The organism is Nonomuraea sp. NPDC049028 (assembly GCF_043197735.1).
Lineage (GTDB): Bacteria > Actinomycetota > Actinomycetes > Streptosporangiales > Streptosporangiaceae > Nonomuraea.
This window is the reverse complement of record NZ_JBICTR010000008.1, coordinates 1-56,741: the sequence shown is the minus strand read 5'-3', so window position 1 is coordinate 56,741 and position 56,741 is coordinate 1. Positions and strand designations below refer to the sequence as shown.

Genomic DNA, 56,741 nt, shown 5'->3' with positions numbered 1-56,741 from the left:
CCGGCGATCCACAGCTTTTCGGACGCGCGATCTCCGACCTGCTGGCCGACCGCGGCTGGGAGCGGTCGGCGGCCGTCGGCGGGGTGTTCGGCCGCTGGTCCGACATCGTCGGTCCCGAGCTGGCCGCGCACACCAAGCCCGATTCGTTCGACGACGGCGAGGTGCTGATCTTGGCCGACTCCACCGCGTGGGCGACCCAGGTACGCCTGCTCGCGCGCACTCTCGTACGCCGGCTCAACGAGGAGCTCGGACACGGCACGGTGACGAAGGTGAAGGTCAGAGGCCCGCAGAACGCACCGCGCGCGGCCGGGGGCCTGAGGGTGACCGGCAGCAAGGGCCCGGGAGACACCTACGGCTGAGCCGGATCGGCGACAAACCCATGGGCCGGACCCGCGAGAAAACCCATCAGAGAGCCGCAGACGCGATGACCCCCATTCCTGTGGGGGGATGCTCGAAGAGGGGGAAAACAAGCGACAGGCCGTTACAGGCGCGTTCAATGCCACCTTGGGCCCTCAGAGCCGGTAGAATGAAACTGGATTCCGGACACGTCCGTTTGCGTGTCACCCCCGGCACGTATGCGGCGCCGATTCCCCCGGGTGATCAACGCAACGGGGCACTCACGACGGTGACGGGCACGGCAGGGGCAGCTTGACAACGGTCGCCTCCCCAGCCGCGTGTCCGCGGCAGGAGGATTTGGCACTTGTCCTACGACGCTAGCTCAATCACCGTACTCGAAGGGCTTGAGGCGGTTCGCAAGCGCCCGGGTATGTATATCGGCTCGACCGGTGAGCGCGGTCTGCATCACCTGGTCTACGAAATCGTCGACAACTCGGTGGACGAGGCCCTCGCCGGCCACGCCGACCGCATCGACGTCACCCTGCTCGCCGACAACGGTGTGCGGGTCATCGACAACGGCCGCGGCATCCCGACCGGCATCCACCCGGTCGAGAAGCGTTCCGCCGTCGAGGTCGTGCTGACCACGCTGCACGCGGGCGGCAAGTTCGACGGCAAGTCGTACGCCGTGTCCGGAGGTCTGCACGGCGTCGGCTCGGCCGTCGTCAACGCGCTGTCCACCGCCATGGAGGTGGAGGTCAAGCAGAACGGCCACATCTGGCGGCAGCGCTACGAGCACTCCAAGCCGACCGCGCCACTGGCGACGGACGGGGAGACCACCGAGACCGGCACCACGATCACGTTCTGGGCCGACGAGGCGATCTTTGAGACCACCACCTGGAACTTCGAGACGCTCTCGCGGCGCTTCCAGGAGATGGCCTTCCTCAACAAGGGCCTGACGATCGTGCTGCGCGACGAGCGGCCCGACCACGTCAACGGCGAGGTCGTCGAGGTCACCTACTGCTACCAGGGCGGTCTGTCCGACTTCGTGACGCACCTCAACTCCAAGAAGGAGCCCGCGCACGCGTCGGTCATCGACTTCGAGGAGCACGGCGACGGCGTCTCCGTAGAGATCGCCATGCAGTGGAACAACTCCTACAGCGAGTCCGTCTACACCTTCGCCAACACCATCAACACGGCTGAGGGCGGCACCCACGAGGAGGGCTTCCGCGCGGCGCTGACGTCGATCGTCAACCGCTACGCGCGCGAGCAGAAGTTCCTCAAGGAGGGCAAGGACGACAACCTCTCCGGCGAGGACGTCCGCGAGGGCCTGACCGCGATCGTCTCGATCAAGCTGGCCGACCCGCAGTTCGAGGGGCAGACCAAGACGAAGCTCGGCAACACCGAGGCCAAGTCGTTCGTACAGAAGGCCTGCAACGACCACCTGCGCGCCTGGTTCGAGCGCAACCCCGGCGAGGCCAAGGACATCATCAACAAGTCGCTGCAGGCCGCCAGGGCCCGCCTCGCGGCTCGCCAGGCCCGCGACCTGACGCGGCGCAAGTCGCTGCTGGAGTCGGGCAGCGGCCTGCCGGGCAAGCTGGCCGACTGCCAGTGGAACGACCCCGACAAGTGCGAGCTGTTCATCGTCGAGGGCAACTCGGCCGGCGGCTCGGCCAAGGGCGGCCGCGACTCGCGTTTCCAGGCGATCCTGCCCATTCGCGGCAAGATCCTCAACGTCGAGAAGGCCCGGGTCGACAAGGTCCTGCAGAACACCGAGGTCCAGTCGCTGATCACGGCCATGGGCACCGGCGTGCACGACGAGTTCGACATCAGCAAGCTGCGCTACAACAAGCTGATCCTGATGGCCGACGCCGACGTCGACGGCCAGCACATCACCACACTGCTGCTGACGCTGCTGTTCAGGTTCATGCGCCCGCTGATCGAGGGCGGTCACGTCTACCTGTCGCAGCCGCCCCTCTACAAGATCAAGTGGGACCGCAAGGGCGACGACGCCTCCTACGCCTACTCCGACCGCGAACGCGACGCGATCATCGAAGACGGCATCGGCCGCGGCAAGCGTGACCCCCGCGCCCACGACGGGGTCCAGCGGTTCAAGGGTCTCGGCGAGATGAACGCCAACCAGCTGTGGGAAACCACCATGAACCCTGACAGCCGCATCCTGCTACAGGCCACGCTCGACGACGCCGCCCAGGCGGACGAGATGTTCAGCGTGCTCATGGGTGAGGACGTCGAGGCGCGCAGGGCCTTCATCATCCGCAATGCGCGAGATGTCCGTTTCCTAGACGTGTAGCGCTCAGCCGTACAGTAGAAAAGGATCTTCACACGTGACGGAAGTGAACACTCCGCCTCCACCGTCTTCGGACCGCATCGAACCGGTCGACATCCAGACCGAGATGCAGCGCAGCTACATGGACTACGCGATGTCGGTCATCGTCTCGCGTGCCCTGCCGGACGTGCGTGACGGTCTCAAGCCGGTGCACCGCCGCGTGCTCTACGCGATGTACGACGGCGGCTACCGCCCCGACCGCGGCTACTTCAAGTGCTCGCGCGTCGTCGGTGACGTCATGGGTTCCTACCACCCCCATGGCGACACCTCGATCTACGACGCCCTCGTACGCCTGGCGCAGCCCTGGTCGCTGCGCCACCCGCTGGTCGACGGGCAGGGCAACTTCGGCTCTCCGGGCAACGACGCGCCCGCGGCGATGCGCTACACCGAGTGCAAGCTCGCGCCCATCGCCATGGAGATGCTGCGCGACATCGACAAGGAGACCGTCGACTTCCAGCCCAACTACGACGGCCGCTCCCAGGAGCCCGTCGTACTCCCGGCGCGCTTCCCCAACCTGCTGGTCAACGGTTCGGGCGGCATCGCGGTCGGCATGGCGACCAACATCCCGCCGCACAACCTGCGCGAGGTGGCCGAGGCCGTCAAGTGGTCGCTGGACAACCCCGAGGCCTCCGAAGAGGAGCTGCTCGAGGCGGCCATCGCGCGGGTCAAGGGCCCCGACTTCCCGACCAAGGGCCTGATCGTCGGCCGCCGGGGCATCGAGGACGCCTACCGCACCGGCCGCGGCTCGATCACCATGCGAGCCGTCGTCGAGGTCGAGGAGGACAACAAGGGCCGTCACGCCCTCGTCGTCACCGAACTCCCCTACCAGGTCAACCCCGACAACCTCTCCTACAAGATCGCTGAGCTGGTCAAGCAGGGCAAGGTCACCGGCATCGCCGACGTCCGCGAGGAGTCGTCGTCGCGGGTCGGCCAGCGGCTGGTCATCGTGCTCAAGCGCGACGCCGTCGCCAAGGTCGTGCTCAACAACCTGTACAAGCACACCCAGCTCCAGGACACCTTCGGCGCCAACATGCTGGCCCTGGTCGACGGGGTGCCGCGTACGTTGCGGCTCGACCAGTTCATCACCTACTACGTGGCGCACCAGATCGAGGTCATCGTCCGGCGGACGCGCTACCTGCTGCGCAAGGCCGAGGAGCGGGCCCACATCCTGCGGGCGCTGCTCAAGGCGCTCGACCGGATGGACGAGGTCATCGCGCTGATCAGGCGCTCGCCGTCGGCCGCGGAGGCCCAGGGCGGCCTGATGACGCTGCTGGAGATCGACGAGATCCAGGCCCAGGCCATCCTCGACATGCAGCTGCGCAAGCTCGCCGCCCTGGAGCGCCAGGCGATCCAGGACGAGTTCGAGGCGCTGATGACGGCGATCGCCGACTACCAGGACATCCTGAGCTCGGAGCCCCGGCAGCGGCAGATCGTCGGTGACGAGATGGCCGAGATCGTCGCCCGCTTCGGCAACGACCGGCAGACCGAGATCGTCGCGTACGACGGCGACATGTCGATCGAAGACCTCATCGCCGAGGAAGAGATCGTCGTCACTATCACCCGCGGCGGCTACGCCAAGCGCACCCGTACCGACCTTTACCGGGCGCAGAAGCGTGGCGGCAAGGGCGTCAGGGGCGCGCAGCTGCGCCAGGACGACATCGTCGACCACTTCTTCGTCACGACGACCCATCATTGGTTGCTGTTCTTCACGAACAAAGGCCGCGTTTACCGCGTCAAAGCGTACGAACTGCCCGACGCCGCGCGCGACGCGCGGGGCATGCACCTGGCGAACCTGCTGGCCATGCAGCCCGACGAGACGGTAATGGAGGTCCTCGACCTGCGTGACTACGACGTCGCCCCTTACCTCGTGCTGGCCACCCGCAGCGGCCTGGTGAAGAAGACCCGCCTGTCGGAGTACGACTCCCCCAGGTCCGGTGGTCTGATCGCGATCAACCTGCGGGATGACGACGAGGTCATCGGGGCTCGCCTGGTCTCCGAGGAGGACGACCTGCTGCTCGTCTCCAAGGGCGCGCAGTCCGTCCGCTTCACCGCCTCCGACGAGGCGCTGCGCCCGATGGGACGGGCGACCAGCGGCGTCATCGGCATGAGATTCCTTGATGGTGACGAACTTCTCGCCATGAATAGAATTGCCGATGGTCAACATGTGCTTATCGCCACCAAGGCTGGGTACGCAAAGCGGACACCCGTCGAGCAGTATCCAGTTCAAGGACGTGGCGGCAGGGGTGTGCTGACTGCGAAAATCGTCAGTTCCCGTGGCAAGCTGGTCGGAGCAGTCATGGTCAACCCAGAGGATGAGGTCTTCGCGATCACATCCGCCGGCGGGGTGATCCGGACGAGTGCCGGCGAGATCAAGCAGTCCGGCCGCCAGACCATGGGAGTGCGTTTGATGAATCTCGCCGAAGGCGACAGCGTGGTGGCCCTCGCCCGGAACGCCGAGTCCATGGAGACTTCGGTGGAGAGTGAGGAAGACGGGGGAGGAGAGTAGGTCATGAGCGCCCAGGGTGGCTCCGCCAGGACTAAGGCGGCCCGGGACAACGGCCAGCAGCCGAAGAAGTCCAATGAAACCGAGATCTTCGACGGAGCGGTCGACGAGGAGAAGGCGACACCTCCGCAAGGAGTGGTGCCGCCGGTCACGGGTCAGCCAGGGGAGGAGCAGTCGGAGGGCAACGAGACGGTCCGCCTCCGTCCTTCGCTGACTTCCGAGGCGCCTCCGCTTGTCGAGATGCCCAAGAAGAAGCCCTCCAGCTCCGCGGGGGCCCGTCTCCCCCGCAAGGCCCACCTGGTCCTGCGTCGCGTCGAGCCGTGGTCGGCCATGAAGTTCAGCTTCGTGGTCTCCCTCGTCTGCTTCGTGGTGCTGTTCGTGGCAGTGGCCGTCCTGTACGGCGTACTGTCCGCCTTGGGCGTGTTCGACTCGCTCGTGGACCTGGTCAACCAGCTCGGCAAGGGTGAGCAGGGGCAAAACTCGATCCCGATCGACATCGCCTCTTGGTTCGAGCCGGTCCGCATCCTCGGCTACACCGCCCTCATCGGCGCGGTGAACGTGGTGCTGATCACGGCACTGTCCACGCTGGGGGCGGTCATCTACAACGTCGCCTCCGACCTGGTGGGCGGCGTCGAGGTGACCTTCAGCGAGGCTGAGTAGCTTTCGGTACGTGGTTCTGTGGCTGGTCGTTTTGCGGTTTTTTGGCTCGCGTCGCCGTCGATCTTTCGGGGGCGGCGCGAGCAACTACGGAGAGGCGGTAAGCTTTTCCTCGTCCGAACAACCGGTTCGCCTTCCCTGGTGGGGATGCGATACCGTTTGGCGTACGCGGGGCTATAGCTCAGACGGTTAGAGCGCTTCCCTGATAAGGAAGAGGTCCCAGGTTCAAGTCCTGGTAGCCCCACCCAGCAGAAAGCCCCGAAGCGATCAAGCTCCGGGGCTTCTTTGCTGCAGTGGATCGCGTTCTCACGGCTTTCACCGTCGCCGTGCGTGTAGATCTCCATCGTGACCGAGATGCGGCTATGACCGAAGATCTCCATTGCGTCGTGTGGCGACACGCGGGAGCCGCGCGGGCAGCCAACCCCCCCAGGCTTCGTCTACACGAGTGACGACCCGTAAAGCGCCTCGACCACGAACACCGAGGCCATGCCGATCACGGGCAGTACGGGTATCGCGCCCACGAACAGCCATTGGGAGGCGCCAGGCGGCATCCTCGAACGCGGCGAGGACATCACCACCGGCCTCCTCCGAGAGATCCGGGAAGAGACCGGCCTGGACGTCGAGCCTGTCACCCTCACTGGCGTCTACAAGAACATGACCCGGCACATCATCGCCCTCGTGTTCCGCTGCAAGGTCATCGGCGGTCACCTCGTCGAGACCAGCGAGACCCGTGCCTTTCGCTGGGCCACTGCCGACGAGGTGCGATCGCTGGCCAACGAGGCATTCGGCATCCGTGTCCTGGACGCCATGCAGCACAACCCCGTGCCAGCCATCCGCCACCATGACGGGGTTCACCTCTGCGAGGGCGCCGCACAACCCGAATGTGTCTGGTCACACCGGTCCGCATCGCCTTGAGGCAGTCGACCAGGCGCCATCGGGCCCGCATGCTGCGCTGGGCGCCGCTTGTCCGGTTGGCGCACATCAAGACCGGCGACGACGTGACGCTTCCCGACACGGCCGGGCACGGCGTCCCGCCCGGCGGAGCCGGAGGGCTACCCGTTGGCCGGGAGACCCGTCGTAGGGGTGTCCGTCGGCGGCTGGGCCGTGCCCTCGCCGCGAAGGGTGACGAGGGTGGGGTGGGCGCCGACGTTGTGGTGGATGACCAGTGTGGCCTGAGCCGTGCCGCCCTCGGCCGGCGAAGTGAAGCTCACACCGAACGAGCAGGACACGCCGGGAGCCAGATTCTTGCGCGCGCAGTTGCCGTCCTGGGTGAAGTACGCCTTGCCGTTGCCTCTGATCTCCATATAGGTGACCTTCAGCGTGGCGTCGCCCACGCTTTCGATGTGTACCTCGCTGTCGCAGCCGCCCTCGGCGGTGCAGGTGATCTCGCCCGGCGTGATCTCCACGTCCGCCTTGCCGTCGGGCACCTTGATGATCTGCTTGCCCTCCCCGCCGCCGGGCCGCTGATTAGTGGACGCCTTGTCGGGGCCGCACATGAAGTCGGGACAGATCGGCGCGTGCGTCGTGATGAGCGCCGCGACGATGACCGCCCCCGCCCCGATGAGAGCGACCGAGATACCCGCTCCCTTACCTGACACGAACTCCTCCGATATTCCGGGATAAGGGCTGAAAAGCGTAAGTGATCGGCGGGTGAACCGAACCGCCGTCAGTACCGGATTCCTTCACGAAAGGAGAGAAGCCGGTGTCCGCGCGCGGCCGTCCCCGCGACGGCCGTCCTGACATGCGAAATCGCGGAGTCTCCTCCCCCGGTGCCCGACCATCGAGAGCCTCGGCCCGAATCCGCACACGTCAACGATAAACACGTTCCGGTTGCAATTCACATGAATACTTCTGTCACCGTCCAGCCGGTGCCAGACCCCTCTTCCCGCGTGTGGCGGGGCGGTGGTGCGCTCGCGAATGATCGCGTGAATCGCCTACAACCGAGCCGCGTTCGGGCTAGGGTGGCCAATTCGCGATCATGGAGGAAGCACTATGAAGCAGACCACAGCCCTGCGGATCGGTCGGTCGGCGCTCGTGGCGGCGTTGGCCGGTGGGGTCGTGCTGGCGGGTGTCGCGCCCGCGGCGAACGCCGCCCCCGCCGCCCAGAAGGCGACGTTGGGGCCGTTCGGGTACGGCAGCCTGAAGCTTGGGATGACCGAGGCGCAGGCCAAGGCGACCGGGCTGATCGTCCGCAAGGCCATCAACGCCCCCACCAAGTGCTCGGCCTATGACCTGAAGGCGCAGCGCTACGGCGGCGACCGGGCGGGGTTGTTCATCTCGAAGAAGCAGGGCGTGGTCACGATCTCCGCGCCCGGCACCGTCAAGACGCCTCAGGGCATCGGCAGGGGCTCCACCCCCGCGCAGCTGAAGGCCGCCTACCCCAAACTGAATCAGAACGTGACGTTCGGAACCTTCGCCACCGTTCCGGGCAACCCCAAGGCGTCCTACATCTTCCTTGTGTCGAAGAGAATGGTCCTCGGTGTGGTCCTGATCCTGAACGCGCAGAACTGCCTCAGGTAGCGGCCCGTCACGCGCCGGTGGGGGGTCAAGGCGCCGGTCCGCAGGCCGGTCTACCGGATCACCGGACAGCGCCGGGTCACCGGACAGGGCCGGGTCGCCGGTCAGCGGCAGGCCCGGCAGAGTCCATCCCGGCAGCGTCTGTCCCGGCAGTCTCGGGCGGGGCTTCGGATGCGCTAAACAGCAGCGGCAGGCGTACGTCCGCCACCGCGGGCGTCGTGTCCGCGAGCGGACCTCAGGACGGCGGCCAAAAGGGCCAGACCCACGCCGATGCCCAAGGCGTGCTCGACGATCGCGACCGCCGTGTATTCGCCGGTCACGAACCCGCCAGGTCGCAGAATCACCATCGGCAGCTTCCAACCGCTCCACGCGAGCAACGAGCCGGACGCCCCGAAGGCCAGCGTCATCGGGACCCACCGCCGGAGCCGGGCGGGGCGGCCACGCGTGAGCGTCCACACGCTCCAGGCTCCGAGCAGCGCCCACAGCCCGGAGCTCCCGCTCAACAGCCGATCATTGAGCTCCAATTGAGCGCGGGACGCTGGGTCGAGGCCCAGCGTTCCGCCCAGTGCCCAGGACGACCAGAGCAGGCCCAGCCCGGCGGCTACCGCCATCGCCGCCGTCACCAGCGCCGATGAGTGTGCCGGGCCGTCACCGACCCGGCCCAGGAATGGCCGCGGCCATCGCTCCCTCAGGTAGATCGGCAAGGCTACGGCCAGCCCCACCGCCATCCCGGCGAAGCCGATGGCGATGAAGAGCTCCTCCCCTTGCGCGGCCGAGCCGGAGCCGTCACCCTGGTCGCCTCCGAGGAAACTGCTGATCACCACGTACGGAAGCATCGGGACCAGAAAACCCGCGCCCACCCAGGAAAAGAAGATCACCGGTCCGGCCGCCAGCCGACGGCCCCACGGCTGGGCCAGCGCCAGTCCGAGCGCGATCCCGGTCGCCGCCATCACCACGGTGACGACGTTCAGCAGCACCCAGTCCGTGGTGCCGTAACCATCCGGAGCGTCCCCGGACAGGCCCGCCGCGATCCAGACGACCTTGACGGCCAAGTACAGCGCCATGCTGAGCGCCGCGCCGTAGCCGGCGAGCCTGCGTGCCAGGCTCCATCGCGCACCTACGGTCGAAACGTCCGCTGAATCCTGTACGACCTGCACCCGAACCTCCATCAACCGGCTGATCTCGGCACTACCAAGCCTTCCGGAGTCGTCGGTCGGGCCGTATCCCCTCACGTGGTGATCGTGCTCCCCCGCACGGGGGAGCACGATCGTCGCTGCCCAGGTCGGTCAAGCCATCAGGCGAGAGCCGTGAGCAGGCCGATCGTCAGAGCCAGGCGCTTCGGGATGTGCTCGACCAGCAGGTGCTCGTGCCGAGCGTGCGCCCCGTCGCCCACCGCGCCCATGCCGTCCAGCACGGGTCGCCCGAGCGCCGAGATGAAGTTGCCGTCGCTGGCGCCCCCGACCGACACCTCGTCCAGCGGCCAGCCGAGCCCGGCCGCCACCTCCTGGGCCTCCTTGAACAGCCGCTGCGAGGCGGGGTTCGGGGTCATGGGCGGCCGATTCCACTCGCCGGTCACGGAGATCGTCACCCGCGGATCGGCGGCCCGCAGGCCGGCGAACACGTCGTCGATCCGTCCCATCTCGGACGGGTCGGTCACTCGCACGTCGATCCCGCAGCTCGCATGGCCGGCCGTGACATTGCGGCCGGTGCCGCCGGTGATCACGCCGATGTTCACGGTGGTTCCGCGCTCGCGTGAGGCGGAGCCGGCCAGCGTGGTGACGATCTCGGCCAGGGCGTGGATCGCGTTCGCCCCCGCGTGCGGGTCGAGCCCCGCGTGCGCTTCCACCCCGGTCACGCTCACGTCGAACAGCCCCACGCCCTTGCGGGCGGTCTTGAGCGCGCCGTCGAGCGACGCCTCGAAGACCAGGCTCGCCAGCACGTCCGCGCTCGCGGCCTCGATGTGCTCGCGCGAGGCCGGGCTGCCGATCTCCTCGTCCCCGTTGAACAGGAAGCGCACGCTCGGATGCGGCAGCCCCAGCTCGCGCAGCCCGCGCAGTGCCCAGATCGACTGCACCAGGCCCGACTTCATGTCGAACACGCCCGGCCCGCCGGCCCTACCGTCGACCACCGTGAACGGCCACTCGGCCAGTGTCCCCGTGGGCCAGACGGTGTCGTAGTGGCTGAGCATCAGCACGGTGCCGGGCGCGGTGCCCTGGTAGGTCAGCTCAAGGATGTCACCGTACGGTCCGCCGTCGTGCAGGACCTCCGCGTCGGGCGGGCCGAGGAGGTCGACGGCCCGGGCGCGGATCGCGTGCAGCCCCTTGACCAGCATGGCCCTGTCGGAGCTGTGGGTTTCCAGCTCGACCACGGCCTTGAGGTCGTCGAGCATGGCCGGGAGTGCCTGCCGGGTCCAATCGCTGATCAAGATGGGAATCCTTCCAACGCTGATGGGCGACACTTCCGGATTTACCGGCGACGTGGGATGCTCCGGGCTGTGAACGAGCCTGATAAGCCCGCTCGGCGCATCGACCCCCCGTATGACCGCGACGGTATCGAGAGCACGCATACGTACGGGGCGGTGCTTCTCGGGCTGGGCCTCGCGCTCTGCGTGGGTGCGCTCATCGTCGAGAACGGCCACCCGCCTTGGCAGGTGCTCGGTGTCTTCGCACTCGTGGCGATCAGCGGCCTGGTGATGCGCATCGAGGCGGCGATACAACGACGTTCGCAGTGACGCCGCGCTGTTCGGTGGCGTCGATGAAGTCGTGGAGGACCTGGCGGGAGCGGGTGAGCAGGTCGATGTGCTCGTCCAGGCCGTGCATGCGGGCTCTCAGCGTGTCCAGGAGCTCGGGGCAGGGCTCGAGGTCGGGGGCCGCGCCGGTGGCGCAGGGCAGCAAGTACCCGATTTCCTGGGTCGACAGTCCGGCTTCGAGCAGCCGCCGGATCTGAGTCACGGTCAGGACGGCATCGCTGGTGTACTCGCGGTAGCCGCTGGCGGCGCGGCGGGGCTCGAGCAGGCCCTGGGCCTCGTAGTAACGCAGTTGATGCGTGCGGACTCCGGTCCGCCGGCTCAGCTCCCCGATCAGCACGCGCGCTGCTCCTTGACCTTCATATCGGTGTGAACGTTGATGATTCTGCCATGACCACTCAAACCCATCGAGGGAGCAGCGCATGATGCGGAATCGCGACGTGACGGTCATTGGTCTTGGCCTGATGGGTCAGGCGCTGGCTGGAGCGTTCCTGCGCGGCGGCTACTCCACGACCGTGTGGAACCGTACGGCAGAGAAGGCCGAACATCTCGCCGCCCAGGGGGCGAAGGCCGCCGACTCGGTCCGCGACGCCGTCCTGGCCAGCCCGCTCGTGGTCGTCTGCGTGTCGGACTACGAGGCTGTGCACACGCTCCTCGATCCGCTGGGCGAGGAACTCGACGGCCGGGTCCTGGTGAATCTGACCTCCGGTACGTCGCTGGGGGCCCGCGAGACCGCGGAGTGGGTGACGCGGCGGGGCGGCGTCTACCTCGACGGCGCGATCATGGCCACCCCCGCGGCCGTCGGGGCGGAGGCCGTTCTCCTCTACAGCGGGCCGCGGTCGGCTTTCGACCTGCACGAGTCGGCCCTGAGGAGCCTTGGCGCGGGTACGACTTACCTCGGCGACGACCATGGGCTGTCGGCGCTGTACGACGTGGCCGTACTGAGTCTGATGTGGAACATCCTGAACGGCTTCTTGCAGGGTGCCGCCCTGCTCGGCGCGGCGGGTGTGGACGCCACGGCGTTCGCCCCGATCGCGAGCAAGGGGGTCGAAACCGTGAACGGCTGGGTGTCCGCCTATGCGCGGCAGATCGACGACGGCGCGTACCCGGCCGTTGATTCCACCATCGACACGCACCTGGCCGCGATGGAACATCTCATCCACGAGAGTGAGTCCCTCGGGGTGAATGCCGAGCTTCCGAGGTTCATCAAGGCCCTGACCGATCGGGCCGTGGCGGATGGGCATGGTGGCAGCGGGTACGCGGCGATGATCGAGCAGTTCCGTCCTGTAGGTGCCGTCGTCAAGCCATGACACTCCGCTGCCGTCCTTGCCCGGGACGGCCCAGGACGGCAGCGGAGTCCGGCCGGCCGCTATAAGTCGCTGATGTGGGGGATGATCTCGGTCAATACCCAGAGGGCCAGGCCGAGGGCGATGAGGTTGACGCGGCCGCCGCCGACGTTGAAGGCGGCGAGCACGAAGCAGGCCAAGGCGAAGATGAGCAGAATGAGGGTGAGCATGCTGGGCTTCCGTCCGTCCGGTGTTACGGGTGTGGTTGCTCAGCGCTACCCATGATCGCCCGGTTCAGGCGTGGCGATTGATCGCATGCCCCGAACTGTGACCCAGCCGCCTACGGTGACGCGGATCTCTAATCAGGCATGCGAAAGAAAGATCCCGGCCGACGGGTGTCCAGGACCGTGGCGGCACGCCATGGGCGTGCGGGGATCGGAAGTCCGCGGGTTCGAGTCGTCGGTGACCTCTCCGGTGGCCGGCTCGGCCGGAACTAGCCCGGGTTCGTGGAGAAGCCTGAGGAGGAGCCCAAGGAGGAGTACGCGACGGCCTGTCGGCTCGTCTCCGGCAGGGTGCCCAGCTTGTTGACCTCGTTGGTCAGCCCTTCGAGGACCGCGCGCAACTGGACCTGGGTGACCTCCGCGAAAGTGCGCAGGTAGGCGATGCGGCGTTCCAGTTCCTCGGCTTCGACCGACTGGACCTCTCCGCTCGCCCGATAGACGTTGACCGCCTGGCTGGCGGCCTCCTCCGCCTGCTGCTGCGCCTCCTGGAGGATCTGCTCGTACTGCTGGCGAGCTTGGCCCACCAGCCTGCGGGAGTAGTCCTCCGCCTCGGCTATCTGGGCGTCCGCCGTCTGCTGAGCGCGGGAGAGGAGGTTGACCGCGTCGACGTTGAGCCTGGCCGAGGCGCCCGGGGAGGTGTCGTGGCCGTGGTCCTTGAACCAGTTGCGCAGCCGATCGACCTCCGCGCGCAGGTCGGCCTTCTCCGTGTCGCTGGCCGCTATGTCGTCGGCCATGCGGTAGAGGAACGTACGTACCTCATCCGCGTTGTAGCCGCGGCTCCCGAGCTTGGCGCGTGAGAAGTCCTTGTTCCGTACCCGATCCGGCGTCAGTGGCTGGCGGCCGTTCGATGGGTTATGTGCCCATGGCGTCTCTCCCGTCACTGCTCTCTACCTCCAGCGCTGGTGAATTCGTCGAAGCGGATTTGCTCGGCCGGCACGCCGGCGTCCAGCAGCCGGGCGGTCGTGCTCTGAACCATCTCTTCAGAGCCGCATACGAAGACATCCTGGCCACGCCAGGCCTTCAGGGCGACGTCCACCACATAGCCGCGCTCACCGCGGTAGAGCCCGTCATGGGACACGACGGGCACGACACTCAACCATGGGTGCTCGGCGTCCAGCTTGGACAGCGCCTCGATGTCGTACAGCTCGCGGGCGGTCCGGGCACCCACGAAGAGACGGATGTTGCAGCGCGCCCCTTCGTAGGCCACCTGCTCCACGAGCGCCTTGAGGGGAGCCAGGCCCGTGCCGCCGGCGATCAGGAGGAGATCCTTGGGCAGGCTCGTGTCGAGCGTCAACCGGTCGCCCAGCGGTGCGCCGATCTTCAGTGCGTCGCCGCGTTGCGCGCCGTGCACCAGGGCCGTGCTGACCGCGCCACCGTCGACCACCCGTACGTGCAGGTCAATAGTGTTGTCGCGACGCGGCGCGTTGGCGAAGGAGTAGAAACGCCACATTCTCGGTCGCAGCCCGACCGAGATCGACGCGAACTGGCCCGCGCGGAAGGGGTACGGGTAGTTCAGGCGAGCCCGGATCACCGCGATGCCGGGGGCGCGCGACTCATGCAGGATGATCTCGCCGTCCCACCAGGGCGGGGTCGTGGCCGCAGCCTCTTCGGCCGCTTCGGTCATCACCTTCGCGACCAGCCCGTACGCCTGCGTCCAGTCGTTGGCCAGAGCAGGTGTCCAGCGATCGCCGAGGAAGTGCTGCAGCGTGGCCAGCAGTGCCTGGCCGACAGCGGGGTAGTGCTGCGTGACCACGGCGAACTTGCGGTGGTCGCGGCCGAGCTGCTGGAGAAACGGCACCACGTCTTCCACGTGGTCGACGTTGCTGACGACGCGCCCCAGCGCGCTGACGAGCCGATCCCGCTGAGTGGCCATGGAGACCGGGAACAGGGCGCGCGTCTCGGGGTACATCAGGAACAGGGCTGAGTAAAAGAACAGCGGCACCTGATCACCCGACCGGGCGACCTGGTGCCAGCTGTCCTTTAAGGCTTGCGTGTCCACTTACCCGGCTGCCTCTGCGGGCTTCTCCACGATGGAGCCGCGCACCTGGCCCAGGATCGTCACGACGTTCGCCACGACCTCCTCAGGAGCACCGAGGTCGCGGAGCACTGTGACGAGGATGTCGCCGACCTGGTCATAGTGCCCATCGGTGATGCCCATGCCACGGTGCGCGTCGGCCAGGTCGTGGCCCTCGTACACCTCAGGGCCACCGAGGACGGAGCACAGCAGCATGACCATGTGCCGCTTGAGCCGCGCCATGTCGATGCCGTCGAAGTACGGCTTGAGGTCGGGGGTGTCCAGCACGACCGTGTAGAAGCGGTCCACCGCTTCACGGACGGTGGGAGCGCCACCGATCTTGTCATAGTCCGAAACCACAGCTACCACAAAACCTCCCAAATCGGACACACATGCACGTGCGGGTACATGGGGTCAATTTCCTTGGTTCTCCGCTTGTTGTGGGCGCCCATCCGGCTGAACGGGCGTCAGTCGGCGGTCTGGGCCTCCCACTCGGTGGAGGTCACGTCTGTCTTCTTCCTGCGGACCACGACCGGCCCTGCGCGTTCAGGGCACGGCAAGGGTCGGCGGGCATGTCGAAGGCGGCGGCCTCGGGCCGCGGCGGTGGGATCACGCCGCACTCCATTGCCGCTGGCACCACCACGGCCGAAGCCATGCGCGGTCTGAGCGCCATTCATGCCCCCATAGAGCGGATCCTGTGCAGGCCGAATGCCTGTACTGGCCCTTAACCCTTCAGGTGTCCGAACACGTGAATATGCCTCAGGCACACTAGGGGGTGACCAAGGTGCTGGCAACTCGTCGCTCACAGAGCGTGTCGCCTTTTACACATAGCCACTCCGCGGTCAATTCCGGTCGTTGCCCTGACTTCTCCATGACTACCTGTGGCACAACCGGGTCTGACTCTATCGGTTCATGGCGATCTAGCTGACAATGTCAAAGGAGAGGGCCTCTTCGTGGTGCGGGATCGACCGGTTCTTCGCGCGCTGGCGGGGGCGTCACACAGGTGCGGGTCAGGGGCTGGGCCTGGGGTGCGGCCTCGAAGCGGACGTCCTGGTCGATAGCACGCAGTCGGCTGTGACGGCTGATGAGTTGGGGACCGTTCCATATTGGTGACGCTGCGGTGTCCGTCCTTTCAGGAATGGCCGAGTCAAGTCGCACTGAGTTACCTCAACCTGGTCCGAAACCGCTGTTCATGATTTCCTGCTGACCTGGGGAAACACGGCTTATTCGTATTCATCGCTGAATGCGATGCGGCAAAAACAGAGCGACGGTCCGCTTGTGCCGGGCCGTCGCTCTCCTGGGCGCTGCTGCCTGCGGTTATTCACACAGCGCGGTGTCGAGGGCGGCTTCGAAGTGTTTGAAGGCGGACAGTTCGGTGGGCAGCGCGGTGACGGCGATGGTGGCGGCCCGGCCGTCGTCGGTGATGGCGTTGGCGGTGGCGTAGCCGGGGGCGGAGCCGCCGTGGGACCAGGCAAAGCCGCCGCAGCTGAGCTTGAAGGTGGCCAGGCCGAGCCCGTAACGGGAGCCGCCGACGGAGTCGAAGCCGGGGGCGTCGACGGTGGTCTTCATCTGCTTGAGCTGCTCGGGCTCGAGCAGCTTGCCGCCCAGCAGCGCGCCCATGAACCGGTTGAGGTCGGTGGGGGTGGAGATCAGCTGCCCGGCCGCCCAGGCCATGGAGGGGTCCATCGTGGTGACGTCGGTGTACGGGTCGCCGGACTTGGCGGCGTAGTAGCCCTTGGGGTGCGGGCCGCGGATGGACTGGTCGCCGAGGGCCGGCCAGTACGTTTTGCGCAGCCCGAGCGGCTCGATGATCCGCTGGGTGATCTGTTCGCCGATCGGCCGGCCGGTGACCTTCTGCGCGATGAGTCCGGCCAGTATGTAGTTGGTGTTGCTATAGCTCCAGCCGTGGCTGGGGGAGTTCTTGCTGGTCAGCCCCGCGTCCACCAGCTCACGCGGCTCGTAGTGGGTGTGCTGGATGGCCAGATAGTCCTTGATCAGGACGTCGTCGTAGTCGGCCAGGCCGCTGGTGTGCTGCAGCAACTGCCGGACCGTGATCTCGCGGCCGTCGACGCCCTTGCCGCGCACCACCTTAGGTAGGTACTTCTCGACCTTCGAGTCCAGGTCGATCTTGCCCTCGCCGACCAGCTGCAGCACGACCGTGGCGGTGAACATCTTGGTGTTGCTGGCGATGCGTACCTGCCCGTCGACGGGGACCTTCGCCTTGGTCTCCAGGTCGCCCACTCCGGCGGTGTAGTTGCGGGTCCGCCCGTCACGCCCTCGTACGGCCGCCAGCGCGGCGGGGTACTTGTCGACCTTGACCAGGGCGTCCAGGCTCTTCCGCACGGCGTCGGTGTCGGCGCTTGCCGGTGTGGCGGACAGGCCCAGGCCGCTCAGCGCGGCGACGGCCACCGCCGCCAGGGCCAACCGGCTACGACGCTTGGTGGAGGGGTACGACATCGGGGGGCTCCCTGCTTGGTGGCTTGTTTGCGATGCCACAAGCCTGTCGGCCGGACCACCTCATGATCGATCCCACTCGCTGGAATTCAGCGGTATAGCCAGCGCTACCGGCGTTCGGGCGGGCCGTCACGGCCCGCCACCCGGCTTCGCGCTACCAGTCGCCGCCTTCCTCTTCCTCGTCGCCCTCGAAGATCTCTTCGGCCACCTCGGCCGCGACGAACCCGCCCACCAGGCCCGCGGCGCCGGCCGCGGCCACCGTTCCCCAACCGGGACCGCCACCGCGGTGGTGGTCGTCGTGGTGCCCGTAGCCCTCGTGATGCTCCATGTGGCCGTGCGAGCCGTAACCGCCGTGCGACCCATAACCGCCGTGCGAGCCGTAACCGCCGTGCTGGGCCAGGCCGGTCAGCCAGCGGTCGAGCTCACTGGACCAGTCGGTGTGCAGCGCGTCGTCGTGGCTGACATGGAAGCGGCCGATGGCGTCGCCGGAGTAACGGCCGGCCCGCTTGTCGGCCTCCAAGATGACCTCCAGCCCGGCCGGGCTCGCCACGAAGGTCAGCTCGACCTCGCCCACGACCCCGGCGTGCTGGGCGGGCGGGTAGAACTCGATCTCCTGGTAGAACGGCAGGTCCTGGTGCACTCCGTACAGGTGGCCGGCTTCCAGATCGGCGGACTTGAAGTGGAAGCCGAGCCGCAGCAACGCCTGGAGGATGCGGAGCTGGGAGGGCAGGGGCTCGACCGCGATCATGTCCAGGTCGCCCTTGTCCACGGCCTTGGCGATGGCCAGCTCGGTGCGTACGCCCAGGGCCATGCCGTTCAGGTGCTGGCCGTCGATCTCGCTGATCGGCGTCTCCCACGGCACCGGGATCTGGAAGTCGAGGGTGCGGTTCTCGCCCTCGCGCAGCGTGAAGGGGCCCGAGACCTGGGTGCGGGAGAACTCGCCGAGCCCGCCGTGCTCGCCGTCGCCGTGCTCGATCTCCACTCGCGCCACGAGGCCGAGGGTGATGTGCTCGATCTCGGCGTCGAAGTCGCCGCCCTTGAGCCGTACCTGCCCGGTCAGCAGCCCGCCCGGCTGGATGCGCGGGGTGGAAAGGACGGTGTCCACCGAGGGCGCGCCCACGCCGAAAGCGCCCAGCATCCGTTTGAAGACCACGCTGTTGTCTCCCTGTCGTCGGGATCGGTTGTGTCAGCCGCCCGTCACAACGATCAACGCGAGGGCCGGGTTCCGGAGGCCGGGCCACTTCAAAAGCCATCGCTGGGCACCTCCGGCGCGACGTGGCACGATCGGGTAGGTGACCAGCAGCCCCGCGGCGGCCCAGCACCTGCGCGACCTGGCCCGCCTGCGCCGCGTTCGCGACCGGATCGACCGGGAGTACGCGCAGCCGCTGGACGTCGAGGCGCTCGCCCGCGGCGCGCACATGTCGGCCGGGCACCTCAGCCGCGAGTTCCGGCGGGCCTACGGGGAGTCGCCGTACGGCTATCTGATGACGCGGCGTATCGAGCGCGCGATGGCGCTGCTGCGCCGTGGAGATCTCAGCGTCACCGAGGTGTGTTTCGCGGTCGGCTGCTCGTCGCTGGGCACCTTCAGCACCCGCTTCACCGAGTTGGTCGGTGTACCGCCCAGCGTCTACCGGCGCCGTGCCGCACGCGCGACGGCGGGGATGCCGCCGTGCGTGGCGAAGCAGGTGACCAGACCGGTCAGGATTCGAGAAGCACGGGTCACCGAGCCGCACCTAGCCTGAGCGATGTCGGGAGGGCGGTCCGCCAGTTCCGGCCCGCCCCGCCGATCAGGTAGACAGGGGGCCGTTGCCGAAGGGGGCGACCTGATGGGGAGCGCGACGGCGGCCCCGCCCAACAGATGGAGACACGATGAGCATGGCCACGAGGACGGACACGCAGTCGCCTGAGCCGAACGTCGCCGACAGCCACGACCTGATCCGCGTGCACGGCGCTCGCGAGAACAACCTCAAGGACGTCAGCGTCGAGCTCCCGAAGCGCCGGCTGACGGTGTTCACCGGCGTCTCCGGCTCGGGCAAGAGCTCGCTGGTGTTCGACACGATCGCCGCCGAGTCGCAGCGGCTGATCAACGAGACCTACAGCGCGTTCGTCCAGGGGTTCATGCCGACGCTGGCGCGGCCCGAGGTCGACGTGCTCGACGGGCTGACCACGGCGATCATCGTCGACCAGGAGCGGATGGGCGCCAACGTCCGCTCCACCGTGGGCACCGTCACCGACGCCAACGCGATGCTGCGCATCCTGTTCAGCCGGCTCGGGCAGCCGCACATCGGCTCGCCCCAGGCGTACTCCTTCAATGTCGCCTCGATCAGCGGAGCGGGTGCGGTCACGCTCGAGCGCGGCGGGAAGGCGGTGAAGGAGCGGCGCGAGTTCAGCATCACCGGCGGGATGTGCCCGCGCTGCGAGGGCATGGGCAAGGTGAACGACATCGACCTGACCCAGCTCTTCGACGACTCCAAGTCGATCGCCGAGGGCGCGATCACCATCCCCGGCTACAAGACGGACAGCTGGTGGACAGTGGGGATCTTCGCCCAGTCGGGCTTCATCGACCCCGACAAGCCGATCCGCGACTACACCGAGACCGAGCGGTACGACTTCCTCCACCGCGAGCCGACCAAGGTGAACGTCAACGGCGTCAACCTCACCTACGAGGGGCTGATCCCGAAGATCCAGAAGTCGTTCCTGTCCAAGGACCGGGAGGCGATGCAGCCGCACATCCGGGCGTTCGTGGACCGGGCGGTCACCTTCACCGCCTGCCCCGAGTGCGGTGGCACCCGGCTCAGCGAGGCGGTCCGGTCCTCGAAGATCAAGGGGATCAACATCGGCGACGCGTGCGCCATGCAGATCAGCGACCTGGCCGAGTGGGTCCGCGACCTCGACGAGCCGTCGGTGGCGCCGCTGCTCGCGAAGCTGCGGCACACCTTCGACTCGTTCGTGGAGATCGGGCTGGGCTACCTCTCGCTCGACCGGTCGTCGGGCACGCTGTCGGGTGGCGAGGCGCAGCGCGTCAAGATGATCCGCCACCTCGGGTCGTCGCTCACCGACGTCACCTACGTCTTCGACGAGCCGACGATCGGGCTGCACCCGCACGACATCCAGCGGATGAACGGCCTGCTGCTGCGGCTGCGCGACAAGGGCAACACGGTGCTCGTCGTTGAGCACAAGCCGGAGGCGATCGCGATCGCCGACCACGTCGTCGACCTCGGCCCCGGCGCCGGTACGGCGGGCGGCACCGTCTGCTTCGAGGGCACCGTCGAGGGGCTGCGGGCCAGCGGCACCATCACCGGACGCCATTTCGACGACCGGGCCGCCCTCAAGGAGACGGTGCGCAAGCCCACCGGCGCGCTGGAGATCCGCGGCGCGACGGCGAACAACCTCCGTGACGTCGACGTCGACATCCCGCTCGGCATGCTGGTCGTCCTCACCGGGGTGGCGGGCTCGGGGAAGAGCTCGCTGATCCACGGCTCGGTGTCGGGGCGGGACGGCGTGGTCTCGATCGACCAGGGCGCGATCCGCGGCTCGCGACGGAGCAACCCGGCGACCTACACCGGACTGCTCGAGCCGATCCGCAAGGCGTTCGCGAAGGCCAACGGGGTGAAGCCGGCGCTGTTCAGCGCCAACTCCGAGGGCGCCTGCCCCACCTGCAAGGGCGCCGGCGTCATCTACACCGACCTGGCGATGATGGCCGGGGTCGCCACCACCTGCGAGGAGTGCGAGGGGAAGCGGTTCGAGGCCTCGGTGCTGGAGTACCACCTCGCCGGCCGCGACATCAGCGAGGTGCTCGCGATGTCGGTGACCGAGGCCGAGAAGTTCTTCGGCGCCGGCGAGGCGCGTACGCCGGCCGCGCACGCCATCCTCGACCGGCTCGCCGACGTCGGGCTCGGCTACCTCAGCCTCGGCCAGCCGCTCACCACGCTGTCCGGCGGCGAGCGGCAGCGGCTCAAGCTGGCCACCAACATGGGCGACAAGGGCGGCGTCTACGTCCTGGACGAGCCGACCACCGGCCTGCACCTCGCCGACGTCGAGCAGCTGCTCGGCCTGCTCGACCGGCTCGTCGACTCGGGCAAGTCGGTCATCGTCGTCGAGCACCACCAGGCGGTCATGGCGCACGCCGACTGGATCATCGACCTCGGGCCGGGCGCCGGCCATGACGGCGGCCGGATCGTCTTCGAGGGCACACCGGCCGACCTCGTCGCCGCCCGCTCCACCCTCACAGGCGAGCACCTCGCGGCCTACGTAGGCGCCTGACCGAGGCCTTTGCGGACTCGGCGCCGGATCACCGTTCGGCGCCGAGCACCGCCCAACTGCCGGATCACCGTACGGCGCCGAGCACCGCTCAACCGCCGGGTCACCGTACGGCGCCGAGCACCGCCCACCGGCCGGACCGCAGTCGGGCCAGCTGGGTGGTCATCCGAATCACCAGGAAGGCCGACAAGCCCGACCAGATCCCCACCAGCCCCCAGCCGAAGCTCAGCGACCCCCATACCAGCGGCAGGAACCCCAGCACCGCCGCACTCAACGTCGCGGTCCGCATGTACGCCGCGTCCCCGGCGCCGAGCAGCACTCCGTCCAAGGCGAACACGACGCCACCGATCGGCTGCAGCGCGACGAAGAACCACCACGTGTGGGGCATCTCTGCCAGCACCGTCGCATCGGTGGTGAACGCGTGGGGCAGGATGCCGGCCAGCGCCGCGAACACCACCCCGAGCAGCGCCCCGAAGACCAACCCGCAACCGGTCACCTGCCAGGCCAGCCGGCGCGCCCGCTCCCCGTCGCGCGCGCCGAGCGCGGCCCCGACCAGCGACTGGGCGGCGATGGCCAGCGCGTCGAGCACGAAGGCCAGGAACATCCACAGCTGGAACACCACCTGGTGGGCGCCGACCGCCGCCGTGGAGGTGTGCGCGGCGACCACAGTCGCGGACACCCAGCACGCCTGGAAGACCAGACCGAGCACCATCATGTCGCGCGCGAGGCCGAGCTGGGCGCGCATCGCGGCCGGGACCGGCGCGAGCGGCACGCCCTCGGCCAGCAGCGCCCGCACGAACAGGCTCGCCGAGATCACCTGCGCGACCACATTGGCGACCGCCGAGCCGTTGAGCCCCCAGCCGAACCCGTGCACGAGCACCGGGCACAGCACCGCCGAGATCCCGTTGCCCACGAGCACGTAGCGGAGCGGACGCCGCATGTCCTGTACGCCGCGCATCCACCCGTTGCCGGCCAGGGTGATCAGGATCATCGGGGCGCCGAGCAGGGCGATCCGCAGCCAGCTCACCGCGGCGGCGGCGACCCGGTCGTCCCCGGCGAGCAGGCCGGCGATCGGCGCGGCGAGCAGTTGCCCGGCCACGATCAGCACCAGCCCCACGATCGCGCCGAGCCAGGTCGCCTCCACGCCCTCGATCACGGCATCGGTACGGCGGCCGGCGCCGTGCAGCCGGGCCGCGCGGGCGGTCGTACCGAAGGACAGGAAGCGCATCTGGGTGGCGATCTGCGCCAGCACGATCGCGCCGATCGAGAGCCCGGCGAGCGGCACCGCGCCGAGATGGCCGACCACGGCGGTGTCGACGAGCAGGTAGAGCGGCTCGGCGGCCAGGACGCCGAGCGCGGGCACCGCGAGTTTGAGCAGCTGACGCAGGGGAGACCCGGCCTGGTCGACATGATCCACCATGCGCTCCTCCGGTAAGGCGCTCAGCCCGCTTTCGCTCCTGACGGCCGACTTTAACTGTAAGGAGCACTTAGCGGCAATGCCTCTTACTTCGATAGTCGAAGCCAAGGTCGGGCGTGCTCTCGGAGGTGATCGAAACGCGCCCGCGCTTCCCCGCGAATGGGGTAAATTACGCGATCACTGATCGGCCGTTCGCACAGGTGCCGCCGCACCGGCAGGCGTCCGCGAGCCGCTGGGCTGGAGGTCGAAAGGCGTGACCGCGGACAGAACCGCGTGGGAGCAACACAGCGTGGCACGGGTGGTCTCTCCCGTCAGACCGCGCAAGCTGGCGAAGGTGCCCTTCGTCGAGATGGCCGACGGGCGGTTGCAGGGAGTCGTGTCGAGCGGCTCGGACATCAGCCGGGTGTACGTCTCGTCGGTCACCGCCGGGACCCATACCTACAACTGCAGCACCAACAACAACCGGCCGTGTGGCGGCTTGTACGGCGACATGTGCAAGCACCTGCGATCACTGGTCGATGAGGCGGTGCTGCAGTACGGCCAGGACCGGGTCGCCGGCTACCTGCGGGTGGAGCTCGCCGAGGGGGAGAGGCTGTCCTACCACCTGAACGGTGGTGTCGAGCGTACGCAGGGGGCCGAGGTGTTCAGCCGGTTCCTGCGCCACCTGGCTTACCTGGAGTTGCCCATGACCACCGAGCCCATCGCCGAGCTGCACTGGTTCCCGTCCACCGGGGCGGTGGGCTGATGCTGAGCGTGCAGCTGGCGGAGTTGGCCGACCAGCCCCTTCCGGGTGTCGGCGAGGCGCTCGACCTGGTGACGGGCTTCGACGAGGCCCTGACGAACGGCTTGGCCCGGCTCGGCGAGGAGCGCGCCTCGGCGCTGACCGACCTGGCCGGCGCGGTGGCGGCCACGCCGCTGGGTGACCGGGTGGGCGAGGCGGCGGCCAAGGTCGCCGCAGGCTCGGTCTCGGAGGAGAACGTCACGGCGCTGGCCGGTGGGCGTACCGCGCTGCTGGGCGCGGTGCACGACGCCCTGCTGGGCCGCCTCGACGCGGCGCTGGGCCGGGAGCGGGACTCCTGGGCGGAGCCGCCGGCGGCCGGTACGACCGACAACCTGCTCAGCGGGTGCCGGTCCTGGCTCAACGAGCTGGCCATCACCGGCTGGCGAGGCGTCGACCACGACCTCGTCTCGGCCGTGAGCCAGACGATGGAGGCGCTGCTGGCCGAGCCGCGGCTGCGCCGGCTGGCCGTGCTGATCGACGGCCTGGCGGGGGAGCTGCGCGCGTCGTGCCCGGTCGCGACGATGGAGGTCGTGCCCGCCCGGCGCTGGGCCGACCTGTGGGCGCGGGCGCTGATGCTCACGCAGGCGGGCGGTCTGCCCGCGGGCGCCGCCGAGCCGGTGTCCGGGCGGCTGCTGGTGCTCGGTGTGGACGTGCACGAGCACGCCACCGCCGTGCAGGCGCAGGTCCACGCGATCCTGGAGCCCGCTGACGGCGGTCAGTGCCGTCTGGTGCGTACGAGCGTCGCCGCCACGAAGGTGGACACGATCGTCGGCCCGGCCGTGTGGCGGCTGTTGACCGGGGCCCCGATGTTGCTCAACGCGCTGGCGGAGCATCGCAGCCTGGACGTCAAGGACATGCCACTGCTCGGCGGCGGCGACCTGGTGTGGCACGACGACCGGGCCACGGTGGGGAAGCCCGCGGACCCGTTCACCACGGCGCGGGTCCAGCTGGGGAGCGCGCTCGCCCCCGCCACGCCGCCGCTGGAGCGCCACCCGGTGCGAATCGCCGAGCCGGTGCTGGTCGAGGGCTACTCCGTGCGGAAGGGCGATCCGATGGTGTTCGACCTCGGCGGCAAGACGATCACGGTGGACACCGATCGGCTGCCGTCGTGCGGCCCGCTCACGCCCGCGATCGTGCGCGGCTCCGAGTCGTGCATCGGGCTGCTCCGCTGGGACGCCGGCCGGTGGCTGCTCCAGCCGCTCGCCGTTCAGGGGACGGTCAAGAAGGAGCCGGTCATCGCGCACAACGGCGACTGGGCGCAGGGCCCGACGGACCCCAAGATCGCCAAGTCCGCGACCAAGAACGGCGACGCGGTGGCCGTGCTGCGCGAGCGGGCGGGACGGCTGCTGCGCAAATGACTGCCAACAACGAGAACAGGCGGCAGGTGCTCTACTGGCGCCTGCTGGCCCGGGTGTTCAACACCGAGGAGCAGGCGACCCTGGAGTCGGCCAGCGTGGCCGTCGTGGACGACCTCGGCCTGCCGACCGCCCTGCTCGACCCGTCGGTGTCGGTGGACAACCTCGTGCAGCGCTTCCCTGACCTCGCCGCCGAGTTCGACGGACTGCTCGACCACGCCGAGGACGCCGAGGACTCCGGTGAGCAGGTGCGCAGGGCCGCGCTGATCTCCAAGCTCCTGCTCAACGTCTTCGCCACCGGGACGGGCGACGTCTCGGCCTCCCAGCTCGCCGCCTGGCAGAAGGACGCCGGGTGGTTCAAGCAAGCACTCGGGGGAGGCGGCGGCAGCCGCAACGCTCAAGGCGAAGGAGAAAAGGAGGGCGAAGGATCCGGCCAAGGCCGGGGGCTCGGCACCGGCGGCGGCGGTCGCGGAATCGACGATGCCGAGCTGAACAAGGCCCTGGCCAACCTGGAAGGCGACCTGGTCCGCCGCATGCGCCTGCGCGAGGTGCTGTCCAACTCCTCCCTGGCCGCCCAGCTCAATCCCAGCATGTCGCTCATCGAGCAGCTGCTGCGCGACAAGGACAACCTCTCCGGAGTCGCCCTGGCCAACGCCAAGGCGCTGATCCGCAGGTTCGTCGACGAGGTCGCCGAGGTGCTCCGTACGCAGGTCGAGAAGACCAGCGTCGGCAAGATCGACAAGTCGGTGCCGCCGAAGCGGGTGTTCCGCAACCTCGACATCGAGCGGACGATCTGGAAGAACCTCACCAACTGGAGCCCGGAGGACGAGCGGCTGTACGTGGACCGCCTGTTCTACAAGCACACGGCCAGGCGGACCACTCCGGCCCGGCTGATCGTGGTGGTGGACCAGTCGGGCTCCATGGTCGACTCGATGGTCAACTGCACCATCCTGGCGTCGATCTTCGCCGGGCTGCCCAAGGTGGACGTGCACCTGGTCGCCTACGACACCCGCGCGCTCGACCTGACGCCGTGGGTGAAGGACCCGTTCGAGGTGCTGCTGCGCACGACGCTCGGCGGCGGCACGGACGGTACGGTCGCGATGGCCCTGGCCCGGCCGAAGATCGTCGACCCGCGCAACACCGTGATGGTCTGGATCTCCGACTTCTACGACAACCGGTCGCTGATCGACGACTTCACGTCCCTGCATCGTTCGGGGGTCAAGTTCATCCCGGTCGGCTCCGTGAACAGCTCGGGGTACGCCAGCGTGGACCAGTGGTTCCGCGAAAAGCTGAAAGACCTGGGCACCCCCGTGATCTCCGGCCACATCCGCAAACTCGTGCTCGAGCTCAAGAACTTCCTCACCTAGGAGACCCGCGAATGACCGAGATACTGCGTGCCCCCGCCGAGGTCAAGTACGCCGAAGAGCTCGACTGGCTGGAGTCCGTCGACGACGGCCCCAAGCCGTTCTCGTGGCGGCTCAGCCCCCGGATGGTCCGCCTGTTCGTGCTCGGCTCCGAGCGCTCGGACGGCCTCGACCGCGAGATCCCGCAGAAGTGGTTCGGTGACCGCAGCTTCGTCGAGCGCAGCATCGTGACGCTGGCCTCCGACCGCGGCCTGCTGCTCATCGGCGACCCGGGCACCGGCAAGAGCTGGCTCGCCGAGCTGCTCTCGGCCGCGATCAGCCGCAACTCCACCCTGGTCGTCCAGGGCACGGCCGGCACCACGGAAGACCACATCAAGTACTCCTGGAACGTCTCCATGGTGATCGCCAAGGGGCAGTCCCGCCAGTCGATGATCCCCTCGCCCATCATGACGGCGATGGAGCGGGGCGTGATCGGCCGCTTCGAGGAGCTGACCAGGTCGACCAGCGACGTCCAGGACGCCCTGATCTCCATCCTGTCCGAGAAGTACGTCTCCATCCCCGAGCTCGACGACGACAACATCGTCTTCGCCCAGCCCGGATTCTCGATCATCGCCACGGCCAACAGCCGGGACCGGGGCGTCAACGACCTGTCGTCGGCGCTGAAGCGGCGGTTCAACTTCGTCCGCATCCCCGTGGTGACCAGCAAGACCAGCGAGGCGGAGATCGTCCGGTTCCGTACCACGGAGCTGCTGCGCCGGCACCGCATCGAGCTGGACGTGCCGCCCACACTGCTCGACATCCTGCTGCAGAGCTTCGCCGACCTGCGGAGCGCGGCGGCCTCGGCCAAGAGCGACGACGACAAGCTCGAGTCGGCCCTGTCCACGGCCGAGCAGATCGGCGTGCTCGAGGACGCCATCCTGCACAGCCAGTTCTTCGGCGACCGCCAGTTGCGGGCGGAGACGCTCGGCGGCTCGCTGGTGGGCTCGCTGGCCCGCCGTCAGCCGGAGGACCTGGCCATCCTGAACAAGTACTGGCACGGCATCGTCGAACCCCGCAGCAAGAAGGACGGCGGGCCGTGGACGGACTTCCTCGAAGGTGGCCGCCAGGCCATCAAGACGCTCTCATGAGCCCGTTCGGCGCACTCCGCGAGCAGCTGCTGGACGCCGCCGCCGCGTTCGCCGGCGAGCCGGACACCCTGGCCGGGATCCTGTCGGGCCTGGTCGACGACGTCGACCGGGCACTGAGCGAGCAGCTCGAGATCTTCCCGGTGTGCCACCACTCGCCGGCCTCGGCGCTGGCCATGGTGCGGCGCCTGCGCGAGAAGCAGCCCAAGGTCATCTACCTGGAGCTGTGCGAGGACCTGCGGCCGCTGCTCGACGAGCTGCGCAACTGCCGCCTGCCGGTGGCGCTGCAGGCGTTCGCCTCCGACGTCGACGGCTTCCCGGCCAGCTGGGAGCCGCTCAGCGTGGTGGCGCCCATCACGGAGGTGTCGGCCGAGTACCAGGCCATCTCGTACGCGCTCAACACGCCGGACGTCGAGCTGGTGCTGGTGGACCGCTCGACGGACCACGTCTTCCAGTGGCTGCCCCGCGACCCGGCCGACCCGGCCGAGCCCAAGCAGGGCGGGGACGACGACGCGGGCCTGCACGGCGACGCCGTGGGCGTCGAGATCGGCGACCTGCGGCCGGGCTTCGCCGAGCTGGAAGAGCACCTGCTGCACCACGGCAAGGTCCGGCACTGGTCGGAGTGGTGGGACCAGTACGTCGAGCAGCCGCTGACCGGCGCGGACTACGAGTCGTACCGGCAGGTCATGGTCCTGATCGGCAGCCTGTTCCGCCGCCTGCGCCCCGAGGGCGACCGGCGGACGGACCGCGACGAGGACCGCGAGCGCTACATGTGGACGCGGATGCGCGAGCACCTCGCCGAGACGGGCGCCGACCCGGCCGAGTGCCTGTACGTCTGCGGCGCCTTCCACGCGGCCAGCCGGGTGGAGCAGTTCGGGCTGGCATCGGACGCGCCCTTCGAGATCACCCCCCGTACGGCCACCCAATGGCTGTACGGGCTCATCCCGTCGAGCCACTCCGCCATCGAGGCCCAGTTCGGCCTGGCCTCCGGCTCGGTCTCGATCGCCGCGGCCACCTGGGAGAAGGCGCTGCAGCGCGACGGCGTCAAGCCGTACCAGCTGGCGGGCCAGAAGAAGCCGGCCAAGAAGCCACGGAAGCCGGTGGCGCCCGCCCCGCCGCAGCAGGTCACCGACCGGCTGTCCGGCTTCCTGGCCAAGCCGCCGGTCCTGGACGGCCTGGACGAGGCCGAGCTGCTCGGCTGGTCCGTCGACATCGTCCGGCTGGCCCGGCGCAACGGCTACCAGTCCAGCACCGCCGACGCCATCGCCGTGTTCGAGACGTCGATCCTGCTCGCCGGGCTGCGTGGCCGGGGACGTCCCACGCCGTACGACTTCCAGGACGCCGCCGTCACCTGCATCGAGAAGGACACGGTGCCGGGCCGCCGGGACGTGCGCCGCCTGTGCGAGATCCTGCTCGGCGGCGACCGGATCGGCCAGGTGGGCTACCACGCCATGCCGCCGCTGGCCCAGGACGTGTTCGACCGGCTGCGGCCACTCGGACTGGACCTGAGCAAGCGCACGGTACAGCGGGCGCTCATGGACCTCAAGGCGGACCCGCACCTGGTGCCCTGCTCCGACCTGCTGTGGATCCTGCGTCACCTGCTGCCCGACGACGCCGTACGGCCCATCATGGGCGCGCGGCGACTGGGCGAGCGGGCGATCCAGGAGAGCTGGGACCTGACGATCGGCAAGCACCAGCGCTCGATCATCGAGCTGGGCTACGAGGGCATCACCGTCGAGCAGGTGCTGGAGCAGCGGCTACGGCGCAAGGTGTGGGATCCCAAGGCGACCGCGGCCGTGGCGCTCGCGGCCGTCGAGGACTCGATCCTCTACCTGCGCAGCCGGCGGTTCACCGACGAGCTCGGGGCGCGGGCCGTGGAGCTGCTGGCCGCCGAGCGGTCCGTCGACGACGCGCCGGAGGTGCTGCGCCGGATCAGACGGCTGCTGGCCCACTACCGCGCGACCGAGCCGGAGCTGCCGGCCTGGTGCGAGGCGTTCGTCACGGCGGGGTTCGCGCATTACTGCACGCTGCTGCCGACCGCCTTCGTGGACGAGTACACCGGTGTCCGGCAGGTGTCGGCCATGCTCGGGTTCCTGTTCACGATGGAGAGCCTGGCGCTGGCACTGGGCTGCGAGCGGGCCCAACTGGAGATCGCGGTGCGGCAGTCGCACCCGGAGGCGCCCGCCAAGGTGGCCCTCCTGTGGTCGGCCCAGTACCTGCTCGGCACGTTGCCGCTGGCCGAGCTGCGGGCGCGCTGTGACGAGCTGCTCGCCAACCCGCTCGTGATCCCGGCCTTCCCGGAGTACATGAGCGGGTTCGCGCAGGCGATGGAGCCGGCTCCCGCGCTGGCGTCGTTCGTGGTCGAGCTGATGTCGAAGGCCTTCGGCCGGTTGCCCGACTCCATCCTGCTGCCGTGGCTGCCCGGCCTGATCACCACCTTGCGCGAGCAGGCCGGTGAGCTGGTGCCCATACTGGTGCGCGAGGCGGGCCGTACGTTCCCCGGCGGCCTGACCGCGCTCGACCAGTGGACACCGCCCTGGTCGGCGAAGCCCCCGAAGAAGGCAGTAGGTGCGGCGGCGCCCGCGCAGGCGGGCCCGGTGACCGACCTGCTGGCGGGACATCCGGCCGCGACCGACGCCGTGGCCGCGCTGCTCGGCTGCGAGGGCGGCTGGCAGCAGGCCGCCGACGGCCCGTCCGGCGGCTCGTCCAGCGGGGAGGCGGGCGCGCTGCTGGCCCGTCACCCCGAGACCGCCGACGCCGTGGCGGCGGTGCTCGTCAGCGTGTGAACCGAGGACCGGCGCCTACCGATTCACCGGTAGGCGCCGGTCTGCAGGGTTCGGCGGCCCCGCCCTGCTCCCAGGCGCCCCGGTCGCGGCGGGTCACATGGGAGGTGGCGGCACCGGGCCGAGCTCGGGACGCTTGGCGACGCGGCCGTCTCCCGAGGACCGGCCGCGCAGACGCCGGTAGATCCAGGGCCCCGCGAAGCTCGCGACCCAGCGCACCTCGGCCCCGGCCACCCGCCAGCGCGCGGCCGGGGGAAGCGGGGTGAGCGGGACCGACCAAGTGTCGTCGCTGCCGGGCAGCCCGATGGCATGGGCGATGGCGGCGGCGATCCTGGCGTGGCCCAGCGGGCTGGCGTGCAGCCGGTCGCTGCTCCACATCCTGGCGTCGGTGGTGAAGGAGTGCGGGAAGGTGTCGACGACGATGACACCGTGGCGGGCCGCGGCGGCCTTGATCCGGTCATTGATGTCGAGCACCCGGGGGACCAGCCGCCGGGCCAGCGGAGCGATCTTGCCGATGTCGGGGAAGGTCACGGTCACCACGCACGCGCCGGACGCCGTGAGCTGCGCGAACATGTCTTCCAATGCCGAGGCGACCGCGACGGCGTCGAAGCCGGGCCGGACGAGGTCGTTCATGCCGGCCATCACGGTGGCCAGGTCGGGCCGCAGGCGCAGCGCCGGGCCGAGCTGCTCGTCGCGGATCTGCCCGGCCAGGCGCCCGCGGACGCCCAGATTGGCGTACTGGACGTCGGGGTTCGCGACGGCCAGCTGCTCGGCGAGCCGGTCGGCCCAGCCGCGGTGGCCCCGGACGTCGTCGCCGTCGCCGAGGCCCTCCGTCTGGCTGTCACCGAGGGCGACATATCGGGCGTAGGTCATCCAGAGAGTAGAGCCCACAACACGGCCGGGGTCAACGGCGTTCCGGTGACGCGGTCGGCGATCTCCGGCAGCGCGGCGGCGACCGCGTTGCCGATGGCCGCCGGCGGGCCGATCGTCCCCGACTCCCCGGCGCCCTTCATGCCGCCCGGCGTGCGCGGCGAGGGCACCTCCAGCGTCGCGAGCCGGATGTCGGGGATCTCCCGGGTGGTCGGCAGCAGGTACTCGGCGACCGGCTGCCCCTCCTCGGTGTAGACGATCTCCTCTGTCAGCGCCATGCCGATCCCCTGCGCGATCCCGCCGAGAACCTGGCCCTCCACGATCGCCGGGTTGACCAGCACGCCGGAGTCGTTGACGGCCCAGTAGCCCTCGACCTCGACCGCTCCCGTCTCCGGGTCGACCGCGACCGCCGCCGCGTGCGCCCCGTAGGCGTACGTCATGTCGGCCGGATCGTAGGAGACCCGCTCTTCCAGTCCGGGTGTGGCCCCCTCGGGCAGGTCCCAGCCCCGCCACGCCGACGTGGCGATCTCCCGCAGCGTCAGCGACGCCTGCGGATCTCCCTTGACGCGTACGACGGAGTCGACGATCTCCAGGTCGGCCGGCGCCGCCTCCAGCCGATGGGCGGCTATGGCCACGATCTTCTCCCGCAGCCGGTCCCCGGCCAGGGCCAGCGCGCCGCCGCCCACCGCGAGCGAGCGGCTGGCGATCGACCCGATCGAGGAGTACGGCGTGGCCGAGGTGTCGCCCAGCACCACGCGTACCCGGTCGAGCGGCACCCCCACCCGGTCCGCCGCGATCTGGGACAGCGCCGTCTCGATGCCCTGCCCGACCCCCGACACACCCGACGAGACGACGACCGAGGCGTCCTGCTCCATGCGCAGGATCGCGGTCTCGAAGCCCCCGGCCAGCATGCCCATGGCCTTCATGCCCATCGACGAGCCGAGCCCGGTGCCCTCCACATGGCAGGAGTAGCCGACGCCGCGCCTGCGCCCGTCGTCACGGGCCGGGGGAGTGACCAGGTCGCGCAGGGTACGCAGGGCGCGGGGATAGTCGCCGGAGTCGTACGCCTGCCCGGTCCGGGACGTACAGGGGAGCTCGTCGGGGCCGAGCATGTTGCGCAGCCGCAGCTCCACCGGGTCGGCGCCGAGCCGTCTGGCCGCCTCGTCGATCAGCCGCTCCCTGGTCCAGGTGGCCTCCGGCTGGCCGAAGCCGCGGTAGGAGCCGGTCGGGGTGGTCGTCGTGACGACGGCGCGCAGCCGTACCCCCGCCCGGTCGAAGCGGTAGGGGCCGGGCAGCAGCGTGGCGGTCACCGCGAACGGCGAGATGCCGACGTTCGACGGGTGGCCGCCGAGGTCGCCGACGACGTCGGCGTGCAGCGCGACGAAGCGCCCGTCCGCGTCGAGCGCCAGACGGGCCCGGTGTACGGCGGCCCGCGAGGGCAGGGTCGCGGCGAGGCGGTCGGTGGGCGACTCCGTCCAGCTCACCGGGCGGCCCAGGCGCATGGCGGCCAGGCAGATGAGCACCTCGTCCGGATACAGGTGCTCCTTTCCCCCGAAACCGCCGCCCGCGTCGCCGGTCACCACGCGTACCCGATCGTGCGTGAGCCCGAGCGCGTCCGCGGCCTGCTCGCGCACGTGGTGCGGGGACTGCGTCGAGGTCCGCACGGTCAGCTCGCCGTCGGTGAAGTCGGCGACGATGCCGCGCGGCTCCAGCGGGTACGGAGTGGCCCGGCCGAACGTGAACGTCATCTCCACCACGTGCGCGGCCCCGGCGATGACCGCGTCGCAGTCCTGGTCGCCGAGCGTGAAGTCGGTCAGCACGTTGCCGCCCCAGTCCGGGTACAGCAGCGGGGCGTCATCGGCCAGCGCCCGCTCGATCCCGATCACCGGGGGCAGTGCCTCGTATCCGAGGTCGAGCAGGTCGGCCGCGTCCCTGGCGGCCTCAGGCGTCCGCGCGATCACCACGGCGAGCGGTTGGCCCACGTAGCGGATCGCCTCGTCGAGCGCCAGGTAGGAGGTGACGGGCTGGCCGGGGCTCAGGGTGACGCAGGGCAGGCGGACCGCGGCGGCGTCGCCCGGCGTGATGACGTCGAGCATCCCGTCGACCGTCCACGCCTCCTTGGCGTCCCAGCTCACCAGCCGTCCGTGGGCGATGGGGCTGCGGACGACCACCGCGTACGCCATGCCGGGCAGCCGTACGTTCGCGACGTAGCGGGCGCGCCCGGTCAGCAGCCGGGCATCCTCGCGACGGGGCGTCCTGGCACCCACATAACCTTCAGCCATAGCCCGATTGTGAGCGTGGGTGGGGCGCCGGTCCATCGACACACGGGTGTCACTCGGCTACCTCTTGTGTCATCCGACTGCCTCCCGGCACGGGTGTTACCCGGCCGCCTCCCACACGGCCTCGAAGGCGGCTCCGGTGATCTCGGTCAGCTCCCAGATCTCCACGGCCTGCTCGGTGAGGAAGCCGTGCTCGTCCTGCAGATGGCGCCACCAGTAGCGGTGCGCGGCGCGGTCGGGTCCGATCTCGATCTGTCTGACCGCCCAGTGCTCGCCTTCGCCCTCGACGGTCTCGAACAGCCATAGGCCGCCGCGCTCGTCGTCGCCGCGCCAGTGGTGGCGCGGCAGGTCCGACTCGGTGAGCTGCTTGATCAGGTCGGGAAGCACGGCTCCACTCTAGGTTGATCGTGAGCCGCCATGGGTAGCCGGTGGGCATGAGGCGACCACGGGGGAGCTGTGCAGACGTTCCTGCCTTATCCCGACTTCGCGCGCACCGCGGCGGTCCTCGACCCGCTGCGGCTGGGTAAGCAGCGGGTCGAGGCCCTGCAGATCCTGCGCGCCCTGACGATCCCCGGCTACGGCTGGCGGCACCACCCGGCGGTGCGCATGTGGGCGGGTTACGAGGAGGCCCTGGTGCGGTACGGGCTCGACGTGTGCGGCCGGTGGTGCGCCACCGGCCGTGCCGACACCTGTGCCGGCACCCTGGCCAGGGAGTTGGCCGAGCGCTGTGGCAGCACCGCCGTCCGCTCCCAGGTGTGCCTGGAGGCGGACGGCGAGCTGCCGCCGTGGCTGGGCGACGCCGGTTTCCATCTCAGCCACCGCTCCGCCCTGCTGCGCAAGGCGCCCGGCTTCTACCGGCCGCTGTTCGGCGACGAGCCCGACGACCTGGACTACGTCTGGCCCGCCTCGGGCCGCCCGCCCTCGTGCCTCACTTGAGCAGGCTGTCCCCGATCCAGCCCTCGGGGGCGCAGCCCGGTGGGATGGCGAAGACGGCCGAGCCGACGGGTGTGATCCACTCGTTCAGCAGGTCGCCCTTGGCCAGGTTGCGCTGAATGGGAATGAACTGCCGGTCGATGTCCGCCTGGTAGGAGGCGAACAGCAGCCCGGAGTCCGATTTGCCGTCCGGAGTGAGCCCTTCGTCGTAGTTGTAGGGACGGCGCAGGATGCGCAGCCCCGGGTCCGTGACGTGGGCCCGCCTGATGTGGGCGTACTCGGAGATGATCGGGAAGCCGAGCTTGTTCACCTGGCTGTAGTCCGCCTCGTCGCGTTCCGCCCGGCCGGTCAGCGGGGCGCCCGTGTCGAGGCGGCGGCCGATCGTGAACTCCCTGGCCACCCGGTCGGCCGCGTCCCATGACTCCAGGCTCATGCGGATGCGCCGCAGCACCAGGGTGGTGCCGCCGCGCAGCCACGCGGGTCCTTGGGAGATCCACACGGCCCGGTCCAGGTCGGCGGGCTGGATCGTACCGTCGACCTGGCCCATCAGGTTGCGCCGTGTCGCGCTCTGGAAGCCGCGCTGGATCCAGCGGACCTTGGCGAACGCGCGGGCGTCCTTGACGATCATCCGCAGCGCGTGGGCGACGGTGACCCCGTCGTCCGCGCAGATCTGCGCCAGCAGGTCGCCGCCGCTCCACCGCTTGTCCAGCTTGTCGATCGTGAACGACGGCAGCGGAGCCACCGGCGACTCCGCCTTCACCGCCGCGAACAGCCCCGGACCGAAGCCGAACGTGATCGTCAGCCGGGCGGCCGTCGCGGCCAACTCGGGCTCGGTGTCGGCCAGCGCGGGCCGCCCCTGGGTGAGGCGGCGCGCGTCGTCGGTCAGCAACTGGAGGAGCCGTACGACGGCCTCCTTGTCGCTGTCCGGCGACAGGTCGAGGCCGACGAAGACGGCGTGCGCCTGCGGAGGCGTCGCTATCCCGGCCTGGTGAGGCCCATGAAAGGGCTCGACAGTGGCTTGTGCGGGGGCTGCGGTCAGGGCGCCCACGGCCGTCAGAGCGCCGCCGGCGAGGAGACCCCGGCGGCTGATCACTTGTGGCCCATGCCGGGCTGGTAGTCCTCCTTGCCACCGGCGAAGTCCTTGCCGATCGCGGTGAACTCCAGCGGCTTGCCGCCCTTGACGGTGAGCGTGAACGGGATCCGGGCGCCCGGCAGCACCTCCTGCGCGACGCCCATCAGCATGATGTGGTCGCCGCCGGGCCGCAGCTCGTGCGTGCCGTGCGCGGGGATGACGAAGCCGCCCTCCTTGGGCCGCATGATCATCTTGCCGCCGGACTCCACGACCTCGTGCAGCTCGATCTTCGGGGACAGCGGCGAGGCGCCGGAGACGATCGTCACCTCGGCGCCGGTGTTGTTGACCAGGGTGCCGAAGGCGGCGCTCATCCCCTTCTTGGCAGTCTTCACCCAGGGGTCGGTGATGGTGAGGGCCGGGGCGGCGACGGCGGGGGACTGCTCGGCCGGTGCGGCGGCGACCTGCGTGGAGCCGCAGCCCGCGAGTGCGATGGCGGCGGCGAGCAGCAGGGCATGGCGAGAGAACATGGGGAAAGGCCTTTCTCCACCCGGTACGGCACGCCGAAGCGCGCCCTGCCGGGCGTGGTCGTCAAAACGGAGGTCAGCTGGTTTCGACGACCATCGGCGGACCTCGCCCAGAGACCACGTGCCGCAGCACGGCCGAGCGGAAGACCGGTGGCTCCGCCGTACACGGAGCCGGGAACGGCGCCCGGATGACGGGCAGCAGCACGACCAGCAGCCGTATGGCCAGACGGCGCAGCAGCCCCCAGAGCAGGGCCTCGCCGCGCGCCAGCCACAGGGCGGTCAACCCGATCGCCCAGCCGTGCGCGACCAGCATGCCGAGACCCGGCACCAGGCCCGAGTGCGCGTGACCGATCGCCGCGATCGGCGAGGCGGCGTGGGCCAGCGAGAACAGCAGGTGCATGACCACCTGGAGACCGCCGAGCAGCGGCAGGATCGCGCCCATGGTCCGCTCGCGCCCCGACAGCGGGAAGGCCGCCGCGAACGACAGCCCCAGCGCGATGCCCATGGCCGGTGCTCCGACCGTGCCACCGCCGAACGCGTGCGCCGCGACGCCCAGCCCGAGGCACACCGCGGCGAAGGCCGAGGTGCGGGCGAGGCGGAAGGGCAGACCGGCGGTCACAGTGCCGACATCATTCCACGGTAGTGGGTCGCCCCGTGATCAAGCATCGGAGTGAATACTCACTCCGCTATTGACGGAGTGAGTATTCACTCCGTACCGTGGTTCGTGTGAGTGAGAAACCAGTCCGGCGCAGGGCGCCGGGAATGAGCCCGGAGGAGCGCCGCGCGATGATCATCGCCGCCGCCCTCCCCCTGGTGGCCGAGTACGGCACCGCCGTCACCACCAGCAAGATCGCCAGAGCGGCGGGCATCGGTGAGGCCACCGTCTTCCGTGTGTTCGCCGACAAGGACGAGTTGCTCGACGCCTGCATGGTCGAGGCGATGCGGCCCGACCACGTGGTCACGGAGCTCGCCTCCATCTCGCTCGACCAGCCGCTGGCCGACCGGCTCGCCGAGGCGGCCGACGCGCTCCGCGCCTACCTGGCGCGCATGGGCACCGTGGCCGGAGCCCTGCATTCCAGCGGCCACCGGGGCGGTGAGCGAGGCGCCCGCCCGCAGCCGGGCAGCCGCGAGGCGTCCATGGAGCTGATCGGGGACGCGGTCGCCGACCTGTTCGAACCGGACGAGGCGGCGCTGCGGCTGCCCGTCGCTCAGGTGGGCAAGATCTTCCTGAGCCTGCTGTTCACCCGGTCGACCATCCTGCCCACGAGCCAGCTCGTCGAGGTGTTCCTGCACGGAGCCCTCAAGGAGGAGGAGTCAGCGTGAGCGTGTCCCTCAACCACACGATCGTCCCCGCGGCCGACAACAACCGGGAGGCCGACTTCTTCGCCGACATCATGGGGCTCGAGCGCCTGCCGCCTATGGGGGCCCGCGGGCACTTCGCCCCTGTGCGGGTCGATGAGCGGCTCACGCTCGACTACATGATTGTCGAGAATCCTGAGGGGCATCACTTCGGGTTCGACGTTGATCCGGCCACGTTCGACGCGATCCTGGCCCGCATCCAGGAGCGCGGCGTGCCGTACGGGAACCACCCCGCGACCCCCGACAACGGACGGATCGACCACCCGCTCTGCCCGCGCGGGCTGTTCTTCACCGACGCGGTCCGCAACCTCTACGAGATCATGTCACCTGCGTGAGCACGCCTCGCCGATCAACGCGAAGCAACCGGCGGCGTGCGCCGCCGACCGACGCGGAGCCACCGGCCGCGCGCCATCGGCCGACACGACCGCTTCTCCACCGGCATAATGGCGCTCAATGCCGAAATTACATGACCTGGCGGATTATGCGGCGACCATGGGTCCCGTCATCGGCGCGGTCCACGTGAACGTGCATGCCTCGGCTCGCGCGCAGGACGCGGGACTGCTGCCCGGCTTCCTGATCGACCTGCGCTTCACGCTCCCCCTCCGCCCGCTGAGCCGCCGCTCGCTCGCCACGATCTACCGGTACGGCGACGCGGCCGAGCTCGACGCCGAGATCCAGGACCACCTGGACCTGGGCATGCTGGAGGAGGACGGCGACGGCGCGCTGCGGGCGACGGCCAAGGCGCTGGCGTTCATCGACGGCCTCTACGCCGTGCACGCCGCCACCACCGAGCGGATCTGGGCGGGCCGCGACCTCAAAACGCTCGCCGAGCTGGCCGGACGGGTGATCGGCGCGGCCGGAGCGGATCCCGGTGACGCGCAGGGCGCCACGACGGATCTGGGCGCCTTCGCCGCGATGGCGCCGCCGTACGAACCGGTGGGTACACCGGCGGGTGTGCTGCTGTTCAACCGGCTCGCCGCGCTGCGCTACCACCGCGCCGACTCGCACGCCGCCGCCTGGCGGGCCGCCGGCCTCACCGCCGGCGAGATCGTCGTGCTCGGGCCGGGGCCGCTGCGCGACCGGATCGAACGGGAGACCAACCGGCGGGCCGCCGAGCCGTACGGCGCGATCACCGAGCACGAACGCGCGCTGTTCCACGACGGCCTGCTGGCACTGGTCTAGCCAGGCCCGGGCTCGCTCAGAGCGAGCCGGGCAACCCCCGTTCAGAGGGAGGCGAGTAACCGGCCCACCTCCGCACGGTCGTTGACGCCGAGCTTCTCGTACACGGCCTGCAGGTGGTTCGCGGCCGTCCGGGTGGAGACCGTGAGCCGGGCGGCGATCTGCCGGTTCGTCAGGCCGGCCGCCGCGAGCTGGACGATCTCCCGCTGGCGCGGCGTCAGCTCGGGCGTGGCCAGCTCGACCAGCGCGGGCGTCGACACCCCCGGGCAGCGCCTGGCCAGCGACCACGCTCTGGTCTGCGCCCCCTTGGCCAGAGCGCCCCTGCCCATCGCGCGGTAGGCGGCGGACTCCTGGGCGGTGGCCTCGGCGGCGTACAGGATCATCCCGAGCCGCTCGAACCCGGCCGCCACCGCACGCAGCTCGTCGGGGTCGCCGGTGGCCCGCGCGTGCCGGGCCAGGAGCCCGGCGAGGTGGCCGTCCACCCGTTCGGCCAGCGCGGACAGGCGGTCGGCGGCCAGCGCGGGAACCCCCAGCCGCACCAGGTCGTGCAGCGCGAACATCAGGTGCCCCGACTGCTCGTGCTTCTCCGCGGCATCGGCCGCCGACAGGCACAGGCGTACCGCCTCGTCCAGGTCCCCGCTGCCCGCCGCCACCCACACCCCGGCCTGCAGCGTCGGATAGCGGGTGAACGCCCATCGGGAGGCCAGCTCCTCGGCCTCGGCCTGCAGGTCGCGCGCCTCCGCCGTCCTGCCCAGCAGCGCCAAAGCGTGCGCCTGCTCGGCCAGGCACCGTCCTCGGTACGGCGAGCGGTCGTACAGCCCGGCGGCGTCGTCGCGGCTCCAGCGCACGGCGCCCTCGGCGTCGCCCCGCAGCCTGCTGACCAGCGCGCGGAACGCCCCGAACCCGGAGACCGACAGCTCGGCGGCGGCCAGCTCCATGCCGTAATCGGCGGTGCGTTCCGCCGCGTCCAGCCGCCCGGCGAACGTCTCGGCCGCGCAGCGCGCGTCGAGCATCGTCGGCAGCGCGTGCGGCGTCTCGTCCCCCCAGTCGTCCACCCCGGCCAGGGCCTGCTCGACGACCGCGATGGTGTGCTCGGTCCGTCCCGAGTAGGCGCTGGTCCACGAGTCGAGCGCGGCCAGGTGCGCCGCGCCGCGCACGGTGATCGGCGTGCACGCGCGGGCCCGTTCGAGCGACTCGACGGCTCGGGTGGTGCGGCCCGCCCAGAACTCGGCCACGCCGAGGTAGATGTGTGCCTCCTGCTGCCAGGCCGGGTCGGTGAGCGTACGCGCCGCCTCGCCGAGCACCCGGCACGCCTCGGTGAGCGAGCCCGCCCAGGCGTGGTTGAGTCCCAGGCTGATGGCGTGCTGCGCGCGCTCGCTCTCGGTGACCACCGCCGGTGCCGTCTGCCGCAGCGCCGTCAGCGCGGTGTCGGCGTCGCCGAGCACCATGAGCGACTCGCCGAGCAGCGCGACCGCGGCCACGCTCGGGCCCGCGTCCATCGCCGCCCTGGCCAGCCGCGCGGCCAGACGGGGATCCTGCCTGGCCCAGGCCAGCCGAGCAGCGACGAGCAGCATGTCCGGATCGGTGGTCGAGCCGCTGTCGAGCCGCCAGACGGCCGCGCGCAGCACGTCCTCGCGCCGCCGCAGCCCGCTCGCCTCCAGCGCCTCGGCGAGCATCCGCAGCCGCCGCCGCGTCCGCAGCGTGCCGCAGGCGCCGCGTACCACCTCGCCATAGAGGGGGTGGCCGAGCCGCACGTGCTCTCGCTGCACGTCGCGCACGGCCACGATCAGCCCGCGGTCCTCGACTCGCTCCACCGCGATCGGCGAGGTGAGCGAGACCAGCAGATCGGTGCCGAGCGGCTCGCCGAACGCCACCAGCTCCAGCACCTCCCGCTCCTCCTGGTCGAGGTGCCCGATCCTGGCGTCGACCAGCTCGCGCAGCCGGGTGGTCATCGACAGCTCGCCCTGCCAGCGCCACTGCCCGTCGGTCTCGGTCAGACATCCCGAGGTACGGCCGGCGTGCACGACCTCGCGCAGGTAGAGCACGTTCCCCTCGCTGACCCTGGCCAGGTGCCTGACGGTCTGTCCGGCCACCTCTCCGCCGAGCGCCCCCTCCAGCACCTCCCCGACCTCGGCCACGGTCAGGGGCGGCAGCTCAACGCGGCGGAGCAGCTCGTCCTTCCACAGCGCGGCGACCGGCGCGGGCAGCGGCTCACCGCTGCGCACCGTGACCAGTAACCTCGCGGCGCCGCTCTCCGCCAGGTGGTGCACCAGCGCGGCCGAGGCCGCGTCGAGCCGGTGCGCGTCGTCCACGCTCACCAGCAGCTCGTCCCGTCCCGCGCTGATGCCCAGGTGCCGCGCGGCCCAGCGCAGCAGGTTCTCCCCGCTGCTGGGCGGTTCGGTCAGCGCGTGGGCGAACGCGCCGAACGGGATCGCCGCCGCCGTCTCCGTACCCAGCGCCCGAACCACCCCGTACCCCTCCAGGCCGGACAGCGCCTGCGCCGCCAGCCTGCTCTTGCCCACCCCCGCGTCTCCGGCGATCATCACGCCCGCCCGCGACCGCAGTGCCTCCCGTACGGTCGCCAGCTGGCCCCCTCGCCCGACGAACGGCCATGTGCTCCCCAGCTGCTCGCTCATCGTGCCTCCTCTCACCCTCGATGATGGTGAGCGAGGTTCGCGGGAGGTTCAAGGCTGATCTCGGCTCAACCCGGCGGCGGAGAGCAGCAGGTCGACGATCGCCTCGCTCCCGCTGAACGGCACCGGTTCGCCACCGACTTCTTCGAGCAGCCCGCGGAGCTGGCCGCCGGACTGCTCAGGCTCGACCAGCCGTACGATGACCGTCCTCATGTCGGCACCATCTCCCCGACCGGTTCAGGCCAGGTTCAGGTGGGCCGGAGAGGGGCTGCTCAGATGGGGTCGAGGCGGGCTTTTCAGGTGGGGTAGGGCGCGGGTTCGACCTCCAGCTCGCGCATCCGCTCGGCGTACAGGGCGTAGCGCCGCCGCGCGTCGCCGCGTCGGCCCGCCGAGTCCAGCACCCGCACCAGCCCGAGGTGGGCGCGCTCGTCGTATCGATCGCGTTCGAGCAGGCGCAGCCAGTAGCGAGCCGCCTCGTCGTGCCGCCCCTCGCCCGCCCGCGCCGTCGCGAGCCTGGCGGCCGCCCGCACGTACGCCAGCCGCGCCTCCTCCCGCAGCCCCACGGCCCAGTCGGCGTACGGGTCCTCCTCGCAGAAGTCGCCCCCGTAGGACGCCTCGGCCTCCGCCCACCGCGCCAGCGCCTCCGCCGCCCGCCCCGCCTGATCGAGTTGCCCGGCCGAGCCCACCAGATCGAGGAAGTCCTCAACATCGACGTCCACGTTGGCCAGGTCGAGCCGCAGCGCGCCCTCGTCGGAGACGACGAACTCGTCCGCCGGACGTACATGATCCGGATCGAGCACCGCCCGCAGCGTGGACACCATCACGTTCAGCCGCTTCAGCCCGACCGCGTCGCCCTGCTGCTCCGGCCAGAGGATCTCCACCAGCCGTTCCCTGCCGATCGCCGCGCCCCGGCGGCTGACCAGGATCTTCAGCAGGTCGCGGGCCTTGCGCGACTGCCAGGCCGTACGCGCGACGGGCACCGCGCCGCGCAGGACTCGGAACGTTCCCATGGTCTCGACCCGCACACGCGCCTCCGCCACCGGCGTGAACCGGCCGACCAGCGCGTCGATCCTGGCATCGAGCGCCCGGCAGCCGATCGCGTGCATGCGGCTCCTGACCTGATGCGCGATCTCCCTGCCGGGCACCGCGTCGCCCAGCGCGGCCCTGACCAGCTCGGCCCTGGCCCGGCCGATCGGATCGCCGAGCGCCGACCACTGACGCACGGCCTCGTCGGCCAGCCGGGAGTCGCCGTCGAGCTCGGCGCGCAGCTCCACCATCGCCGCCCGCGCCGCGTGGTCCCTGCGGCGCACGGCGGCGGACTCGGCCTCGGACAGCAGCGCCCTGGCCTCGTCATATCTCCCGGCCGCCAGCGCGACGCGGGCCGCGACCAGCCTGGCGTCCACCCCGGCGATGCCCTCCGCGTGCTTCAGCGCCCGCGCGGCCACGCGGGCCGCCTCGTCGGGATCGTCCTCCGTGAGCAGGACGGCCAGCTTGTTCAGGGCGTTGGACAGCTCCTGAACCTCGCCGGACGCGCCGGCGTCCGCGATGATCCGCCGGTAGATGGCCATCGCCGACCTGCGGTCGCCGCGCAGCACCTGGATGTCGGCCAGCCGGATCAGCCCATAGCCGACGAACCGCGACCCCATCGCCTCCCACCTGGCCGCCGCGTCCGCGGCGTCGATCGCCGCCTCCTCCAGCCGGCCGAGCCCGATCAGCGCCTTGGCCCGGTTGGCGATGTTGAGTGCGGCGTACGGGGCGAACGACACCAGATCCGACAGCCTGGCCGCGATCTCGACCTCCGCCAGCGCCCTGGTGTAGGCGGCCTCATCGAGGTGACAGGAGGCGCGATTGGCCCGGATACGGATGAGCTGGACGACGTCCCCGGCCCGCTCGGCGTACTCCAGCGCGCGCAGGTAATAGGCGTCGTTGGCCCGCCGGTCGCCGTCGAGCGAGGCGAGCATGGCCTGCACGGTGTTGGCCGCGGCCAGGGCGCCGGGATCGCCCAGCGCGCTGGCCAGCTCCAGCGCCCGGTCCGCGAGCTCGGCGCAGCCCGCCCGGTCGCCCTTCAGCCAGAGCACCGACGCGGTGGAGGCCGCGCACATCGCCGCGTCGGCCGGCGGCAGCCCGTACTCGAAGCCCTTGGTGTAGATGGCGATGGCCGAGTCTAGATCGCCACGCAGATGGTCGATGAGGCCGAGCCGCCGGGCCAGGAACGCGTCGAACACCGAGGTCGCCGCCGCGCGGGCGAGCAGGTCGCGCGCCCGGGTCCAGTCGCCGCGGTTCTGCTCCGCGATGCCCGCCAGCCGCTGCATCGCCGGCGCCTGCCTGATCGGCTCGGGCAGCAGGGCGAGCGCCGCCACCACGTCGTCGCCGCGCTCGGCCAGGCGCAGGCCGTGCGTGCCGAGCAGCGAGGTGACGAGCGTGCTGTGCCGGGTGGCGACCGCGGCGCGCAGGGCAAGCTCCGGCTGGTCGTGCTCGACGTACCAGCGGGCGGCGACGGCGGCCGTGTCGTGGGCCTCGTGCCGGTCGAGCGGCGCGTGCGCGGCCAGCACGTGGGCGCTGGTCGCGGTCAGCCGGTATCCGCTGGGCAGCCTGTGTCCGTCGGCCGTCGGGTGGGCGCCCGGCCCGTGTCCGTCGGCTGTGCGCTGAGTGCCCGTCGAGGCCGCCCGGTGCCCGTCGTGGCCGGCCTCCAGGAACAGGCCCCGGCTGGTCAGCGAGGCCAGCGTGTCGGGCGGGGCGCCGAGCGCGGCGGCGAGGTCGTCGGTGAGCACGGGCAGCACGGTCGCCGCCCGCAGTAGCTCGCGCATCGCCGCGGGCAGGTCATTGAACGCCGACAGCGTGAGCCGCTCCAGCGTGGCGGAGGTGGCGGCCAGGCCCGCGGCCGTACCCGGCCAGGCGGCCGGATCGGTGCGGGCGAGCGCGTCGAGCGCGGCCCGCACGGCGGCGGGCCAGCCGCCGCAGGCGTCGTGCAGCGTGGCGGCGATCGCCGCCCCCGGCTCGCCCAGCCGCTCGCGCGCCCAGGCCGTGGTCTCGCCGATCGTGAGCGCGAGGTCGGTCGCGTCGAGGTCGAGCACCTCATGATCCTGGCGAAGGCGCGCGGTGGGGAACGGCAGCGGCGCCCGTGATGCGGTGACCACGTGCAGGTGGCGGGGGGCCGCCCGGACCAGGGTCTCGACATAGCGTACGGAGCCGGCCGCGCCGATGATCGTCTCGATGCCGTCGAAGACCAAGGCGAGTCCCCGTCGCAGTCGCCCCGCCAGCGCCTCGGCCAGCGCGCCCGCCAGCGCCGCCGCCCTGGACAGCTCGTCGGCGTCCGGCCCGAGCGGGGACTCGGCGGCGGCGGCGAGCTCGGCGGGCAGGTCCGGAACCACCTCTGCCAGGGCCGAGACCAGCGCGCCGGCCAGCGTGGTGAGGTCGCGATCGGCCGGCCCCAGCCGGTGGAGCACCGCGCCGACCGCCTCACTCCAACTCGTCAGCGCGATCGACTTGCCGTAGCCCGTGGTGGCCACCAAAGTGGTGAGCCTGTGCGTCAGCGCCCCGTCGAGCCGCCGGTCGAGGGCGGGACGGGGTTGCACCCACCCACGTTCCACCCACGCATGCTACGCCGGGGATCGCGAACGACTCCAGAGTTCGCAAAGTGCCACCTCCCGGTAACCGGCCCGGAGGCGCACTATGGTCGAGTACCTCTTCGAGGAGGGTCGCGGTGGATCAGGACCTGCCCGGCGGAGCGAGGCTGATCGTGGGGGTGGACGAGTCCCCGGCCTCGCGCTGGGCACTGGCGTGGGCCATCGGGGCCGCGCGGCTGCATCGGATGGCGCTGATCGCCGTCCACGTCAGCCGGGCCCCGGTACACCCCTTCCCCGAGGCGCTGCCCGTGCAGCACGCCATGAAGGCGGGGGAGGAGGCGCGGTGCAACGAGGTGATCGCGGGCGTGTTCGACGACGTGGCCGGTGGGCTGCCCGCCGACCTCACCACGGCGGTGGTCGGCCGGGTCGGTGATCCCGGCTATCACCTCGTCGACCTGGCCCGTGAGGGCGATCTGCTGGTGCTGGGGCGGGGCAAGCGGGGGATGCTCAGCCGGTTGTTCCTGCCTTCGACGAGCATGTACTGCGCTCGGCACGCCAAGACGACGGTCGTGATCGTCCGGCAGCCGACACCGCCGGACGAGCCGCACCTGCCGGGGGAGCGCACGCGACGGTTCTGGAGCCGCAAGCACATCTAGCGGGGTCGGGTGTCCGTTCTTCCTCTCCCCCGACCCCCCGGTCCCCCGAAGGGGGTATCTCCCTATAAGGACCCCAGCCACCACAGACCGTCACAGGGATCGAGACAGTCGTGTGACGGTGTCAGACCAGGGCTTCCTTCAGGACGTTCAAGCCCTCGGGGATCTCGGCTTGCTGAATCGCGCCGTACCCCAGAACCAGGCCCTGCTGGGCGGGGCTCTCACCGCAGTAGGCGTCGAGCCGTTCCAGCGCGAGCCGGGGAGCCGGACGTACGGACACCCCGGGGGAGAAGCGGGCGCACAGGTGCAGCCCCGCGACCGAGGGGACCAGCCGCAGGCGGTCGTCACCGGTGAGGGTGTCGACGACGAGCGCGTGCCGGGCGGCGTACTCGCGGGTGGCCTTCCTGATGTGCCTGGCCAGCAGGCCCTCGTCGATGAAGCGGGCCAGCGCGGCCTGCGTGGACAGCTCGCCGTGGGAGTCGCTCAGCTGCCTGGCGGCGCGCAGCGCGGGCATGAGCGAAGCGGGGGCCACCAGGAAGCCGAGGCGCAGCATGGGCAGCAGCGTCTTGGAGAACGAGCCGACATAGATGACCCGCCCCGCCCGGTCCAGGCTCTGGAGCGGCTCCAGCGGCCGGTCGCCGAAGCGGAACTCGCTGTCGTAGTCGTCCTCGACGATCACGCCACGCCGCCGCTCCGCCCAGGCCAGCAGCGCGGCGCGGCGAGCCAGCGACATCGGGGTGCCGAGCGGGAACTGGTGGGAAGGGGTGACGTACACCAGCCGGACGGTGTTGGGGATGGCGGTCACGTCGATGCCCTCGCCGTCCACCGGGACTCCGGCCACGCGGGCGCCCAGTGAGCGGAACAGCCGGCGCGCGGGCGGGTAGCCCGGCTCCTCGACCGCCACGCAGGCGCCGGGGTCGATGAGCACCCGGCCGATGAGGTCGAGCGCCTGCTGGGCGCCGTTGGTGATCAGGACGTCGTCGGCACCGGCTCGTACGGAGCGGCTGATACCTATATGTCGTGCGATAGCGTCCCTTAGGGCTTCGTGGCCGGAAGGGTCGGCATATCCGGCGAGGCTGGTACGGAGCTCACGGGCCACCAGCCTGCGCCACGTCTCCATCGGGAACAGCCGGGGATCGGGCACGCCCACGCGGAAGTCGTACTCGTGGGTGGAAGCCGGCGCCTCGGCGGCCATGGACCGCCAGATGGCGCGGGGCCGTACGACGCCCTGGGGCGCCGACCTGGTGGCGCGTACCCGCTCCGCCGAGACGAACGTGCCCGCGCCCGCCCGGCCGACGAGGAAGCCGTCGGCCACCAGCCGGTCGTAGGCGACCGCGACCGTGTTCCGGGAGATCTCCAGCCGTCTGGCCAGCTCGCGGGTCGGTGGCAGGCGTTCGCCCGATCTGAGCCGGCCGTCGAGGATCGCGTCCAGCAGCTGCCGGTAGACCTGTGCGGCCAGGTCACCCCGGCCATGAAGGCTTACGTGGACATCCATCTTGGCCCAATCATTTACCCGAAAATTGGAGCTTATACCGGGACAAGACGAGTCTTAGGGTGGAGCCATGACACAGCGCATGAATCTCGGCGAACTAGCCGGCGAGGCCTATAAAGCCATGGCCGGCCTCGACCGGTACGTCCGGCACAGCACCCTGCCCGCACCCCTGCTGGAGCTGGTACGCCTGCGCGCCAGCCAGATCAACGGCTGCGTCTACTGCGTGGACATGCACAGCGGCGACGCCAAGCAGGCGGGCGAGAGCGACGCCAGGCTGCACGCCGTGGCCGTGTGGCAGGAGGCCCCCTTCTTCACCGCCCAGGAACGCGCCGCCCTGGCCTTCACCGAGGCCGCCACCAGGCTCTCGACCGACGACATCACCGACGAGATCTGGCAGCAGGCCGCCGAACACTTCGACGACCAGGAACTCGCCGCCCTGGTGGTGGCCGTCGCCACGATCAACGCCTGGAACCGGATGGGCGTGGCCACCCGCATGACCCCCGAGTCGTACAAGGGCTGACCGCCGGTGCCACTCTTACCGCGACGGGACCTGCGACGATGACTACGACGGGACCCACTCCGGGACCCACTCCCGGATCCACTCCGGGATCCACGACGGCGAGCAGGTGGTCGAGCAGGGGTCTCCTCGTACAGGCGCAGCTGGCGAACTCGATCGGCGACGGCGCCTACCTGGTCACCTCGGCGCTCTATTTCGCCAGGATCGTCGGCCTGTCGGCGACGGAGATCGGCTTAGGGCTCACGTTGGGCTGGGCCGTCGGCACCGTCGCGGGCGTCCCCCTCGGCCACCTGGCCGACCGCCGCGGGCCGCGCGGAGTGGCCGTCCTCCTGGCCCTGACGACCGCCGTCGCGGTCATGTCGTTCCTGTTCGTGCGGTCGTTCGCGCTGTTCGTACTGGCCGCCTGCCTGTACGGCACCGCGCAGACCGGCCTGTCCGCGGCCCGCCAGGCGCTGCTGGCCGGACTGATCGAGCCGGGCAAACGCACGGAGGTCCGGGCCGTACTCCAGTCCACGATCAACGGCGGCCTCGCGATGGGCGCCACTCTGGGCGGGTTCGCGCTGCATGTGGACAGCCGGGAGGCGTACCTGACGGTGTTCGCGGTGGACGCCGTCAGCTTCCTGGTCGCCGCCCTCCTGCTGCTGCGACTGCCCGCCGTCGCCCCCGTCCCCGCCGCCGCCGGGCCGAAGCTGGCCGTGCTCAGGGACCGGCCGTACGCGGTGATCACGCTGATCAACGCGGTCATGCTCTTCTACATGCCGCTGCTCAGCCTGATCGTCCCTCTCTGGATCGTCCAGCGCACCACGGCACCGACCTGGCTGGTCTCGGCCCTGCTCCTGGTCAACACGGTGAGCGTGCTGCTCTTTCAGGTACGGATCGCGCGGCGGGTCAGGGGCTTGGCCGACGCCTCCCGGTCGGTGCGGTACGCGGGCCTGGTCATGCTGGCGGCCTGCGCGGTGTTCGCGATGTCGGCCATCGGCTCGTCGGCCTGGCTCGCCGGGCTGATCCTGCTCGCCGCGGCCGGGCTCCAGGCGTACGGCGAGATGCTGCTCGGGGCGGGCGCCTGGGAGATCGGCTTCACCCTGGCTCCGGCGGACAAGCAGGGCCAGTACCAGGGCTTCTTCGGGACCGGGATGGCGGTGGCCAGGATGCTCGGCCCGGTCGTCCTCACCACCCTCGTCATCGGCGGGGGCACGCTGGGGTGGCTGCTGGTCGGCGGCCTGTTCGTGGCGGCCGGCGCCGCGATGACCCCGGCCGTGAGCTGGGCCACCCGCAACCGCTACGGTTTGACATGATCTACCTGGTGTCCGAGATGGGACGGGATAACCGGCCCCACCTGGGGTTGTTCATTCGTTCTTTGCACATCCGGTACATCTGGTTCGTGCACAACACAAGGACCGCAGCCATCCCTTGCTAGGCTGCATGTCAACCGTTGGGTCTCACCCCGGCAGGTGAGGCCGTCGAAGAAGTGGGGTCACACCGTGAAGAAGCTTGTCGTTCTGGCGCTGATCGCCCTTGGGGGGCTGCTGGTCTGGCGCAAGGTGCAGGCCGACCGCGCCGAGCTCGATCTCTGGACCGAGGCCACCGGCAGCGAGAACTAACCGACCTGGCGAGGCGATGAATGACGTCGTCCAGATAAAGCTGGCGTGCCTGGACCTGGCCGGCACAACAGTCGGTGACATCGCCATGGTCGAGCGGGCTTTCGCCGAGGCGATAGCCACTCAGGGCATCGTCCCCGGGACCGGCGCGTACGCGCGTGCCATGGTGCACGTGCACCGGTCCCGGGGCTGTCCCAAGATCGATGTCTTCCGAGGGATCTTCCCCGGCAACGAGGCCCAGGCTCAGGCGGCGAACCTGACGTTCGAGCGCTCATACGAGGGTGCGCTCGACCGAGCAGGTCTCGTTCCCATGCCCGGAGTCATCGAGGTCCTCGACAAGCTCCGCGGCTCCGGCCTGAAACTGGCCCTGATCACCGGCTTCAGCCGCGTCACCCTGAGCCGCATCCTCAGCGTCCTCGGCTGGCACGACAAGATCGACCTCGCCATCTGCCCCGAAGACGCCGGCGGCCGCGGCCGCCCCTGGCCCGACATGGTCCTGCACGCCGTACTCCGCCTCGGCATCGAGGACGTACGACAGGTGGCGGTCATCGGCGACTCGGAAAGCGACATGCTCTGCGGCCGCCGAGCCGGCGCCTCGATCGTGGCCGGCGTGATGACCGGCGTCCACAGCCGGGAGCGACTCCTCAAGGGAGGCGCCACACACATCCTGGACTCGATCGCCGACTTCCCAGGCTTGATCTTGAGCGAAGACCCGAGTAGGCAGCAGATGGGTGTCGGGGGCCGGTAAGCTATCTTCGTCACGTCGAGGGGCCTTAGCTCAGTTGGCAGAGCGCCTGCTTTGCAAGCAGGAAGTCAGGAGTTCGAATCTCCTAGGCTCCACCAGCACAAACGCACCCCCGCTACTGATCGCTTAGCGGGGGTGCGTGACTAACTGCGTGACTACGCTTCTTCACTCGCCGGGAAAATGCCGTCCATGGCTTCCGCCCCCTCCAGCAGGACGGGCCGGGAGCTGGAAGCGGTAGATCGGAGTTCCCTTTCAACGGACGAAGTGCAGGGGTACTAGCCCCCCTACGTACAGGCGATATGCGGTCCGACCGCCATGGGTCGAAGCGGTCGGACCGGGGTCACGGTCCTGCGGTCCGACCGCAGGACCGTGACCCCGGTCCGAGGATCACTCACCACAATTCAGGCGGCACGGCTTGCGTGCTGGCGCGCCGCAACTGTGGCACGGCTGGTCACGTGCGGCCAGAAGCACCGCTACGGCATCCTCACTAGACACGGCCCCGTGAGGCTGATCCCAGTTGGCTAGTACCCGCTCTGCTGTGGCGGCTGTGGGGTGGTTGTGCATCGAGAGTTCTCCTACTGATCAATGTTCTGGCCCTGACTGGGTGCATCCCGCCAAGGTCTTGCCTTGCCAGCGCTCTCGTGTAGGAGTGCTATACGGCGAATCTAGATGACGTAGAAGAGAATCGTCAAGTACTCCTACACGATACTGTCTAGGAGTCCTGTACGTTGGCCGCGTATGCTGGCCGCCATGAGCCCTGTGGACGCTAATGAGGTAGTCGCTACTGCCCTTGATGACCTCAAGCGGGTCTGTATATCTGTTGAGGAGGCGCTGACCGCTGATGAGGACCTGGATCGTGCCTTCGCTGCGGCGTCGAGGTGGACTGACGCACTGCGGCGGTACACGAACAGCTCGGCAGGGCAGCGTTCCCTACTGGCCGTGCAGATCCGTGACAAGGAAGGCTTGTCCCTCTCGGCTCTGGCCGATCGCTGGGGGATGTCTAAGGCCCGTGCGGCTCAGCTCGTGAAACGGCCCAAGGGGGACTAATGGACAGGCTGTCCCTGCACGGAAGTGTCCCTGCTGTCCCTCATGTCCCTGAACCCTTCAACCATGGTCGCGCGCCAATGGGTCGCGGTCGCGGCCGGCAGGGTGCCAGGCAGTGCCATACGGCCGGTTTCGGGCCGCGTTAGCCCGTCGCCGCTACCCGCGACCTGCGGATATCTCGGCTGGTCGGATCATGTTTCATTGGTCGCGGGAATGGTCGCGCCACCGCGACCGGTTGCGGCTGGCTCGCGACCCTCACCCCCGCGATCATCCGAGAGCGTTCACAGCAGCTTTTTGCGCGCGGAGCGCGCCTCAGAAGACGCGCGAAGCGCCTTCAGCCCCCTTCCCCCCGCCGTACGGGTCCCCGGCGAGGGACAGCAGGGACACCCTGTCCCTGGGATGTCCCTCATGATCCGGGCGCGTTACCGCAGGTCAACCCGCGTTCGGGGACACGGGGGACACGGGGGACACCAAGGGGGGACTAATGGACAGGCTGTCCCCCTGGGGGGGGTCCCTGGTGAGTCCTGCGCGCCAGCTGGCGGACGGCCCGCCGGTACGGCTCTCAGCGCCTCACAGGCGAGGTCCACGACCGTCCGTAAGTGAACGTCAGGACATGGCCGTACGGCGCTCTACAGCCAGGCGCGACGCCAAACAGCGGCTGCAACCCGGCGAGGGACAGCAGGGACACCCTGTCCCTGGGATGTCCCTCATGATCCGGGCGCGTTACCGCAGGTCAAATCGCGCTCGGGGACACGGGGGACAGCAGGGACACTTCCGTGCAGGGACAGCCTGTCCATTAGTCCCCCCTTGGCGTCCCCCGTGTCCCCCGTGTCTCCGGACATGGGCTGAACTGCGGAAACGTCGCTACGGCCGGGGGACACTTGGGGGACAGTCTCCCGATCTGGTGTCCCCCTGTGAGTAGGACCTAGACGCTAGGCCGTCTCGGGTCATCTCGGCGTCTTGCGGCAGGGGGGTTGAAGAGGTGCTTCGCGCGTCTATAGCCGCGCTACGCGCGGGGGGATGGCTGGAACACTGGGGGGCATCTGCCCCCCAGTGTTCCAGCAGCTTGTTCGTCCCGGTCTGTCGAGCTACGCCAGGGGTCGAGTGTGTCCCCCGAGTCCCCGAAACATGGATCGAGCTGCGGAAACGCGCTAAACCCTGGGGGACAGTTGGGGGACAGTCTCCTGATCAGGTGTCCCCCCGGCATCGCGGCGCCTCTGAAAGCCCCTCAAACAAGAGTGACATCAAGACCTAGATGTTAGGCCGTCTCGGGCCATCCGTGTAAGCCCACGTCTTTTAGACTAAAGGCGCTTGTGAAGAGTCGAATTACGATGGCATAATATCGTGATTTACAGTGCTATAGTTATATATGCTGAAGAACAGGCTCTCATCGAGGTGGGCTACGATCCTAGCTTTGGCGATAGTGCGGTCGGGATCGACGGAGATTGCGCGGAGTGCCTCCATTTCGATGTCTTTGTAACTTTGCTCGCCAGGGTACAGCTCTTTGTCGGACAGTTTGATGTCTGTGCCGTTTCCGACGAGTTTCGCGTATTCTGTTCCCGTGACGGAGACTGCTGGGTTTCTGAAGAGAATAATGGGTACTCCCGCACCCCTAGGTGCGCCGTTTCTGCCAGTCACTCTGACCGTGAATTTTTCGCCCACATTGATATTTGGGCCAGACTTATGGATGACCCTTGAAGTGACTTCTAGATATCTGCGTAGATCTTGCCATAGGCTATCCGCCATCTGCAGCCCACCTCTTTCTCCGTAGAGTTAAATTGGTCTTGGTGTTCGACCAATCTATTTATCCCCTCTATGGACGCCTTTAATCTGTGGCGATTGAGAGTAATCTTTTTGATCCATTTGGCGACCCTGTTGACATTTTTTTTGAAATGCGAGAAGGATGTGATGACGGATTTTACAATCGCCATGATGGCGTATTTGTTGCGCCATGTCCACTTCATATAATTGCCATTCACTCCAAGGGGTGGCGTTCTTAAAGGCGTTGCAGAAAAGTGGTCAAGGTCTGATTAGGTGGGCGCCTCGCCTGCTTTCCGTGAGGAGAGCAGATGGCGCGCTCATCCGCTGCAGCTCCATGCCACCGCAACCACCAAGATCGCGAAGTGTCACTGGAGAATAAGGCGTCGCGTGGCCGGGGCTGAAAGGGTGCTTCGCACGTCTTAGCCCCGCTACGCGCGGGGGATTGCTGAAACACCCGGGTGTTTCAGCCGCTTGTCCGTGCGTAGCACGGCGGGTCATAAGTGGGCGTGCGAAGCACCTTCATGCAGGTAGCTTTCCGGCGCCTGCGTGACTAACTGCGTGACAACCGGCGTGAACAGTCGCGGACGCTGGCGGACGTTGGTGGACGGTCTAGCGCTGGTCGGTGACGCCCTAAATGGTCATCGAACTTGTGTTCGATTTGCTTTGCAAGCAGGAAGTCAGGAGTTCGAATCTCCTAGGCTCCACCATTTTCTTCGGGTAGGTGGGCCGGGTGCCACCCACCCGTTGCCCGTCTGGGTGGTTGGTCGTGGAAGCCCGCCCCGAGCGGTCCTCGCTATCGCTCGGGCTGTTCTTCCTGGGGCGCCTTCGGCGCACAACGGGCTTCGCAATGGGGCGCTTCGCGCTGGGGGTTCAGGCGCTGCTTCCAGTCGGGCCGAAGCCCCGACCCCCGGAGGACTTCGCTTCGCTCATACGCCTTATTTTCTTGAACGCGCAGGCTCCGCCTGCGCGTTCAACGTGGTCGTTCATATGGAGTGAGCTGGAAAGTGCCTCCTGGCGCTGCGGTCCCAGTTCCAGGAAAGCCAAACTTGATAGGTCAAGTGACTAGATGGCAGTGGTCTAAGGCTGACTGACAGACGCCGCCACTCGTCATCATTTGCCACAATCACGCGTCAATCTATCCAGGTAACGCGAACGATCAGCGCAAGGCGCAGATGCTCCGCGACGATGAAGTGGAGGAACCCGCGGCCGCCGAACAGATCGAGCGTTCGAAGACCTCCCCCATGCAACGGGCCTCTACCGGCGCGGACCGCATCTCTCCCGAGAACTGCGAGTTGGTCAGCAAGCCGCTCAACCTCAAGGATGACTGTCGGCGGGAGCCCGGCAATGACATGCTCGGCGTCGGGGTTGTACTCCCAGGTCCAGGCGTCACTCACCGACGACCTCTCGGCGCGCGGATGCCGTGATCTCATGGATTTCGGCCAAGGCCGAGTCCAACTTGACTCTGTCGGTCGCGGTAGCGACCTCTGTCTCCAACGCGTGCAGGCGGGCCGCTCGGGCGGGATAGCGCTGAATCGCCACGAACTCACCCCATTGCTGCAAGAAGTTCTGCAGAGGTGCCACCGTGCTCTGTCGCGCCGCCTGCTCTGTCGCCTGGTCGAGGTGGTCGACAAACTGGCTGAGGTAGGCCGGAGCGATCTGGGCAACTGCTGCCCTGAGGGCGGCGGTGGTCAGTGGCGGCTGAGGGATCAGCGACTCGCTGTCTTGATGCGGGGTGGACATCGTTGACCTCCAAGCTGTTACACCTCCACGCTACCGATACAACTGAACCCTTATCCACCTTGGAACCGCAGGTAAAAAGCCCTGTGTCGGGCGGCTGGCGTCCTCGTGTCGCTGGCGGCGGATTCCGGAGCGCGTAATCGTCAGGATAGACGTCTGCTGGATGTCGAGTCCGGTCTTCGGCAGGCGTCACCACCGTGCCGCCGGACGATCGGCGCCCGGAAGTCATGACTTGTCGTCCGTTCGGTGGGGCGCTCCGTCTGGGACCTGTAGCCCTGGCTCGCTCCCCATGCGGATGGGTCGATGGCAGATGGGATGATCAGGCGGGCGGGTGCACGCCTCGCATGGACGCGACCAGGTAACAGACATGATCGTCGTGCCATTAGCGTGCCATTAAGGGCGGTCAACAGCCGTCAGTCACGGTCGCTCGCGGACCATAGACGGCCCAGGTCGAGGCCGTTCCGCCTGGGGATCAGGCCGATTTGCAAGCAGGAAGTCAGGAGTTCGAATCTCCTAGGCTCCACCATTTTCTTCGGGTAGGTGGGCCGGGTGCCGCCCACCCGTTGCCCGTCTGGGTGGTTGGTCGTGGAAGCCCGCCCCGAGCGGTCCTCGCTATCGCTCGGGCTGTTCTTCCTGGGGCGCCTTCGGCGCACAACGGGCTTCGCAATGGGGCGCTTCGTGCTGGGGGTTCAGGCGCGCTCAGCCCTGGCTCATCGGATAGCGGGCTCTTGTCTGTACGTACTCCACGCTTTCGGTGAGGACGGCGCGCTCGCATCGGCCCCGGAGCGTGCTGCCCCTTGTCCAGGTGCCATCAAGGCGACAGAGGATCAGACGCAGCCCTCTTGCGGGAGAGGAGCAATCGGCGGGCGTCGCGATCCAAGCTGATGATGGTCACCTTGACGCGGTCGCCGACCTGAACGACCTGCTCGGGAGTCTCGACAGGCATAGAGACGAGCTCATCCAAGGGCACCAGGCCCTCGAAGCCTTCAACGAGTCTGACGAAGGCTCCGAACGGGACGAGCTTGGTCACGGTTCCGCAGAACTCCTGTCTCTCGCGAGCCGCGTCGGCGAACTCCTGGAAAGGATCAGGTTGAAGTGAGCGAAGGGAGAGCCTTGCTTCGCCCTGTACGTCATCGAAGTAGAGAAAGGAACAGGTGACCCGCTGCCCTGCCTCGACGACCTCAGAAACCTCATCGAAATGGCGCCAGGACAGCTCGGGGATCGTGATGAAACCTACTCCTGGATAGAAGGGATGCGGCGGCCCATCATCCAGCGCCACGAACACACCGAACCGCTGCACGTCTGCCACTTCACCGCTGAGCACCTCACCAGGGCGGAGTCCTTTCAGGAATGCCCAGAGTTCGGGATTCTCGGTCGCGGCCAGGGACAGACCGATCATTCCCTGTTCCTCATCGACAGCGATCACTTCGGCGGTGACGCGCTGGCCGACCTGTCTGGCCTCATCCGACCGGTGACGCCAGGAGAAGTCCAAAGGCCCGATGTTCGCCGATACCAGCCCCAGGCGCCCGTCGAGCCTCACCGCAGACCCGTGAGGACGTCCCACATGTGTGATCGTCCCCGAGACGATGTCGCTGACCCGAACCGCCCTCAAGATCTCAACTATGTCTTGATCGCCCGTCGGCCTATCCACACTGCTCACCCTGTCATAACTGGCCCCGTCCCTGTGGATCACTTCATGAGGTAATGGATCACATGAGTTTCTTCATGTACGACTTGATGGGCGAGACGATCGACGAGCCTGATGCGGACGCGATGCGGCGGGTTCTGGATGGTCTGGCAGAGGCAGACGACGAGCGGGTGGTGTCTCAGCGCGTTCACCGGCGGCCTGCTGGTGTGGGAGAACACTGACAATGACTCGGTGGCCCCCGGGGAGATGCGCAAGGTCAGCCGCGAGGAGATGCTGCGACTCTTCGGACTACTTGCGGCGGGCGACATCACCACGATCGAGGAGCTGCCCTGGCGGAGGTAGTCGGCCGAACTCGCTCATTGTCACCCTGCGGGTTCCCTTTTAAGGAGGCCCACTCTTAACCCCTTTTCGGTCCACGATCGGAAAGCAGCGCCGGCTCACCGGATAGCGCTGAACTGAGGTCGTATTTCCGGGCATGTAGGCGCTGACTCGGTCGTGAGGTTCCCCCCGTTGCACGGACACCTGAGGTGAGGTCACTCAGTGGCGTCTGAGGGCCGGTAGAGGCTCTCGAACGTGACGGGACTGTGCATTCCGATGCTGGAATGGCGTCTGTATGGATTGTACCAGCATTCGATCCATTCGAAGATGGCGTTGGCGAGTTCGTCGCGGGATTTCCAGATTCTGGTGTCGAGCAGTTCGAGCTGCATCGTTCCCCAGAACGATTCCATCAGCGCATTGTCGTAACAATCGCCCACCGTTCCCATGGAGCCGAGTAGGCCGGCATCTCGCAGCCGCTTTCCGAAAGCCCAGGAAGTGACCCCTTTTCATCCCCAGGCGGCTTGGGCAACGCGGTGATTTTGCAGGACGGCGATGGCCTTGCAGAGGTGGCCGGCCTTGCTCGGGCTGCAG

51 protein-coding genes and 2 tRNA genes (1 of these 53 running past the window's edge) are annotated in these 56,741 nt (G+C 69.1%); 27 read left to right on the top strand and 26 right to left on the bottom strand.

Annotated features, from left to right (window positions below; all coding sequences use genetic code 11):
• From ACGFJ2_RS30530 to ACGFJ2_RS30505, 6 genes are all read left to right on the top strand, one after another.
• Window positions 1–359, top strand: partial view of a DUF721 domain-containing protein gene (locus ACGFJ2_RS30530; RefSeq protein WP_393474103.1) — the 3' portion only. The gene continues 199 nt to the left of window position 1, outside the view; only the last 359 of its 558 coding nucleotides appear in the window; its start codon lies off the left edge, out of view; its stop codon occupies window positions 357–359.
• A gap of 341 nt (window positions 360–700) precedes the next feature.
• The gene (gene gyrB / locus ACGFJ2_RS30525; RefSeq protein WP_393474100.1) at window positions 701–2,644 is read left to right on the top strand and encodes a DNA topoisomerase (ATP-hydrolyzing) subunit B; all 1,944 of its coding nucleotides are present in this window, start codon (window positions 701–703) and stop codon (window positions 2,642–2,644) included.
• Between the two features lie 34 nt (window positions 2,645–2,678).
• Window positions 2,679–5,186 carry a DNA gyrase subunit A gene (gene gyrA, locus ACGFJ2_RS30520; RefSeq protein WP_357938174.1) on the top strand — a complete coding sequence of 836 codons (2,508 nt, stop codon included), beginning with the start codon at window positions 2,679–2,681 and terminating at the stop codon, window positions 5,184–5,186.
• Window positions 5,187–5,189: 3 nt separating this feature from the next.
• Window positions 5,190–5,843 carry a DUF3566 domain-containing protein gene (locus ACGFJ2_RS30515; RefSeq protein ID WP_357938176.1) on the top strand — a complete coding sequence of 218 codons (654 nt, stop codon included), beginning with the start codon at window positions 5,190–5,192 and terminating at the stop codon, window positions 5,841–5,843.
• A 167-nt stretch (window positions 5,844–6,010) separates the two neighbouring features.
• Window positions 6,011–6,084 (top strand) — tRNA-Ile (locus ACGFJ2_RS30510).
• A 242-nt stretch (window positions 6,085–6,326) separates the two neighbouring features.
• The gene (locus ACGFJ2_RS30505) at window positions 6,327–6,755 is read left to right on the top strand and encodes an NUDIX hydrolase (RefSeq protein WP_393474097.1); all 429 of its coding nucleotides are present in this window, start codon (window positions 6,327–6,329) and stop codon (window positions 6,753–6,755) included.
• Window positions 6,756–6,892: 137 nt separating this feature from the next.
• Here ACGFJ2_RS30505 and ACGFJ2_RS30500 read toward each other — a convergent pair whose 3' ends face one another.
• Window positions 6,893–7,438: a hypothetical protein gene (locus ACGFJ2_RS30500; protein WP_393474094.1), complete on the bottom strand. Its 546-nt coding sequence runs from the start codon at window positions 7,436–7,438 to the stop codon at window positions 6,893–6,895.
• Window positions 7,439–7,832: 394 nt separating this feature from the next.
• On the opposite strand from ACGFJ2_RS30500, the gene ACGFJ2_RS30495 reads away from it, so the two are divergent.
• Window positions 7,833–8,360 (top strand): hypothetical protein, encoded by a 528-nt coding sequence (locus ACGFJ2_RS30495; protein ID WP_393474091.1) that lies wholly within the window; start codon window positions 7,833–7,835, stop codon window positions 8,358–8,360.
• Window positions 8,361–8,533: 173 nt separating this feature from the next.
• Here ACGFJ2_RS30495 and ACGFJ2_RS30490 read toward each other — a convergent pair whose 3' ends face one another.
• A complete protein-coding gene (locus tag ACGFJ2_RS30490; RefSeq protein WP_393474088.1) occupies window positions 8,534–9,589 on the bottom strand; it encodes a hypothetical protein in 1,056 nt (351 codons plus the stop codon).
• 62 nt (window positions 9,590–9,651) lie between these two features.
• Window positions 9,652–10,782, bottom strand: coding sequence for a M20 family metallopeptidase (locus tag ACGFJ2_RS30485; RefSeq protein ID WP_393474085.1), 1,131 nt, complete (start codon window positions 10,780–10,782; stop codon window positions 9,652–9,654).
• Between the two features lie 69 nt (window positions 10,783–10,851).
• Between ACGFJ2_RS30485 and ACGFJ2_RS30480 the strand changes: the two genes are divergently transcribed.
• The gene (locus ACGFJ2_RS30480; protein WP_357938189.1) at window positions 10,852–11,088 is read left to right on the top strand and encodes a hypothetical protein; all 237 of its coding nucleotides are present in this window, start codon (window positions 10,852–10,854) and stop codon (window positions 11,086–11,088) included.
• Here the strand turns inward: ACGFJ2_RS30480 and ACGFJ2_RS30475 are convergent.
• A complete protein-coding gene (locus tag ACGFJ2_RS30475; protein ID WP_358176722.1) occupies window positions 11,036–11,443 on the bottom strand; it encodes a MerR family transcriptional regulator in 408 nt (135 codons plus the stop codon). The genes ACGFJ2_RS30480 and ACGFJ2_RS30475 overlap by 53 nt on opposite strands.
• Window positions 11,444–11,525: 82 nt before the next feature.
• On the opposite strand from ACGFJ2_RS30475, the gene ACGFJ2_RS30470 reads away from it, so the two are divergent.
• Window positions 11,526–12,413: an NAD(P)-dependent oxidoreductase gene (locus tag ACGFJ2_RS30470; protein ID WP_393474081.1), complete on the top strand. Its 888-nt coding sequence runs from the start codon at window positions 11,526–11,528 to the stop codon at window positions 12,411–12,413.
• A gap of 59 nt (window positions 12,414–12,472) precedes the next feature.
• Here the strand turns inward: ACGFJ2_RS30470 and ACGFJ2_RS30465 are convergent, their stop codons facing one another.
• From ACGFJ2_RS30465 to ACGFJ2_RS30440, 6 genes are all read right to left on the bottom strand, one after another.
• The gene (locus ACGFJ2_RS30465; RefSeq protein WP_357938195.1) at window positions 12,473–12,619 is read right to left on the bottom strand and encodes a hypothetical protein; all 147 of its coding nucleotides are present in this window, start codon (window positions 12,617–12,619) and stop codon (window positions 12,473–12,475) included.
• Between the two features lie 263 nt (window positions 12,620–12,882).
• Window positions 12,883–13,551, bottom strand: coding sequence for a DivIVA domain-containing protein (locus ACGFJ2_RS30460; protein WP_357938197.1), 669 nt, complete (start codon window positions 13,549–13,551; stop codon window positions 12,883–12,885).
• Window positions 13,548–14,669, bottom strand: coding sequence for a globin domain-containing protein (locus ACGFJ2_RS30455; protein ID WP_358176716.1), 1,122 nt, complete (start codon window positions 14,667–14,669; stop codon window positions 13,548–13,550). The genes ACGFJ2_RS30460 and ACGFJ2_RS30455 overlap by 4 nt, the downstream gene beginning before the upstream one ends.
• Window positions 14,670–15,053 carry a group 1 truncated hemoglobin gene (locus ACGFJ2_RS30450; RefSeq protein WP_357938201.1) on the bottom strand — a complete coding sequence of 128 codons (384 nt, stop codon included), beginning with the start codon at window positions 15,051–15,053 and terminating at the stop codon, window positions 14,670–14,672. It abuts the gene before it with no gap.
• Between the two features lie 948 nt (window positions 15,054–16,001).
• Complete coding sequence (locus ACGFJ2_RS30445; protein WP_393474076.1) at window positions 16,002–17,141, bottom strand: serine hydrolase domain-containing protein; 1,140 nt, start codon at window positions 17,139–17,141, stop codon at window positions 16,002–16,004.
• 151 nt (window positions 17,142–17,292) lie between these two features.
• Window positions 17,293–18,291 carry a sporulation protein gene (locus ACGFJ2_RS30440; protein ID WP_393474073.1) on the bottom strand — a complete coding sequence of 333 codons (999 nt, stop codon included), beginning with the start codon at window positions 18,289–18,291 and terminating at the stop codon, window positions 17,293–17,295.
• Window positions 18,292–18,430: 139 nt separating this feature from the next.
• Between ACGFJ2_RS30440 and ACGFJ2_RS30435 the strand changes: the two genes are divergently transcribed.
• Window positions 18,431–18,880: a helix-turn-helix transcriptional regulator gene (locus ACGFJ2_RS30435; RefSeq protein ID WP_358176707.1), complete on the top strand. Its 450-nt coding sequence runs from the start codon at window positions 18,431–18,433 to the stop codon at window positions 18,878–18,880.
• Between the two features lie 127 nt (window positions 18,881–19,007).
• Complete coding sequence (locus tag ACGFJ2_RS30430) at window positions 19,008–21,401, top strand: excinuclease ABC subunit UvrA (protein WP_357938207.1); 2,394 nt, start codon at window positions 19,008–19,010, stop codon at window positions 21,399–21,401.
• A gap of 100 nt (window positions 21,402–21,501) precedes the next feature.
• On the opposite strand, the gene ACGFJ2_RS30425 is transcribed toward ACGFJ2_RS30430, so the two are convergent.
• The gene (locus tag ACGFJ2_RS30425) at window positions 21,502–22,818 is read right to left on the bottom strand and encodes an MATE family efflux transporter (RefSeq protein ID WP_393474069.1); all 1,317 of its coding nucleotides are present in this window, start codon (window positions 22,816–22,818) and stop codon (window positions 21,502–21,504) included.
• Between the two features lie 250 nt (window positions 22,819–23,068).
• On the opposite strand from ACGFJ2_RS30425, the gene ACGFJ2_RS30420 reads away from it, so the two are divergent.
• The 5 genes from ACGFJ2_RS30420 to ACGFJ2_RS30400 are packed head-to-tail and all read left to right on the top strand — an operon-like array spanning window position 23,069 to window position 30,225.
• The gene (locus ACGFJ2_RS30420; RefSeq protein WP_357938211.1) at window positions 23,069–23,560 is read left to right on the top strand and encodes a hypothetical protein; all 492 of its coding nucleotides are present in this window, start codon (window positions 23,069–23,071) and stop codon (window positions 23,558–23,560) included.
• Window positions 23,560–24,954 (top strand): hypothetical protein, encoded by a 1,395-nt coding sequence (locus ACGFJ2_RS30415; protein ID WP_393474063.1) that lies wholly within the window; start codon window positions 23,560–23,562, stop codon window positions 24,952–24,954. Before ACGFJ2_RS30420 ends, ACGFJ2_RS30415 begins: the two co-directional genes overlap by 1 nt.
• Complete coding sequence (locus ACGFJ2_RS30410; protein ID WP_393474061.1) at window positions 24,951–26,318, top strand: VWA domain-containing protein; 1,368 nt, start codon at window positions 24,951–24,953, stop codon at window positions 26,316–26,318. Before ACGFJ2_RS30415 ends, ACGFJ2_RS30410 begins: the two co-directional genes overlap by 4 nt.
• Before the next feature lie 11 nt (window positions 26,319–26,329).
• Entirely contained in the window at window positions 26,330–27,442 is a 1,113-nt protein-coding gene (locus ACGFJ2_RS30405) for an AAA family ATPase (RefSeq protein ID WP_358430499.1), read from the top strand.
• Window positions 27,439–30,225, top strand: a complete 2,787-nt coding sequence (locus tag ACGFJ2_RS30400; RefSeq protein ID WP_393474059.1) for a DUF5682 family protein — start codon at window positions 27,439–27,441, stop codon at window positions 30,223–30,225. The genes ACGFJ2_RS30405 and ACGFJ2_RS30400 overlap by 4 nt, the downstream gene beginning before the upstream one ends.
• 93 nt (window positions 30,226–30,318) lie before the next feature.
• Here the strand turns inward: ACGFJ2_RS30400 and ACGFJ2_RS30395 are convergent, their stop codons facing one another.
• The 3 genes from ACGFJ2_RS30395 to ACGFJ2_RS30385 all read right to left on the bottom strand — a co-directional run bounded on the left by ACGFJ2_RS30395 (window position 30,319) and on the right by ACGFJ2_RS30385 (window position 33,758).
• The gene (locus tag ACGFJ2_RS30395; protein WP_357938221.1) at window positions 30,319–31,095 is read right to left on the bottom strand and encodes an SGNH/GDSL hydrolase family protein; all 777 of its coding nucleotides are present in this window, start codon (window positions 31,093–31,095) and stop codon (window positions 30,319–30,321) included.
• On the bottom strand, window positions 31,092–33,374 hold the full coding sequence (locus ACGFJ2_RS30390; RefSeq protein ID WP_393474054.1) for a xanthine dehydrogenase family protein molybdopterin-binding subunit: 2,283 nt from the start codon (window positions 33,372–33,374) through the stop codon (window positions 31,092–31,094). Before ACGFJ2_RS30390 ends, ACGFJ2_RS30395 begins: the two co-directional genes overlap by 4 nt.
• Before the next feature lie 96 nt (window positions 33,375–33,470).
• The gene (locus ACGFJ2_RS30385; RefSeq protein ID WP_357938225.1) at window positions 33,471–33,758 is read right to left on the bottom strand and encodes a hypothetical protein; all 288 of its coding nucleotides are present in this window, start codon (window positions 33,756–33,758) and stop codon (window positions 33,471–33,473) included.
• Between the two features lie 69 nt (window positions 33,759–33,827).
• Between ACGFJ2_RS30385 and ACGFJ2_RS30380 the strand changes: the two genes are divergently transcribed.
• On the top strand, window positions 33,828–34,307 hold the full coding sequence (locus ACGFJ2_RS30380) for an MSMEG_6728 family protein (RefSeq protein ID WP_357938227.1): 480 nt from the start codon (window positions 33,828–33,830) through the stop codon (window positions 34,305–34,307).
• Here the strand turns inward: ACGFJ2_RS30380 and ACGFJ2_RS30375 are convergent.
• From ACGFJ2_RS30375 to ACGFJ2_RS30365, 3 genes are all read right to left on the bottom strand, one after another.
• On the bottom strand, window positions 34,300–35,397 hold the full coding sequence (locus ACGFJ2_RS30375) for a Dyp-type peroxidase (protein ID WP_393474051.1): 1,098 nt from the start codon (window positions 35,395–35,397) through the stop codon (window positions 34,300–34,302). The genes ACGFJ2_RS30380 and ACGFJ2_RS30375 overlap by 8 nt on opposite strands.
• Complete coding sequence (locus tag ACGFJ2_RS30370; protein ID WP_393474049.1) at window positions 35,394–35,903, bottom strand: copper chaperone PCu(A)C; 510 nt, start codon at window positions 35,901–35,903, stop codon at window positions 35,394–35,396. The genes ACGFJ2_RS30375 and ACGFJ2_RS30370 overlap by 4 nt, the downstream gene beginning before the upstream one ends.
• Window positions 35,904–35,976: 73 nt before the next feature.
• Complete coding sequence (locus tag ACGFJ2_RS30365; protein ID WP_393474047.1) at window positions 35,977–36,519, bottom strand: MFS transporter; 543 nt, start codon at window positions 36,517–36,519, stop codon at window positions 35,977–35,979.
• 107 nt (window positions 36,520–36,626) lie between these two features.
• Between ACGFJ2_RS30365 and ACGFJ2_RS30360 the strand changes: the two genes are divergently transcribed.
• The 3 genes from ACGFJ2_RS30360 (at window position 36,627) to ACGFJ2_RS30350 (ending at window position 38,441) form a co-directional block, all read left to right on the top strand.
• On the top strand, window positions 36,627–37,223 hold the full coding sequence (locus ACGFJ2_RS30360) for a TetR/AcrR family transcriptional regulator (protein ID WP_357938235.1): 597 nt from the start codon (window positions 36,627–36,629) through the stop codon (window positions 37,221–37,223).
• Complete coding sequence (locus ACGFJ2_RS30355; protein ID WP_357938237.1) at window positions 37,220–37,594, top strand: VOC family protein; 375 nt, start codon at window positions 37,220–37,222, stop codon at window positions 37,592–37,594. Before ACGFJ2_RS30360 ends, ACGFJ2_RS30355 begins: the two co-directional genes overlap by 4 nt.
• Before the next feature lie 118 nt (window positions 37,595–37,712).
• Window positions 37,713–38,441: a hypothetical protein gene (locus tag ACGFJ2_RS30350; protein ID WP_393474044.1), complete on the top strand. Its 729-nt coding sequence runs from the start codon at window positions 37,713–37,715 to the stop codon at window positions 38,439–38,441.
• Between the two features lie 41 nt (window positions 38,442–38,482).
• On the opposite strand, the gene ACGFJ2_RS30345 is transcribed toward ACGFJ2_RS30350, so the two are convergent.
• From ACGFJ2_RS30345 to ACGFJ2_RS30335, 3 genes are all read right to left on the bottom strand, one after another.
• Complete coding sequence (locus ACGFJ2_RS30345) at window positions 38,483–41,074, bottom strand: LuxR C-terminal-related transcriptional regulator (RefSeq protein ID WP_393474042.1); 2,592 nt, start codon at window positions 41,072–41,074, stop codon at window positions 38,483–38,485.
• 48 nt (window positions 41,075–41,122) lie between these two features.
• Window positions 41,123–41,284: a hypothetical protein gene (locus ACGFJ2_RS30340; protein ID WP_357938243.1), complete on the bottom strand. Its 162-nt coding sequence runs from the start codon at window positions 41,282–41,284 to the stop codon at window positions 41,123–41,125.
• A gap of 83 nt (window positions 41,285–41,367) precedes the next feature.
• Window positions 41,368–44,661: a BTAD domain-containing putative transcriptional regulator gene (locus ACGFJ2_RS30335; RefSeq protein ID WP_357938245.1), complete on the bottom strand. Its 3,294-nt coding sequence runs from the start codon at window positions 44,659–44,661 to the stop codon at window positions 41,368–41,370.
• 113 nt (window positions 44,662–44,774) lie between these two features.
• Here ACGFJ2_RS30335 and ACGFJ2_RS30330 point away from each other — a divergent pair, with 113 nt between their 5' ends.
• Complete coding sequence (locus ACGFJ2_RS30330) at window positions 44,775–45,293, top strand: universal stress protein (protein WP_357938247.1); 519 nt, start codon at window positions 44,775–44,777, stop codon at window positions 45,291–45,293.
• Between the two features lie 121 nt (window positions 45,294–45,414).
• Here ACGFJ2_RS30330 and ACGFJ2_RS30325 read toward each other — a convergent pair whose 3' ends face one another.
• A complete protein-coding gene (locus ACGFJ2_RS30325) occupies window positions 45,415–46,785 on the bottom strand; it encodes a PLP-dependent aminotransferase family protein (RefSeq protein WP_393474040.1) in 1,371 nt (456 codons plus the stop codon).
• A 67-nt stretch (window positions 46,786–46,852) separates the two neighbouring features.
• Between ACGFJ2_RS30325 and ACGFJ2_RS30320 the strand changes: the two genes are divergently transcribed.
• From ACGFJ2_RS30320 to ACGFJ2_RS30300, 5 genes are all read left to right on the top strand, one after another.
• A complete protein-coding gene (locus ACGFJ2_RS30320) occupies window positions 46,853–47,302 on the top strand; it encodes a carboxymuconolactone decarboxylase family protein (protein ID WP_393474037.1) in 450 nt (149 codons plus the stop codon).
• Window positions 47,303–47,340: 38 nt separating this feature from the next.
• Window positions 47,341–48,594, top strand: coding sequence for an MFS transporter (locus tag ACGFJ2_RS30315; RefSeq protein ID WP_393474034.1), 1,254 nt, complete (start codon window positions 47,341–47,343; stop codon window positions 48,592–48,594).
• A gap of 186 nt (window positions 48,595–48,780) precedes the next feature.
• The gene (locus tag ACGFJ2_RS30310; RefSeq protein ID WP_214635294.1) at window positions 48,781–48,900 is read left to right on the top strand and encodes a DLW-39 family protein; all 120 of its coding nucleotides are present in this window, start codon (window positions 48,781–48,783) and stop codon (window positions 48,898–48,900) included.
• A 16-nt stretch (window positions 48,901–48,916) separates the two neighbouring features.
• Window positions 48,917–49,645, top strand: a complete 729-nt coding sequence (locus ACGFJ2_RS30305) for an HAD-IA family hydrolase (RefSeq protein ID WP_357938255.1) — start codon at window positions 48,917–48,919, stop codon at window positions 49,643–49,645.
• Between the two features lie 19 nt (window positions 49,646–49,664).
• Window positions 49,665–49,740 (top strand) — tRNA-Ala (locus ACGFJ2_RS30300).
• Between the two features lie 2,272 nt (window positions 49,741–52,012).
• Here ACGFJ2_RS30300 and ACGFJ2_RS30295 read toward each other — a convergent pair.
• The 4 genes from ACGFJ2_RS30295 to ACGFJ2_RS30280 form a co-directional block, all read right to left on the bottom strand.
• Window positions 52,013–52,348: a hypothetical protein gene (locus ACGFJ2_RS30295; protein ID WP_393474031.1), complete on the bottom strand. Its 336-nt coding sequence runs from the start codon at window positions 52,346–52,348 to the stop codon at window positions 52,013–52,015.
• Between the two features lie 1,229 nt (window positions 52,349–53,577).
• Window positions 53,578–53,841: a hypothetical protein gene (locus ACGFJ2_RS30290; RefSeq protein WP_393474028.1), complete on the bottom strand. Its 264-nt coding sequence runs from the start codon at window positions 53,839–53,841 to the stop codon at window positions 53,578–53,580.
• Complete coding sequence (locus tag ACGFJ2_RS30285) at window positions 53,834–54,187, bottom strand: DUF6247 family protein (protein WP_357938259.1); 354 nt, start codon at window positions 54,185–54,187, stop codon at window positions 53,834–53,836. The genes ACGFJ2_RS30290 and ACGFJ2_RS30285 overlap by 8 nt, the downstream gene beginning before the upstream one ends.
• 808 nt (window positions 54,188–54,995) lie before the next feature.
• A complete protein-coding gene (locus ACGFJ2_RS30280) occupies window positions 54,996–55,835 on the bottom strand; it encodes a S1 RNA-binding domain-containing protein (protein ID WP_393474024.1) in 840 nt (279 codons plus the stop codon).
• A 62-nt stretch (window positions 55,836–55,897) separates the two neighbouring features.
• Here ACGFJ2_RS30280 and ACGFJ2_RS30275 point away from each other — a divergent pair, with 62 nt between their 5' ends.
• Complete coding sequence (locus ACGFJ2_RS30275) at window positions 55,898–56,053, top strand: hypothetical protein (RefSeq protein ID WP_393474021.1); 156 nt, start codon at window positions 55,898–55,900, stop codon at window positions 56,051–56,053.
• A gap of 312 nt (window positions 56,054–56,365) precedes the next feature.
• Here ACGFJ2_RS30275 and ACGFJ2_RS30270 read toward each other — a convergent pair whose 3' ends face one another.
• A complete protein-coding gene (locus ACGFJ2_RS30270) occupies window positions 56,366–56,596 on the bottom strand; it encodes an integrase core domain-containing protein (protein ID WP_393474018.1) in 231 nt (76 codons plus the stop codon).
• Window positions 56,597–56,741: the final 145 nt, after the last annotated feature.

Bases quoted from the DNA above. Each gene is read 5' to 3' on its own strand.
- ACGFJ2_RS30515 (WP_357938176.1), top strand. From the start codon at position 5,190: ATGAGCGCCCAGGGTGGCTCCGCCAGGACTAAGGCGGCCCGGGACAAC.
- ACGFJ2_RS30505 (WP_393474097.1), top strand. From the start codon at position 6,327: ATGCCGATCACGGGCAGTACGGGTATCGCGCCCACGAACAGCCATTGG.
- ACGFJ2_RS30495 (WP_393474091.1), top strand. From the start codon at position 7,833: ATGAAGCAGACCACAGCCCTGCGGATCGGTCGGTCGGCGCTCGTGGCG.
- ACGFJ2_RS30470 (WP_393474081.1), top strand. From the start codon at position 11,526: ATGATGCGGAATCGCGACGTGACGGTCATTGGTCTTGGCCTGATGGGT.
- ACGFJ2_RS30465 (WP_357938195.1), bottom strand. From the start codon at position 12,619: ATGCTCACCCTCATTCTGCTCATCTTCGCCTTGGCCTGCTTCGTGCTC.
- ACGFJ2_RS30445 (WP_393474076.1), bottom strand. From the start codon at position 17,141: ATGTCGTACCCCTCCACCAAGCGTCGTAGCCGGTTGGCCCTGGCGGCG.
- ACGFJ2_RS30430 (WP_357938207.1), top strand. From the start codon at position 19,008: ATGAGCATGGCCACGAGGACGGACACGCAGTCGCCTGAGCCGAACGTC.
- ACGFJ2_RS30425 (WP_393474069.1), bottom strand. From the start codon at position 22,818: ATGGTGGATCATGTCGACCAGGCCGGGTCTCCCCTGCGTCAGCTGCTC.
- ACGFJ2_RS30415 (WP_393474063.1), top strand. From the start codon at position 23,560: ATGCTGAGCGTGCAGCTGGCGGAGTTGGCCGACCAGCCCCTTCCGGGT.
- ACGFJ2_RS30410 (WP_393474061.1), top strand. From the start codon at position 24,951: ATGACTGCCAACAACGAGAACAGGCGGCAGGTGCTCTACTGGCGCCTG.
- ACGFJ2_RS30405 (WP_358430499.1), top strand. From the start codon at position 26,330: ATGACCGAGATACTGCGTGCCCCCGCCGAGGTCAAGTACGCCGAAGAG.
- ACGFJ2_RS30400 (WP_393474059.1), top strand. From the start codon at position 27,439: ATGAGCCCGTTCGGCGCACTCCGCGAGCAGCTGCTGGACGCCGCCGCC.
- ACGFJ2_RS30395 (WP_357938221.1), bottom strand. From the start codon at position 31,095: ATGACCTACGCCCGATATGTCGCCCTCGGTGACAGCCAGACGGAGGGC.
- ACGFJ2_RS30390 (WP_393474054.1), bottom strand. From the start codon at position 33,374: ATGGCTGAAGGTTATGTGGGTGCCAGGACGCCCCGTCGCGAGGATGCC.
- ACGFJ2_RS30370 (WP_393474049.1), bottom strand. From the start codon at position 35,903: ATGTTCTCTCGCCATGCCCTGCTGCTCGCCGCCGCCATCGCACTCGCG.
- ACGFJ2_RS30350 (WP_393474044.1), top strand. From the start codon at position 37,713: ATGCCGAAATTACATGACCTGGCGGATTATGCGGCGACCATGGGTCCC.
- ACGFJ2_RS30345 (WP_393474042.1), bottom strand. From the start codon at position 41,074: ATGAGCGAGCAGCTGGGGAGCACATGGCCGTTCGTCGGGCGAGGGGGC.
- ACGFJ2_RS30340 (WP_357938243.1), bottom strand. From the start codon at position 41,284: ATGAGGACGGTCATCGTACGGCTGGTCGAGCCTGAGCAGTCCGGCGGC.
- ACGFJ2_RS30325 (WP_393474040.1), bottom strand. From the start codon at position 46,785: ATGGATGTCCACGTAAGCCTTCATGGCCGGGGTGACCTGGCCGCACAG.
- ACGFJ2_RS30320 (WP_393474037.1), top strand. From the start codon at position 46,853: ATGACACAGCGCATGAATCTCGGCGAACTAGCCGGCGAGGCCTATAAA.
- ACGFJ2_RS30315 (WP_393474034.1), top strand. From the start codon at position 47,341: ATGACTACGACGGGACCCACTCCGGGACCCACTCCCGGATCCACTCCG.
- ACGFJ2_RS30305 (WP_357938255.1), top strand. From the start codon at position 48,917: ATGAATGACGTCGTCCAGATAAAGCTGGCGTGCCTGGACCTGGCCGGC.
- ACGFJ2_RS30285 (WP_357938259.1), bottom strand. From the start codon at position 54,187: ATGTCCACCCCGCATCAAGACAGCGAGTCGCTGATCCCTCAGCCGCCA.
- ACGFJ2_RS30275 (WP_393474021.1), top strand. From the start codon at position 55,898: ATGAGTTTCTTCATGTACGACTTGATGGGCGAGACGATCGACGAGCCT.
- ACGFJ2_RS30270 (WP_393474018.1), bottom strand. From the start codon at position 56,596: ATGGGAACGGTGGGCGATTGTTACGACAATGCGCTGATGGAATCGTTC.